The organism is Flavobacterium sp. DSR3-2, from assembly GCF_049896525.1.
Taxonomy (GTDB): domain Bacteria; phylum Bacteroidota; class Bacteroidia; order Flavobacteriales; family Flavobacteriaceae; genus Flavobacterium.
The window spans coordinates 115344-173014 of the sequence record NZ_JAFCUM010000006.1 but is presented as its reverse complement, the minus strand read 5'-3'; the positions used below and the strand labels follow the sequence as shown (position 1 = coordinate 173014).

Annotated in this window: 40 protein-coding genes, 3 tRNA genes and 1 pseudogene (2 of these 44 cut by a window edge); 16 read left to right on the top strand and 28 right to left on the bottom strand. The window is 33.5% G+C overall.

What is annotated here, in order from left to right; genetic code table 11:
* The 17 genes and pseudogenes from ACP7AV_RS09640 to ACP7AV_RS09560 form a co-directional block, all read right to left on the bottom strand.
* Positions 1–1299, bottom strand: the 5' end (the start) of a protein-coding gene (locus ACP7AV_RS09640; RefSeq protein WP_426091776.1) for a SusC/RagA family TonB-linked outer membrane protein. 2265 nt of this gene lie to the left of the window's left edge; the window shows 1299 of its 3564 coding nt (coding positions 1–1299); the start codon lies at positions 1297–1299; its stop codon lies beyond the left edge, outside the window.
* A 143-nt stretch (positions 1300–1442) separates the two neighbouring features.
* Positions 1443–2549, bottom strand: a complete 1107-nt coding sequence (locus ACP7AV_RS09635; protein WP_426091775.1) for a FecR family protein — start codon at positions 2547–2549, stop codon at positions 1443–1445.
* A gap of 79 nt (positions 2550–2628) precedes the next feature.
* Positions 2629–3237 (bottom strand): RNA polymerase sigma factor, encoded by a 609-nt coding sequence (locus ACP7AV_RS09630; protein ID WP_426091774.1) that lies wholly within the window; start codon positions 3235–3237, stop codon positions 2629–2631.
* 1090 nt (positions 3238–4327) lie between these two features.
* Entirely contained in the window at positions 4328–4945 is a 618-nt protein-coding gene (locus ACP7AV_RS09625; RefSeq protein ID WP_426091773.1) for an SOS response-associated peptidase, read from the bottom strand.
* A gap of 159 nt (positions 4946–5104) precedes the next feature.
* On the bottom strand, positions 5105–6679 hold the full coding sequence (locus ACP7AV_RS09620) for a calcineurin-like phosphoesterase C-terminal domain-containing protein (RefSeq protein ID WP_426091772.1): 1575 nt from the start codon (positions 6677–6679) through the stop codon (positions 5105–5107).
* A 24-nt stretch (positions 6680–6703) separates the two neighbouring features.
* Positions 6704–8134: a SusD/RagB family nutrient-binding outer membrane lipoprotein gene (locus ACP7AV_RS09615; RefSeq protein ID WP_426091771.1), complete on the bottom strand. Its 1431-nt coding sequence runs from the start codon at positions 8132–8134 to the stop codon at positions 6704–6706.
* Between the two features lie 14 nt (positions 8135–8148).
* Positions 8149–11598 (bottom strand): SusC/RagA family TonB-linked outer membrane protein, encoded by a 3450-nt coding sequence (locus tag ACP7AV_RS09610; RefSeq protein WP_426091770.1) that lies wholly within the window; start codon positions 11596–11598, stop codon positions 8149–8151.
* A gap of 85 nt (positions 11599–11683) precedes the next feature.
* Complete coding sequence (locus ACP7AV_RS09605; RefSeq protein WP_426091769.1) at positions 11684–12628, bottom strand: FecR family protein; 945 nt, start codon at positions 12626–12628, stop codon at positions 11684–11686.
* 92 nt (positions 12629–12720) lie between these two features.
* A complete protein-coding gene (locus ACP7AV_RS09600; RefSeq protein WP_426091768.1) occupies positions 12721–13305 on the bottom strand; it encodes an RNA polymerase sigma factor in 585 nt (194 codons plus the stop codon).
* A gap of 301 nt (positions 13306–13606) precedes the next feature.
* Positions 13607–13915 carry an SOS response-associated peptidase family protein gene (locus ACP7AV_RS09595; protein WP_426091767.1) on the bottom strand — a complete coding sequence of 103 codons (309 nt, stop codon included), beginning with the start codon at positions 13913–13915 and terminating at the stop codon, positions 13607–13609.
* 35 nt (positions 13916–13950) lie between these two features.
* A pseudogene (locus ACP7AV_RS09590) lies at positions 13951–14835 on the bottom strand (IS982 family transposase).
* Between the two features lie 115 nt (positions 14836–14950).
* Entirely contained in the window at positions 14951–15916 is a 966-nt protein-coding gene (locus ACP7AV_RS09585) for a glycoside hydrolase family 5 protein (protein ID WP_426091766.1), read from the bottom strand.
* A 2-nt stretch (positions 15917–15918) separates the two neighbouring features.
* Positions 15919–17160, bottom strand: coding sequence for a glycoside hydrolase family 27 protein (locus tag ACP7AV_RS09580; RefSeq protein ID WP_426091765.1), 1242 nt, complete (start codon positions 17158–17160; stop codon positions 15919–15921).
* A 94-nt stretch (positions 17161–17254) separates the two neighbouring features.
* Positions 17255–18298, bottom strand: coding sequence for an IPT/TIG domain-containing protein (locus tag ACP7AV_RS09575; protein WP_426091764.1), 1044 nt, complete (start codon positions 18296–18298; stop codon positions 17255–17257).
* 20 nt (positions 18299–18318) lie between these two features.
* Positions 18319–19932 carry a RagB/SusD family nutrient uptake outer membrane protein gene (locus tag ACP7AV_RS09570; protein WP_426091763.1) on the bottom strand — a complete coding sequence of 538 codons (1614 nt, stop codon included), beginning with the start codon at positions 19930–19932 and terminating at the stop codon, positions 18319–18321.
* Positions 19933–19944: 12 nt separating this feature from the next.
* The gene (locus ACP7AV_RS09565; RefSeq protein ID WP_426091762.1) at positions 19945–23124 is read right to left on the bottom strand and encodes a SusC/RagA family TonB-linked outer membrane protein; all 3180 of its coding nucleotides are present in this window, start codon (positions 23122–23124) and stop codon (positions 19945–19947) included.
* Positions 23125–23444: 320 nt separating this feature from the next.
* On the bottom strand, positions 23445–24323 hold the full coding sequence (locus ACP7AV_RS09560; RefSeq protein ID WP_426091761.1) for a helix-turn-helix domain-containing protein: 879 nt from the start codon (positions 24321–24323) through the stop codon (positions 23445–23447).
* Between the two features lie 264 nt (positions 24324–24587).
* Between ACP7AV_RS09560 and ACP7AV_RS09555 the strand changes: the two genes are divergently transcribed.
* The 6 genes from ACP7AV_RS09555 (at position 24588) to ACP7AV_RS09530 (ending at position 32245) form a co-directional block, all read left to right on the top strand.
* Positions 24588–25733, top strand: a complete 1146-nt coding sequence (locus ACP7AV_RS09555; RefSeq protein ID WP_426091760.1) for a glycoside hydrolase family 26 protein — start codon at positions 24588–24590, stop codon at positions 25731–25733.
* A gap of 32 nt (positions 25734–25765) precedes the next feature.
* Positions 25766–27157 carry an MFS transporter gene (locus ACP7AV_RS09550; protein WP_426091759.1) on the top strand — a complete coding sequence of 464 codons (1392 nt, stop codon included), beginning with the start codon at positions 25766–25768 and terminating at the stop codon, positions 27155–27157.
* Positions 27158–27181: 24 nt separating this feature from the next.
* Entirely contained in the window at positions 27182–28375 is a 1194-nt protein-coding gene (locus tag ACP7AV_RS09545; protein ID WP_426091758.1) for a glycoside hydrolase family 130 protein, read from the top strand.
* 83 nt (positions 28376–28458) lie between these two features.
* A complete protein-coding gene (locus tag ACP7AV_RS09540; protein ID WP_426091757.1) occupies positions 28459–29580 on the top strand; it encodes an AGE family epimerase/isomerase in 1122 nt (373 codons plus the stop codon).
* Positions 29573–30814: a glycoside hydrolase family 26 protein gene (locus ACP7AV_RS09535; RefSeq protein WP_426091756.1), complete on the top strand. Its 1242-nt coding sequence runs from the start codon at positions 29573–29575 to the stop codon at positions 30812–30814. The genes ACP7AV_RS09540 and ACP7AV_RS09535 overlap by 8 nt, the downstream gene beginning before the upstream one ends.
* Positions 30815–30952: 138 nt before the next feature.
* Entirely contained in the window at positions 30953–32245 is a 1293-nt protein-coding gene (locus ACP7AV_RS09530) for a glycoside hydrolase 5 family protein (RefSeq protein WP_426091755.1), read from the top strand.
* Positions 32246–32689: 444 nt separating this feature from the next.
* On the opposite strand, the gene ACP7AV_RS09525 is transcribed toward ACP7AV_RS09530, so the two are convergent.
* From ACP7AV_RS09525 to ACP7AV_RS09490, 8 genes are all read right to left on the bottom strand, one after another.
* On the bottom strand, positions 32690–33832 hold the full coding sequence (locus ACP7AV_RS09525; RefSeq protein ID WP_426091754.1) for a glycoside hydrolase family 26 protein: 1143 nt from the start codon (positions 33830–33832) through the stop codon (positions 32690–32692).
* Between the two features lie 551 nt (positions 33833–34383).
* The gene (locus ACP7AV_RS09520; RefSeq protein WP_426091753.1) at positions 34384–35340 is read right to left on the bottom strand and encodes an aldo/keto reductase; all 957 of its coding nucleotides are present in this window, start codon (positions 35338–35340) and stop codon (positions 34384–34386) included.
* A 126-nt stretch (positions 35341–35466) separates the two neighbouring features.
* Positions 35467–37761: a beta-glucosidase BglX gene (bglX, locus tag ACP7AV_RS09515; protein ID WP_426091752.1), complete on the bottom strand. Its 2295-nt coding sequence runs from the start codon at positions 37759–37761 to the stop codon at positions 35467–35469.
* Between the two features lie 185 nt (positions 37762–37946).
* Positions 37947–39326, bottom strand: a complete 1380-nt coding sequence (locus tag ACP7AV_RS09510) for a sialate O-acetylesterase (protein ID WP_426091751.1) — start codon at positions 39324–39326, stop codon at positions 37947–37949.
* On the bottom strand, positions 39316–40407 hold the full coding sequence (locus ACP7AV_RS09505) for a GDSL-type esterase/lipase family protein (protein ID WP_426091750.1): 1092 nt from the start codon (positions 40405–40407) through the stop codon (positions 39316–39318). Before ACP7AV_RS09505 ends, ACP7AV_RS09510 begins: the two co-directional genes overlap by 11 nt.
* A 436-nt stretch (positions 40408–40843) precedes the next feature.
* A complete protein-coding gene (locus ACP7AV_RS09500; protein WP_426091749.1) occupies positions 40844–41212 on the bottom strand; it encodes a hypothetical protein in 369 nt (122 codons plus the stop codon).
* Positions 41213–41599: 387 nt separating this feature from the next.
* Positions 41600–42322: a hypothetical protein gene (locus tag ACP7AV_RS09495; protein ID WP_426091748.1), complete on the bottom strand. Its 723-nt coding sequence runs from the start codon at positions 42320–42322 to the stop codon at positions 41600–41602.
* Positions 42323–42455: 133 nt separating this feature from the next.
* Complete coding sequence (locus ACP7AV_RS09490; RefSeq protein ID WP_426091747.1) at positions 42456–43487, bottom strand: hypothetical protein; 1032 nt, start codon at positions 43485–43487, stop codon at positions 42456–42458.
* A 229-nt stretch (positions 43488–43716) separates the two neighbouring features.
* Here ACP7AV_RS09490 and ACP7AV_RS09485 point away from each other — a divergent pair, with 229 nt between their 5' ends.
* The 8 genes from ACP7AV_RS09485 (at position 43717) to ACP7AV_RS09450 (ending at position 54672) form a co-directional block, all read left to right on the top strand.
* Complete coding sequence (locus ACP7AV_RS09485; RefSeq protein WP_426091746.1) at positions 43717–44238, top strand: RNA polymerase sigma factor; 522 nt, start codon at positions 43717–43719, stop codon at positions 44236–44238.
* 44 nt (positions 44239–44282) lie between these two features.
* A complete protein-coding gene (locus tag ACP7AV_RS09480) occupies positions 44283–45182 on the top strand; it encodes a FecR family protein (protein WP_426063195.1) in 900 nt (299 codons plus the stop codon).
* A 9-nt stretch (positions 45183–45191) separates the two neighbouring features.
* Positions 45192–47729, top strand: coding sequence for a TonB-dependent receptor (locus tag ACP7AV_RS09475; RefSeq protein WP_426091745.1), 2538 nt, complete (start codon positions 45192–45194; stop codon positions 47727–47729).
* Positions 47730–48996: 1267 nt separating this feature from the next.
* Entirely contained in the window at positions 48997–49431 is a 435-nt protein-coding gene (locus ACP7AV_RS09470; RefSeq protein ID WP_426091744.1) for a phosphate-starvation-inducible PsiE family protein, read from the top strand.
* 75 nt (positions 49432–49506) lie between these two features.
* Positions 49507–52239 carry a cation-translocating P-type ATPase gene (locus ACP7AV_RS09465; RefSeq protein ID WP_426091743.1) on the top strand — a complete coding sequence of 911 codons (2733 nt, stop codon included), beginning with the start codon at positions 49507–49509 and terminating at the stop codon, positions 52237–52239.
* Positions 52240–53171: 932 nt separating this feature from the next.
* A complete protein-coding gene (locus ACP7AV_RS09460; protein WP_426091796.1) occupies positions 53172–53414 on the top strand; it encodes a TerC family protein in 243 nt (80 codons plus the stop codon).
* The gene (locus ACP7AV_RS09455; RefSeq protein WP_426091795.1) at positions 53405–53551 is read left to right on the top strand and encodes a TerC family protein; all 147 of its coding nucleotides are present in this window, start codon (positions 53405–53407) and stop codon (positions 53549–53551) included. Before ACP7AV_RS09460 ends, ACP7AV_RS09455 begins: the two co-directional genes overlap by 10 nt.
* 287 nt (positions 53552–53838) lie before the next feature.
* Positions 53839–54672, top strand: a complete 834-nt coding sequence (locus ACP7AV_RS09450) for a universal stress protein (RefSeq protein WP_426091742.1) — start codon at positions 53839–53841, stop codon at positions 54670–54672.
* A 1073-nt stretch (positions 54673–55745) separates the two neighbouring features.
* On the opposite strand, the gene ACP7AV_RS09445 is transcribed toward ACP7AV_RS09450, so the two are convergent.
* From ACP7AV_RS09445 to ACP7AV_RS09435, 3 genes are all read right to left on the bottom strand, one after another.
* Positions 55746–55819: transfer RNA gene (locus ACP7AV_RS09445), tRNA-Arg, on the bottom strand.
* A gap of 22 nt (positions 55820–55841) precedes the next feature.
* A tRNA-Pro gene (locus tag ACP7AV_RS09440) sits at positions 55842–55916 on the bottom strand.
* Positions 55917–55935: 19 nt separating this feature from the next.
* A tRNA-Ser gene (locus tag ACP7AV_RS09435) sits at positions 55936–56019 on the bottom strand.
* A 228-nt stretch (positions 56020–56247) separates the two neighbouring features.
* Here ACP7AV_RS09435 and ACP7AV_RS09430 point away from each other — a divergent pair.
* Positions 56248–57426, top strand: a complete 1179-nt coding sequence (locus ACP7AV_RS09430) for an acetyl-CoA C-acyltransferase (RefSeq protein WP_426091741.1) — start codon at positions 56248–56250, stop codon at positions 57424–57426.
* 72 nt (positions 57427–57498) lie between these two features.
* A protein-coding gene (locus ACP7AV_RS09425; RefSeq protein ID WP_426063203.1) for an NlpC/P60 family protein crosses the window boundary here: on the top strand, positions 57499–57671 show its beginning. 589 nt of this gene lie beyond the right edge of the window; the window shows 173 of its 762 coding nt (coding positions 1–173); the start codon lies at positions 57499–57501; its stop codon lies beyond the right edge, outside the window.

Here is a 57671-nt window from a genome sequence, read left to right as displayed (position 1 = left end):
TCCCCAAGAACGTGGCGCAAAAGTAGGTACTACCAAGTCTTTAATTCCATCAGCGTTAGCATCAAAATATAGAAACCCATCTTTATCTTGAGGAATTGAACGCCCAGCTCCATATTCTTGTTGGTATTTTACAAATGTGGACTTATCGATATTGCCAACCGTAACACCGCTATTTATAGAAATTCCAAGCCCGTTTTTTGGTTTTTTGGTCGTAATCATTATTACTCCATTCGCTGCTCTGGAGCCATAAAGAGCTGAGGCTGCTGCTCCTTTTAAAACATTAATCGATAAAATATCATCTGGATTAATATCAGCGGCTGCATTACCATAATCATAACCGCCTGCACCTGATCTTTGCGATGCTGAATTTGTGTTTGAATTATCCACCGGAACTCCGTCTACAACAAATAGTGCTTGATTGTTTCCCGTCAATGACTTGTTTCCTCTAACTACAACATTTACTGATCCTCCTACAGAGTTACCTTGAGTTATTTGTAAACCTGAAATCTTTCCGGATAATCCACTAGCAACGTTTCCGACCTGAGTTTTATTGACATCATCACCACTTATTTGTTGGGCCGCATAAGGAAGCGTATTTTTTTTGCGTCGAATACCAAAAGCGGTAACCACAACTTCATTAAGGCTTTGTCCTTCCTGTTTTAAAACGACAGTCAGAAAGCCACTTACTACATTTACTTCTTTTGTCTCCATCCCAATAAATGATATCACTAAAATGGATTTTACAGAAGGCACTTCAATAACAAAACTTCCGTCAATTTCTGTTTGAACCGAAATAGTAGATCCTTTAACGTGAACATTAGCTCCTGGGATAGTTACTCCTTCTTCATCAACTACCTTCCCTTTTACTATAATATCGGCTATTGCTTCAAGTTCTACATGATTCGAACTTTCTGTCGCTGTACTTATCATCGAAATGCGCTCTCTTTGCAGTACAATAAGATTGTTTATTTCATCATATTTAATACTAAGTGGTTTTAAAATGCGTGAAAGCACACTGGATAACAATTCGTTAGTGGCTTCTATATCCACTTTTTGCTTTAACTGAGTCATTCTTGAATTATAAGAAAACTTGACGTGTATTGATTTTTCAAGTTTAAATAAAGCATCGTCCAGACTCACATTCGTCATGCTAATTGTCACCTTAGTATCAAGTTTTCTTTGTTCTTTACCAGTATCTGCCAATACTACATTAGAAAAAATTACAGCAAAAACAAATTGGAATAATGTTAACTTTATGATACGATAGCGCAGTCGTTGTTTTACTACAGTTTTTTTCATAATTTTGGTTTTTTGGTTAATACTTTATTTGGTTATTAGCGAAACATTACAATTGCCTTTTACAGGAGGTCAATTGATTTTTTTTGGCGTCGTAAATGTTACAGCATTTTCGGCGCTTTTTTTTATTAAATATAAATTGAAAATTAGTTACAGCCAATTGATTGAATACTAATTTGGTTACCATTCATTTGATAAGTTGTGTTATTTCCAATACTTTTACAGATTATTTTTAATTTTTCAGATAAGGGCTGGTCAGTCAGTGAAGAAGTAATATGGCAATCTTTCAACTTATTTTCCGGAAAATCAATATCTACTAAATAAGCTTGCTCTATAGTTCTAAAAATCTGGACTACTGGAATATCGGTAAATTCAAAACTTAATTTTTCTACGGTGCCCAAGGAACTAGTTAACGATTCATCTAATGTGATATTGGTGATTTTTTTGAAGACAAGGTTTTTTCTACCATAACGAAGTGCTTGATTAGGCAATAAAATCACTTCTTTTTTTGTTGAATTGAAAGCAGATTTATTGGAATGAATCTTAACAACACCTGTTCTAACTATTACCTCAACATTAGGGTCATTTTCGTAGGATTTTATTCTAAAACTTGTTCCTATAACTTTAGTAATTAATTCATTTGAAAAAACCAAAAATGGTTTTTTAGCATCTTTGCTTATTTCAAAAAAACCTTCACCAGACAGATAAACTTTTCGTTCGTTCCCGACAAATATTTTTGGATAACTTAATTTACTTTTGGGTTGTAGTAAAACCGAACTTCCATCTGACAAAATTATAACTTGTGACTTATCAGAGTTGTTTGTTTGCTCTAAAAGGCCATCGGAATTCTCTTTTATTAATTCATTGTAGTTAAGCTCTCCATCGTTGGGAATAAAAAAATTATCATAAAACCAAGTTGATATAAGCCCAAATACAAGTGTCGCTGCAAGGCCTTTTATCCAATTGTTTCTCAAAAACAACACTTTGGTTTTGTGAATTCTTTTCTCTTTATTCTCAATTTTATGCCAAGTATTCTCCAAAGCCGCCTGAACTGCGTCAGCTGACAAATCGTCTGCGGGAACTTTCATTGCAAAAATCAATAAGCGCGCTTCTTCAACTAATTTAGCTCTCGTGGGGTTTTCCAAAGTCCATAGCTCCCAATTTTGTTGGTCATTTTGTTGTAGTACCCATCTTTTGAAGGATTCATCGGCCAAAAATTCGCCTATCTCAATATAATTATTACGGTTTTGCATGAATAAAAATGGATTATAAAAGTAGAGAGGACATTTTTTTAAATTGATACTCACTTAATTTTATATTTTTTCAGAAAATTTAAAATACTTGAGATAACAATAAAAAAAGAAGAGACCTGTTTTCTTTCCAATTTTTACGAATATTAAGCAAAGCCCTGTGAATAAGATTGTTTGCTGACTGATAATTAACTTCGAGTAGTTCTGCAATTTGTTCAACGCTTAGCCCTTGATGGAATCTCAAATATAACGCTTCTTTCTGTCTCGCTGGTAAATTATTAATGAGCTGGTTGAGTGTTGAAACTTTGACTGCCATAGATTCATCAGCGATAAGAATATCCTCGATGGTAAAATCAAAAGAAAACGGAATCAAATCTACAGTCGTGGACTTTTTGAAAATATGGTCTCTTTCGTGAAGTCTGGCAATACGTTTACGGACACTTGATAAAAGATAAGCTTTTACGACAACATTATCATTAAGGGAATTTTTGTAAATCCATACATCTGTAAAAACGTCTTGCACACAATCTTGCACCTTTTCAGGAAAAGGGGAAAACGAATTCCCATACCGCACTAAATGGCTGTAATACTTTTTAAAAAGTGATGAAAAAGCCTTTTCGTCTCCTGATTTTAAAGCTTTCCAAAGAATAGAATCATCTAAATTATCAACAAGTAGTTTTTGACTATTCAAAATTAAGTTTGGAGTTAAAGTATTGTTTTTATATATAAATTATAACATTCGTTTTTTATAAACCAGCTTTTCAATTATGATAATTAGATACTTAATAATCAATTGTGGATTACTAATTTTTTTATTATATAAAATCTATTTTTATTAATGATGTCAATATGACTTTTTATATTATTATTATTATTATCACTTGCAATATGTTCAATTAATAAGAGTCGTAGTTGAAATAACAATATAAATTTGGGATTTTTTTTTAGAAAAGAAAATTTATTTTGATATAGTTAAAATTATATGGTAATTTTAATAATCGTTTAATAATCCACTTAAATATTTATTTTTTCTTAAGTTAATCAAATTTATTATTCCCAAAACTCCTAATAATAACTTAATTAAAAAAATATTTTCAAAGAATAATTGTATATTTTTAATTTTAACAAAAAATCTCTGTTTTTAATTATTTTTAATGACAAAGTTAAATTATAATTAAATTTAACTATTGTATAAGATGAAATTAACATTTACAAAACATTTAAAAACTTAATTATTGTCCAGAATTATTAAATTTTTTTATAATTGAAGTCGATTTTGAAATTATAATTAAATTTTGTTTTCAAAAAAGTCTTAAAATGAAATTCATAATTGCTCCATCATTGTTTGATCGTATTAAAAATAACTTGATTATTTTTTTGATTTCGCTCTGACGAAAGAAATCGAATTTTACATTTAAAGTTGTCACTAAAATATACTTATTATCTGTAAAAAGACATTTTTTACAGGAAACCGTAAATGGAGCGTTAAATTGAATTAAAGTAATCTAGTTTGTGGGCTGAGGTGTGTACTAAGTTAATTTGGGATCTTTTAAGAAATATAATACATGATGCTCTAGTGCTTTCTTTTATTTATTGATGGTGTTTTATTCCGTTTTGACGTTCCTCAAACAATTTTTAGAATTAATGTGGAGCCGGAACCGCATTTAGTGAGAACAGCTTTTTTGAATGTACGAAAAAAATTTAAACCTTTTGGCAATACTGTTAATGAAGCTCGTGGTGAAACCAGGGTAGAAACTACAGTCGTTTTTGAATTTTATCATTTATAATTTAACAGCTATTAAATCTGCAGAATAGGGAAATGCAAAGTGTTCTATTGGTTCATGACTCAACCATTTGGATTCTTCTTCTCGTTTTAAAATTACCGGCATTCTTTTTTTATGATTGTGGATTTCAGCCAAGAGTGGATTGGCTTCGGTGGTCAATAAAGTGTAGGTATTTTTGATTTCTCCCGTTTCTTTATCTACCCAATGGGAATATAAACCCGCAAAGGGAAACAGTTCTTCTTTGGTCAAGCGCGATTCGTATTTTTGTTTTGCTTTGCCTTTTGGGTCCAGCCATTGCCATTCGTAATAGCCATTAGCAATCACTAAGCATCTTTTATCAACTGAATTTTTGAAAGAAGGTTTTTCGTTGACTGTTTCTATTTTTGCGTTAAGCGTGTATTTTTTAATTTCCTCATCATTTGCCCATGACGGTATTAAGCCACAATCGTAATGGGTAATGATGTTTGGTTTTTCATCAATGATTAATGGAGTTTTAGGATATTTAAAACCATTAATGTGAGAAGTTGGTTTGAATTCCACCGGATTGTCAATAGTAGCATTGAACCTACTTTGTACTTCTAATGCTAATTTGGTTTGCTTGAAATGAAAACACATACTATTTTTTAGTTATTAATTTTCAAGCTCTTTTAAAACTATATGCACGGATTCTTCGGTTATGGTTAATTTGACATCGAAAACGCATTTTTTAAATATTATTAAAATATAAAAAGGCTCGCTTAGATAAAATCTTTGGCGAGCCTTTAAAAAATAAGTTTATTTGTGATTCTCTAATCGGTATGAAGCCGTTTCGGTATAGGTTTTTCCAAATTGATCGATTGCTTTAATATCGATATTATGTTTTCCTATTTCAAGGTCCGTTGGGATTTTTCCTCTCCAAAGATGCTTACTTTCGGTAGGATTAGATGAGCGTCTACCAGGAATCAATACTTCGGTAAGATCCCATTCATAAACCGTCGTGGCGTAGGATGGATCTATTTCCTCTGCGTACTCCATCGCTTTCCATTCTCCTTGGTCTACACGATATTGAACGCTGTCGTTTTTACTTCCCATAAAGAAATTTACATAAATTCCTGATCGGGTAGAACGTCCTTTCTCTACTACTTTGGGTGCGAAAATGTCCATCTGGTAGGTTTTGGGTTTACCCGCAACTTTATAATCTAAACTGTATTGATTTCCGTTAAAATTAATAAAAGCGTATCCCTTTGGTGTTCCATCGCGCATGGTCGAAACCGGAACCCCTTGTTCATTGAGTTTTCCGGAATACCAGTCTCCGGAAGTGGTTCCTACATTGTAATGATGGTGTGGCTTTTCTTGTAACCAACCTTCGGTTTTGCCAAAATAATCCTGGCGTTGAATGTGTGTATGTGCAGAAAGAGAAAGTGTATTCGGGAAATCTTTTAAAAGTTCAAATAATTGATCGCGATCTACATCTCTAAAGGTATCTTCATTGGCTGGCTCACTTATCGGTATGTGAAAAGCCAGCACTATTAAATGTTCTTTTGGAACCAGTTTTAAATCATTGGCAATAAACTGTAACTGTTTTGGTGTAAAACCACCCCAATATCCTTTTTGATTTCGAGGGTCAGGATAAAGCACATTATCCATTACGATGAAATGGACTTTCCCATAATTAAAGGCATAATTGGCTGGGCCGAAATGGGCTTCATAAGTTTCATCGGCCATTTCATCTGTAGTAGCATCAAAATTAAGATCGTGATTTCCCAATAAATTGTACCACGGAATTCCTGCTTTTTTAACTGCTTTTATATAAGGATTAAAAAGAGCAAGATCATTCCCCACCAAATCGCCCAAACTCAAACCGAAAGGGACATTTTTGATACCTTCCACCTCGGCTACAATTCCTTTGGCAAAAAAGTCAACTTCTGCTTGAGTGTAGGGTTGCGGATCTCCAAAAATAAGGGCTGTAAATTCTTGGTTTTCCTGTTGGGCCACTAAACCAAAATCGACTGATTTAGGTAGTTTTCCCGTTGGGTCCACACCTTTGAATTTTAATTTTGGTGAACCATTGAGCTTGTGATTGTAAAAAAAATGAGGCAGATTATTTTCATTCACGCCTACTTTATAGTTGGCGGGTTTGATTACGGCTATGATCGCATCGTCGTTAATAGGTAAGATGTATTTTCCTTTTTCATCAGTGAGGACCACTTCCAGTCCATTGGTAACGGAAACATTGGCAATTCCTTTTTCATTTCGTTCTTTTTTGCCGTTCTGATTTTCATCTGCAAAAACAAAACCCTGAACATTGGTTTGTGCCATAAAAGGGATGGAGCACAAAAGAGCGCATACGGATAGCAATACTTTTTTCATTGTTTATTTATTTTTAATTAAGATTTATTTGTCCCACCAAACTTTAGTGTTGATATCATCCGCGCCCAACATTTCGACCGCTTTGAGGTAATTTCCTTGGTTGTTTATTTGAATACTCGTCGGATAGTAGAAACGGGACGGCATGAGTCCATTATTCTCCATAGCAGTCGTTTTTGGAAGTATAGGAAATCCTGTTCTACGGTATTCAAACCATTGTTGGTAATCGATAAAATAAAGTGCATAATACTTTTGAAGCATTATTTTTTCTAAAGTACCATCATAAGCAGCATAGGAATTATTGAAATAAGTAGTAGGGATTAGGGCTCCCAATTGCTCCATTGCTGCTTGAACTCCTTTTTTATAGTGCAATTCGGCGTCAGCAGTGAATCCTCTTTGTGCCATTTCGGCTTTTATAAATGCTACTTCGGCATAGGTCATTAAGAAAATATTCATGGGATTGGTAATCTGGGCGGCATTAAACGTTGAAGCATTGAAGGTAAACTGAGATTCAGCACCCGCATAGGCACTGGGAATTCCTTTGTATCCTATGGAAACATTATTCAAGTCTCGGGCAAGACCTGCAATAACTGGTCTTCGGGGATCAGTCATAGTGTTGAGATTGTCTATAAAAAAGGAAGCTATTTTTACGTTTAAACTAAAATCCTGCGGTCTTCCCCAAGGAGAAACATTAGGGGTTACTCCACTGACTTTCAAGATGGCAGATTCGGATGTGTTTTCAAAAACAGGATATTGTATTGGATTTTGAATCATCGTTGCCAATTTTTGAAAAGAATTGGTTTCTGTACGGTTGGAGATTCTCAACAACAAACGCATTCGAAGGGAATTAGTGAATTTTCTCCATTTAGTGACATTGTTTTGAAAAAGAATATCACTGGCATAAATCATTGGAGTAGCGGTATTATACAAGGTGTTGGCTCGCTCTAAATCGGCTAAAATAGTAGTGTAAATCAATTCCTGAGAATCAAATGCCGGGTAGAGATTGCCTTCCTCTCCACTTACGGCTTCGGTCATGGGAACCGGTCCAAAAATATCCGTAAGGTTAGCATACACCCAAGCATTTAACGTCAGTGCAATCGCTTCATAATTGCGATCTTCTGCTCGTATGGCTGCGGCCTTCATTTCCTTGATGTTATTGAGCCATTTGTAATAATTTGACCAGGAGGAATAGCCTATTTCCTGACTTAAATCATAGCGGTGAAGCCCTCCGGAAACACTAGGGAAGGGTAACGATACCTGCATTAAATCGAAAGTGACATTGGCACTTCGGTTGGCGTTGTGTGTAGCCAGACCATAAATGATTGGGTTAATTAAAGTTCCCGGACTTATTTCGGCAATCCGATTTGGATCTTCATTGAGTACACTAAAATCGCCCGTGCAAGCCAAGTTTAGCAGTATTAGAACTAAAGTTGCAGTAAAAATTTTTATCTTTTTCATCTTTAAATAATAGTTTAGAAATTCACTTTTAAGTTAAAACCATAGGTAGCCGGAGTCGGCATTTGACCCATTTCGATACCCGGTAAAATAGTATCTCCATTTAAGGCTGCGGTTTCCGGATCGAAAATAGGAAAGTCAGAAAGCACCGCTAAGTCTCTACCGAAAACAGATAGATCTAAGCTGGTGATACCGGTATTTTTCAGCCACTCAGATGATATGCTGTATTGAAGACTTACTTCTCTCAATTTTACATAGGAAGCGTCAAAAGAGTTGGACTCAACATTGGCTCTGCGGTAATACCGAGCGTACCAGTCTGGAGTTAATGCTTCAGTCGTATTTTGAGAATAGGTATTGTCTGAATTTAAAACCACTCCTTCTCCTACAATCACTCCTTCTTCACGTCCTTTCATGGTGGACATTAGTTTTCCCATTTCGGTAAGTTTATGGTGCGTTTGCGAATAGATGATACCGCCAAGTTGACCATCAAGCATGACATTTAAACCTAGATTTCCAAATTTAAAACTGTTGTACAATCCTGCTCTCCAATCGGGTGTTGCATCGCCAATATATTGAATTTCATCTGGATAAGCTGGCAAGCCTTTCTTATCATATACAATTTGTCCGTCAGGAGATCGTACAAAACCATAACCGTAAATTGCAGTTGTTGTTCCGCCTTCTTTGGCAATTAAAGTTGCTGAACCTCCTGATCCGATGGTTTGTTGGCCCTGAATACCATCTGCAAGTTCCATAACACGATTCCAGTTTTTAGACCAGGTTAGCGTTGTTGACCACTTCAATTTATTTACATTAATTATTTTTCCTGTTAGGGTAAGTTCAATACCTCTATTTCGAACTTCTCCTGAATTCATAATCCCTGAACTGAATCCCGTTGTGATGTCTAAGGGAACAGAAATAATTTGATTTTTTGTCGTTGTCTGATATACCGTTGCATCAAAATTGATTCGGTTTTTGAATAATCGCCCTTCAAAACCAGTTTCAATACTGGTCGTTATTTCTGGTTTAAAATTGGCGTTGTACAGAGTTGACGGCGCTACTGCTGAACTGGCAAAGGCAGATTGATCGTAGTATTTACTGGTTCTGTACGGATCAGTATCGTTACCTACCTGGGCAAGAGATAATCGGTATTTAAAATACTCTAAAGATTTAGGTAAGTTAAAAATTTCAGAAACAATAAAACTGGTATTTACTGATGGGTAAAAGAAAGAATTATTTTGTACCGGTAAAGTACTGGACCAGTCATTTCTGCCCGTTAAATCCAGAAAAATTTGATCTTTAAAAGAGAAAGAGAACAGTCCGTATAAACTGTTGACTTTTTTATAACTGTCATTGACATTAATAATGGGATTGCTGATGCCGTTTGCTAATTTGTAAACATTTGGAACGACCAAGCCTTCAATAGCCGCATCCATTCTCTGGTATTTATAGCTCATGGCATTTCCTCCCGCCGAAGCAGAAAAAGAAAAATCTTCCGATAGCTTATTTTTGTATGCTAATAAAAAATCAGAATTTACTTCCTGCATAAAAACATCTTGAGTTCTAAAAAATCCTTTTGCGTAGCGATTGATGCTGAACGGTCTTTTTTGCTCCCGATCTTGGTGGTAGGTGTTTAATGCGGTTCTCAGTAAAAGATCTAAATGAGGAGCCAACTGGATTGTTGCATTCAAATTACCCACGATTTGATTACTCGCTAAAGAGTTTGTCGCTTGATTGGCAATCAGATAGGGATTGTCAATATAACTGCTGAAAGGTTGCAGTTGTTGAATTTGGGTCTGACCTTGTTTCCAAATAGGTTTGTACCAGTCGAGATCAACATTTGGATTTTGGAAAATAGTAAAGTAGGCAATAGAACCATTATTATACCCGGTGCTCGGTAAATTGTCACTGTCTCTGTTATTGTAATTAATCACTGAAGCAATTTTGATTTTATCGGATATTTTATAATCAGCATTTACAGAAGCCGTTATTCTTTCAAATCCGGTATTGGGCATAATCCATTCATTTTTTGAATGGCCAACAGACATTCTCATAGAGCCATTCTTGTCTCCGCCCTGAAGTGTGATGCTATTGTTAATAGTAGTTCCGGTACGCCAGAAATCTTTAATATTATTTTTATAAGGAATCCATGGTGTTCTTTCTACTCCCTGTGTTTCTGTCAAAGGATCGTATTGGAAATAAGATTGTCCTTCGAATTTTGGGCCCCAGGCGCTGCTGGTAGAACCCGTATTGTTTCCATCCGCAGAGCTTAAATAGGAATAATACGGATTTTTATTTTTGTCAAATGATTTTCCGGTACCCTGACCATATTCATATTGGTAATCAGGCCAGCGCTGAATAACGTCAAAGGTGATCCCTGAGTTATATGTAATTCCAAGTCCTTTATTCTTTTTGCCGGATTTGGTAGTGATGATTAAAGCACCATTTGCAGCACGGCTTCCATAAAGTGCTGTTGCTCCGGGTCCTTTTAAAACCGTAACATTTTCAATATCGTCCAGATTAAGGTCTGAAATACTGTTACCAAAATCAACAGGAGAATCGCTTCCCATATACGCACTATTTGACCCTGAACTCGTTATTTTACTATTGATAGGAACGCCATCGACAACAATGAGGGCGTTGTTGCCATTAGGATTTAGCGAATTGTTTCCTCTCAAAGTAATTTGTTGTGAATTTAAAGGGCCGGATCCTGAGGAAACGATATTCAAACCGGCCACTTTTCCTTTTAATCCGGTAGACCAGTTGTTCGGGGAAGTTTGTGCCAAGTTATTGGCACTAATAGTTTGTTGCGAAAAACCCAATTGTTTTTCCTGTCTTTTAATTCCTAATGCGGTTACCACCACTTCGTTGAGCGCATTGGTGTTCTCCGTTAAGCTGATTACTAATAATGCTGAATTATTCGCAGGTACTTCTTTATCATCAAAGCCCATGTAAGAAACTAACAAAATCACAGAAGTGGAGTTTGTTTTTAGACTAAAATTTCCGTCAAAATCAGTTGTAGTACTGTTTGTGGTTCCTTTTTCTAAAACGGTTGCACCGGGTAGCGGCATCCCTTGAGAGTCACTCACTTTACCGCGGATAATTCGCTGGATCGAAGCGGGTTTCGTAACAGAAATAGTATTGTTATTCCGATTAAATTGGAAACCTGTTTGGGCTGTAATTTTGTTTAAAATAGTATTTATACTTTCCTTATTAGCCAATAAAGTTAAACGTTGTTTTGATGAGGATATTTTTTCATCAAAAACAAAGGTATAGTTAGTCTTGCTCTCCAAGATATCAAATACTTCTGTAATTTGAACTTCTTTAATATTGAGAGAGAGATTTTTCTCCTCATACTTTACATCGGTAAAAGGGATGGCATAGGTTTCCGAAAATACAAAGAGGAAACTGAATAAATAAAGGTATTTTTTTAATTTCATGGAAAAAAGAAATTGGATTTTCAAATTCATTTTAATGATTTTTAAGTGTTTAATTTTTAATAGGATCTGATTTCGAATGCAACTTAATCTTGATTTTAATAGCGAATTCCAGTAATTATTTCTTTGGTTTTTCTCGTATAAAAATTTTATTTGGGGTTTGAAAATCGATTTCTAATTGTTTTACCTCTGCAATACTTTTGAGGATCGTACTGATGTTTTCGTCTTTAAATTTTCCGGAGATGCGGAGTTGTTCTAATTTCGGATTGTCAAAAAGGATGGTAACATTAAATTTATTTCTCAAAATTTCAGCAGTTTCGCCAAGGCTTGTATTTTTAAGCACCACAATATTTTTGGTCCATGCCAAAAAGTCCTCACGAGAATCGTTTAAAAGCTGCGGTACTTGTGATTTTTGAAAAAGTAATTGTTGATTTTTGGTGAGGAAAATATTTTGAATTGGATTTTTTATTGAATTTACTTTCACTTGACCCGAAAGGACACTGATGCTGTTGGGATAATTCTCATACGCTTTAATGGTAAAAGAAGTTCCTAAAACTCTGGTTATTAATTGTGTGGTTTCTACTGTAAAAGGACTTTTTGGATTTCGTACCACTTTAAAATAGGCTTCTCCTTTTAGGGTTAGCTTTCGGTTATCTAGGAAGTCGTTCGAGTAAGTAATACTGCTGTTGGAATTAAGTATTAGCTGACTCCCATCAGGCAAAAAGAGTGTTTTTATTTCTCCTTTCGCAGCGGATTGTGTTATGAGACTTTTACTTGTTGATCGGGTTATTAAAAGAGGAATGGCCAGCACAATAATGGCAATTGCGGCTATTTGAATTATTTTAAAATATAAAGACCGAATTTTTTTCTTGGGCTTATTAATTTCAGTTTTTATTTTCTGGAGAATTGTATTCCTTTTTTCTTCGTTTAACGAAAGGACTGTAATATTTTGCTCTTTCTCTATTTGTTTTAAAAAGAAGATTTCCACTGCTTCTTTTTCTGATAAGGAACATTTATTTTGGACATATTTGTGGGCTAATGTTATGAAGTCTTCTTTTTGCAAAATGGGTCTTTTTACGGTAAGTACCTGCTTGAATTCTTTTTACGTAGTAGAAAATTTAGTCTTAAAGATTTGTTAACAGAAGTTACAGCGTATTAACATTGAAGCAACATTCCGGTAATAAAAACCGAGAATTGATACGGATCAATCTTCATTTTAAGCAATTTTAAAGCATCACTAATATGCTTTTCTACCGTGCGAACCGATAAGCCTAATTTTTGGGCTATCTCAATGTTGGTGTAATGCTCCAATCGGCTAAGAATTAATACTTCTTGGCTTCTCGGAGGCAATTTTTTAATTTCCATAAAAATCCCGGCTTCAAATTCTTGGTAGACTAAGTGCTTGTCTGTTTTTGAAGGATGCGGAATGTTTTGAAGTATTTCGAGGTGTCCGGAATCGAATTTTAAATCCCGAATGTGGTTGGCTACTTTATATTTGACGGCTCGGAGTAAATAGCCTTCTAAATTGACAATGTTGGTATTAGTGGATTTTTCCCAAAGACTGATAAATATTTCCTGAACAATATCTTCGCAAATGGCTTCTTCTTTGTAGATTTTAAAAGCAAAGGAATACAATCTTTTCCAATAACGATCAAACAAGACTTCAAAGGCAAGCTGATCTTGACGCTGTAGTTTTTTTTGCAGTTCTGTATCCGATAAAAGCAGTAGTGATGTTTTCATTCATTTGTAGTTGACACAAATGAAGTCAATTTTAGGTGGTTGAAATTCGAAATGAGTTTAAGTTATAGTTAACGAATGTCGATGATTTGTGCCCTTCATCAGGTTTAACTATGTTTAGTTAGTTACGGTTTAAACATTTTTGGTAGTACTTAAGGTCGCAAGGATAAGTATTTTTAAATTCCGGTTTCTTTGTCTAATCAATGAGAATCGAATCCAGCAAAGGGAAAAAGTTCATCATTAGGCATACGCAATTCGAAATTTTGTTTTTCTTTCACTTTTAAATCCTACCATTGCTTCCGTATTAGCCATTAGCGATCACCAAGCATCTATTATCAACTGAATTTTTTAAAGAAGGTTTTTCGTTGACCGTTTCTATTTTAACGTTTAAAGTGTATTTTTTAATTTCCTCATCCTTTGCCCATGCAGGTATTAAACCCCAATTGTAATGAGCAATGATATTTGGTTTTTCATCAATAATTACAGGAGTTTTAGGATATTCAAAACCATTTATGTGAGCACTTGGTTTGAATTCCACCGGATTGTCAATCGTTGAATCGAACCTGCTTTGTACTTCTAATGTTAATATGGTTTGTTTGGAATGAAAACACATAGTATTTTCTTTATTTATTAATCCTTTGGGTGTAATTAAATTATTTGTGTTTTAATATTATTAATTGGTCTATCAAAAATAAATTTATTAATAAATTGTACCAAAGTTAACGCTTTTATTTTAGCCAAAATTCTTGTTTAAAAACCTTTAAAAGATTTCGCATAATTTCTTCTAATCATAAATTGGTCACACAATTGATAAAATAAAGTTTCAATCCATTTTCTTGATTTTCTACCGATATTTGATTGTTTTTTATATCCTTTTTGATTTTTTCTGATTGGTGTTTCCAATTTGATATTTGCATTTTCAAACAAGTCTAATTATTGCGGTGCGGACAAATAACCTCTATCTCTAAGCAACATACAATCAGATAATTAATATTTTTAATATTTTAACAAATGTACATCGTTAACACTTGCTTTTGTAATATCTATTGATTGAGAAACTCCTGAAATACTAAAAACTAAATGAAGTTTATAACCATAAAACCAAGTGTTTTGTGATGTACAAAAACCTTTGTCAGGCGCAGTGTGAAAGTCATTTTTACATATTTTTATTCTGCTATGTATAGCCATTTTACAAATCTCAAGTGGCATACTGTCTACTTTAAAATAATTTTCAAATTCAATAAATTTTTATTACAAATGTTGTCTGATTTCTTCAGTAAAATGGAATAACTTTTTTCTCCTTTTATTGTATTGACTTCGCTCAATTAAATTAGGAATTTCTCCTTTTTGTAATTGATTAAAAAATGAATTTTCACTATCAATAGACATATATTCAGAAGTTAAGCTCAATGCAACTATTTCTAAATCAGACATTTTAAGTCTTCTTCCTGCTCGAATTTCTGTATTTAAAACAATATTAAAAGAAGTAATAACTTCTAAAACTCTAAAATAATTTTTTACTATATTTGACATAGATATTGGGCTGTTTTGCGACATCAAGATACTGAAATTCAGCGGCTTGAACAATATCTAATCCCTTTATTTTACTTCAAAATAATTGCCCCCAACGGGTAAAATTAATATTTTTTTACATATCAACGTTATACTGTCTCAAGAGTGATCTAATTTTAACACCAGATTCTTTCAGATCATTCTTTTTCCATTTCCCTTCCGATTTAGCAGATTTTTTTAAAATAGAACATGTTTCATCTTTGTCCGATACCGACCAAGTAATCCAACTCAGTTTTCTACTTTCCATCCAATCTATATAATTTTGCCAAGATTCATAGTCGAGCGGACCATCCCCTGTGGCCTGCATCCCAGCAGATTCTGAGACAAAAACTGGTAGTCCACTTTTTATTGCGTCATCCGTTCTGTCACGCAACCATTTTCCGTGGGTTCCTGCGTAGAAATGCATGGTATACATTAAATTATCGAATCCTTTTATAGGATTTGCAGCTGGTAAATGAATATCCTGATCCCATTTGGGGCAACCTACAAGAATAATATTATCTGAATCATTCTCGCGAATAACTTTTATAACCTCTTCCGAATAGGCCTTTATTTCTTCCCAAGATTCATAATCAGGCTCATTAAAAATTTCATAAATTACATTGGGGTACCTACCATATGTTTTCGACATTTCTGCAAAAAATTCTTTAGCTTCTTCTAAATTTATGTTGTGGCTGTGCCAATCTATTATTACATAAATATCCGCTTTAATTGCACCCTCAATAACAGCTTTAACTTTGGCTTTCGAAAATTCACGTTCTTTCAAATAAGGTTTGTCCCCTACCTCAATTCCCATTGCAGCGCGAACTACATTACATTTAAAATCTTTTTTGAGCCATTTAACCGCTTTTTCATTATAAAATCTTGGCCAGAAACTATGCCAGCCAAAACTCAATCCACGAAGCACAACATCTTCTCCTTTAGTATCGACAAGCTGCGTTCCTTCAAGTTTCAATTGCCCATGATTTTTCACAAATTGAGCGTTAGAAAAGCAGCAGCAAAGCAAAAAGAACAATCCCGTAATTTTCGATTTTACGTCCATTTTTAAATTTTATTTAATTTCAAAGTAATTACATCATGCGAGGATAAATCAGAAATAAATGTTTTTTTTGTGTTTCCAACCTCTTTGTTTTTCCAAAGGTCAATAATTTTATAATTTGTCGTAGTAAAATTAGTTTCTAGATTGAAATCGACATCTCTTATCACCTCTTTTTTCCAATCGAAATATATCTTCTTCGTAACATCACTTCGATTCAAAAAAGTTATTACCCAATTTCCATCAGATAAGGGTTTAACCCAAATTTCCAGTCCATCCTTAGCGGAATATTTAAACCCTTGTATCCCCAATTTATCTTGATTTACAGCAATTAGTTCCTTGTTTGATAATATTGCCAATGTTTCTTTAGACATTTTTCTGAAATCATTTCCAGCTATTAAAGGTGAAGACATCATAGACCACATTGTGAAATGTGCTCTATCTTCGTTATTTGTCATGCCATTACCCACCTCCAACATATCGAAATCATTCCAATGATCCGGTCCGGAAAACTTACGAATGTTTTTACGCATTTCGATAATTTTCATAAATCCCCATGACGACCAATTTCCTTGCTCATGTTTAAATTCACAATCAAAACACGGATAAATATCTCCGGAAATTCTCCAAAGATTACCAACAGGTTTTCCCCAATCCCAAGGCTGATTGTCACCCCATTCACATAAACTGAAAACGATTGGTTTACCTGCTGTTTTCAACGCGTTACTCATTGTGTTATAGGCTTCTTTTGCATTGATTCCTTCAGTATTGCACCAATCATATTTTAAAAAATCAATATTTAAGTTTGCATAAAAACGGGCATCTTGATATTCATACCCACGAGTTCCAGGATATCCGGCACAAGTGTGCGTGCCTGCACAATTATACAAACCAAATTTCAGTCCTTTGGCATGAATATATTCCACTAATGATTTCATTCCGCTAGGGAATTTTATTGGATCTGGAACTAAATTACCATTAGCATCGCGCTCTTTGGCCATCCAGCCATCATCTAATACAATATAAGTGTAACCTGCAGCCGCCATGCCGGAGGCTACCATTATATCAGCAGTTTCTTTTACCAAATTTTCATCGATATTTGTTTCAAAAGTATTCCATGAATTCCATCCCATAGGCGGAGTTAAAGCTAAATCATTGTATTTGGTACTTTTTTGTGCTATTACATTTCCTTGGCTAAATGCGGACAACGAAAAAGCAACCAGAAAAAAAGAACAGATTATTTTTTTCATCCTTGTATTTTTATATTTAAAAACTATATCTAAAAAGAATTCCCTAATTAGTGAATTAGGGAATTTCTTAAACAAACTCAAACAAAACAAATATTTACTTTAAAATAAAACCAACATCATCAATAAAAATTTTATCCCCATTATCATTTCCAAATTCTTGAAAAACAATTTCATTAATTTCTGCAGGTGCACCACCTAGATCGCTAAATGGTATTACTACGCTGGTCCATTTATTATCAAATGAAACCTCTTTTCCAGCACCAAAATTACCATTTAATACTACTTTAAATTTACCCGTTGCCTTCGTGCTTTTAAACGAAACTCTAAGCGCTTTGTAAGAAGCTGTTGTAACTGGAGCAGCGAACATTGGGAATTTAAAACCCGTGTATCCCGTAAATGTGGTTTCTATAGAATTTTGACCTTGGACTTTTTCTGTAGTATTGACTTTATAACCACTTCCATCCCAAGGTCCTAAATAATTTTCAACAAATGAAGCCGGAGCATCATCATAAATTGCTGTCCCTATAGCTTGAGTAGAGGTTGCAAAACCAGATATATTTGTAACGGTAACGTACTTATATTGTGTGACACCAGCAGGAACTGTAACCTTAATTTCTGTCAATGATGATGAAATTACTGTAGCGTTAATATCACCAATTTTAACTGAGGGGTTTAAGAAATATTTTCCACTGATTGTTATAACATCGCCTGCAACTGCATTAATGGGATTGTAACTTCCAAAAGTAGGAGCTGGTGGAGCAATTATAAATGGATAAATTACAGTACCAACTTTTGTAACTATTTTTAATTCATTCGATGCATTTGCGTAAGGGGTACTTTCATCAATTGTAACAAATATGGCTTTATCGGTAACTAAAGTTGGATTGAAATACGTATCCACATCATTAAAATAAATTTTTTCAACAGTAGTAAAACCAGAACCTTGAATTACATATACATTTTTAGGCAAACCAAATGTTGTTGGAACTAGTTCTCCTGCCCCAGCTTTGCTAACACTGTCAATTGCCAATGTCCCTGAAGAACCCTCATTGTCATCTGATGAACAGGAAAACAACATACTTGCCACCAAGAAAAAGGTAAGAAAGGGGTATATATATTTTGCTTTAAGATTTTTCATAATAGTATATTTTTTTTGGGTTATTTAAAAACATAAGGAACTGCAGGTTCTCTTAATTTTGGATTTTGCAACAGCTCATTTGCAGGATAAGGATATATAAGTGTTGTAATGGGTAAAGAAGAAATTTTAGTTGGTGCAATTTTTGTCCCTCTGTCTTGAGCTTCCAATTTAGCTTTTGCAACAGCAAAATCAAGTCTGCCCAAATCAAACCAATAATCATTCTCCGCAGCCAATTCAGCTCTTCTTTCTTTGAAAATATCTTCAAAAGTTATCAAAGTTTTAGGCGGTAAGCCAGCTCTAACCCTAACTTTATTGTAAGAGGCCAGTGCTGCACCGTTTGAAGTACTACCAGATTGAGAACCTAAAATTGCCTCGGCATGAATCAATAGTAATTCAGCATATCGCATCACATACGTATTTTGCTTAGTAAATCCATTTGATAGGGCATTATACACCCCTGTAATGTCAGCATTACTTCTACCACATACATATTTTTTCATTGCAGCACCAGAACCTTGTGCGAAATTAGTTTGCCCATCTTGATCTAAATCTGGCATAGTATATCCCAATGTTATTGCCCCAGTTCCGTCATAATTTGCTGATGCTGATAATTTAGGGTAATTATCTCCAGGTTTCATAAATGTTTCTTTTCTGCGCAAATCTCGTGGCTCAAAAGCATTATTAATCAAATCTTGAGAGGGACCTACAACTCCAGCATAACTAGCTTCTGTTAGATTTCTATTACTTGCAAATTGTGTATTCAATGAATTCCCGTAGAAGTAAAGACCTGGCATCCACTGAAAAGCAATAATAGATTCTTCATTGTTGTTATATTTTGGAAGAAATAGATCTCCATAATTAGTAGCTGGTACATCTGTACCAAATAGTTTAAACTCTCCGCTGTTGATTACTTCTTCTGCGAGAGCTCTAGCCTGAGTATATTTCTTTTGATATAAATAGACCTTTGCTAAAAGTGCTTTTGCTGAGCCTGAGGAAACTCTGGCATTATCCTGATAACTACCTCCTCTAACTTTAGCTTTCAAATTGTCTTTAGCAAATATCAAATCGTTTTCGATAAACTTGTAGACATCCGAAACAAGATTAGTATTAATTTGAGGATTAGCAGCAAAATCTGCTGCATTCTCAACAATTGGTACAGGTCCAAAAAATCGAACCAAATTGAAATAAGCTAAAGCTCTCATAAAATGCGCTTCACCTAGCGAATTATTGATTGCTGCTTCACTTACCTTTGGATTATTAATATTAGGTAAAGCCAAAATTAAGGTGTTTGCATTTGCAACAACTCCAAAACAAGAGGACCAAGCTCCAAGTAAATTCTCGTCACTAGTTTGAAACAGTAACGTATTAAACTGATTAAATTCAGAAGAAGTGTTCACTAAATTTCCAGATGCCATATCGGTCAAAGCAAAATACGGCTTTACCGTTAATTCAAACCAAGCTTTTCCATAAAGTATATTAGTACTTGAGGCTACTTTCTCATCAGAATCATAATATGTTGCAGCGTCATAAGAATCCTTAGGAACTACATCTATAAACTCATCTGAACAAGATGTTATGACTAAAATCGAACATAAAACAACTAATGTTTTACAATTTATTAAATATTTTTTCATTGTTTTTAAGTATTAGAATTCAACATTTACTCCCACTGAAATAACTCTTGGAGTTGGATAACGACCATTATCAACTCCGGACAATAAAGCGTCTTGATTGAACGATCCAACTTCCGGATCATAACCTGTATATTTTGTGAAGGTGTACAAGTTTTGCACACTTGCATATAATTTAAGTCTAGTCAACTTAGCTTGCGAGATAATATCCGTTGGTAATGTGTATCCAACTGTAATATTTTGTACTCTTAGGTAAGAACCGTCTTCAACAAAACGATCAGAAAAAATTAAATTAGGATGATCATAAGATGTAGGCCTTGGTAAACTTGCATCGAGGTTAGAAGGAGAATAAAAATCCAAAGCAGAAGCAAACTGATTCTGATACAAATTAGAATTTGATGTTCCAGCTCTCCTTGTAAGATTAAATAAATCATTTCCAACAGAGCCTTGCAAAAACACTGAAAAATCAAAATTTTTGTATGCAAAATTGTTAGTGAAACCGAATGTGAAATCTGGATTTGGATCCCCAATCGTCGTATAATCTAATTCATTTATCACACCATCATTATTATTATCTGCATATTTCATATCACCAGCAATAAAATCAACCGGGCTGGCACCAAAACCGTTTTTAGGTCCTGCGCTGGCATCGGCATCCGAGGTATAAATTCCTAATGAATTCAATCCATAAAAAGTACCTATTGGGCCTCCAACTAATGTTTTAGTAATTGGTTTTCTTGTATAATCATTTATAAGAGCATATTTAATAAGCAATGAACTGTTAGAAATCTCAACTAACTTATTTACATACTTAGACACAACTAATGTAGAATTCCAAGAAAAACCACTATCGAATTTGGTACTGTAGTTTACAGACATTTCAATTCCTTTATTTTCCAATGTTCCAATATTTCCAAAAGCTGAGGCTACTCCACCGCCATCGGCACTTCCAGTAAGAAATAATGGCAAAGGAATTTGATACAAGAAATCTTTAGAAGTCTTTTTATAAACATCTATCGAAGCATTTAATCCCGAGTTAAAAAGTGAGAAGTCTAATCCAATATTTATTTGTTTTTGAGACTCCCAAGTCAATTCAGGATTTGGAGATCTGGAAAGCTGAAAACCAGCACCCAAAGGAGATTGTACTAAAGTCAATGCTGGGGCATATAAATTATTCGCAATTTGCTGATTTCCAGTCTCACCATAACCAGCTCTAAGTTTTATATTTTTTACAGCATTAAAGTCCTGCATGAATTCCTCATTGGATAATTTCCATGACCCCGAAATAGCCGGAAAATAGCCCCATTTATTTCCTTTTGCGAACTTTGATGAACCATCTGCCCTAATAGAACCAGAAATACTGTAGCGTCCGCCATAATCATAAACTGCCTTTCCAAAAAGTGAATACAATCGTTGTGAGCCACTATAGGCGAAACCTGGTTCAACTTTTTGTAATTCTGCAGCCACTGGTAATGCAGGTAACGAATTATCGAAAAATCCAATTCCAGTTACAGCCAAACCTTTCCAGTTCCCTTCATTAGCCTCTTGACCTGCTAAAATATTAAAGCTATGCTTTCCAATTTCAGTTTTATAGGTTAGTAAGTTTTTAATGTTTAGTGAATAAAAACTATTTGTTCTTGAAGTAAGTGAAGCTGTATTATTGCTTGCAGCTCCCCAATTATAAGTTGGACGAAATTCATTTCCTTCACTAAATTCTGCGTATCCGCCTATCTCAAAACGGTACTCTAAACCTTTCATTAACCTCGCTTCAGTAAAAACATTTCCTGAAAAATTCTTTCTGACCAATTTATTTGTGTTTGACAACGCTTCAGCGATTGGATTTCTAAAATATATTCCTTGAGAATTTGTTGGAGGACCGGCATAAGTTCCATCTGCATTATAAACAACTACATCAGGAGTACTCAACAATGAAGTACTAACTATTCCATTTTGGCTTCCATTTAATGTGATATTTTCGTTAGTAATTCCAGTATTCACAAATGCACCCACCTTCAACCAATCCTTAACTTTAGCATCCACATTAGTTCGAAAAGTATATTTTTTAAATCCAGATCCTATCACAGTACCTTCCTGATCAATATACCCCCCAGATACATAATAACTCACTCCTTCTTTTCCTCCAGAAATAGACAACTGATGCGATTTCATGATGGCTATTCTGTAGATTTCATTTTGCCAATTAGTTCCTTTGCCTAATAACTCCGGATGTGAAAAATTATCATTTTTTAATGCTGTTGGGGTTAAAGCATCAATCAATCCATTTTGTAATCTGGCGTACCCTTGTAAATCCAGAACATCGATTAAATTTGTTTGCTCTTGAATAGAGTAGCTATGATCGTAAGTCAATTTACCCGAACCTTTTTTTCCTGATTTTGTAGTTATAATTACCACACCATTAGCGCCACGAGATCCATATATAGCTGTTGCTGAAGCGTCTTTCAGAATATCCATCGACTCAATATCATTGGGATTTAAAAAAGCAATTGGGCTTACAGAACTATTCCCTGTCGATGTACTCCCCTCACTAAAATCATTTCCTACCAGCGGTTTACCTGTAGTTGACTTACTGGTGGCGTCACCAGAAATTGGTACACCATCCACAACATATAATGGCTCGTTTGTACCACCAAGAGAAGAAATACCTCTAATTTTCACAGAAGTATTGCTCCCGGGTTGACCAGAATTACTAGTCACTGTTACTCCTGCTGCTTTACCCTGTAACATCTGATCTACAGACACCTGCTTCAAATTTTCAAGATCCTTAGCTTTTATAGAAGATATTGCACTCGTTACATCGCCTCTTTTTTGAGTACCATAACCTATCACGACAACTTCTTGCAGGTTTTGTGAAGTAGACTTCAAGGAAACATTGATTTTAGATTTCCCTTTCACTGCAATATTTTGGGTTTCAAATCCAATAAAAGAAAATGACAATGTAGCATCCATGGGAGCGTCAATTTCATATTTACCATCAATATCTGTAGCTGCAGATTTGCTTGACCCTAAGACCATTATATTTACACCAGGTATGGTAAGACCCTTTTCATCAGTTACAACACCTTGAATTTTTGTTTGGGCTGTAATAAAATTGCATGTAAGTAGTAAAAATAATATCAAAGGAATTGCTCTGTGTTTGCCGTTCCAATGAATTAAATTAGACAATAGTTTTTTCATAATAAATGTTTAGTTAGTTAAGATTGTTAACTTCTGAAAAGCATATTTCAGAAATAAAATGCATATTAATTATATTGATTTATAATTAACAAATCTATAACACAAGTAAACATTAAATTAATAGTATTATATCATTTAATGATAATATTTTTACTTTAAAGACAATTAGTAAAACATATCAAAATAATAACCCAATTAAATTATACATAACGTAATTTTATTGACCAAATAATGACATAAAAGAAATTAAGAGATAAGCAATAGTAACATATGTTACAATTCCAAACGAAGTATTAATAGAAAAAACAAGAACAAATTACCTATAAAATTCTTTTCAAACCAGAAAAATCCTCTCTATACTGACTTGGAGTACATTTTTTTATAGACTTAAAGCTTCTGTTGAAATTTGCAATATTATTAAAGCCTGATTTAAAAGCTATTTCTGAAATACTAAGATCTTTTTCTACCAACCATCTGGCAGCATAACCAATTCGAATATCATTGATATAATTAACAAACGTTTTTCCAGTTCTTTTCTTGATAAATCGATTGAACGAAATACTAGTCATGCTCGCCACATTCGACACATCATCAAGCGATATTTTCTCCGAAAAATTTTTTTGAACGTACTCATACACTAGTTTCATTTTATCATAATCGTCAAAAGTATCGTAATCAACTGTAAATGTAGATAACAACCTTTGATTTCTTGAATTAGCTAAATCATAGAGTATGGACGTGATTTCAAGAAAATAGTCCATTCCATCTAACTTTGAAATTTTAATCAATCGTGAGGAAAGCTCTTCTGCAGTTTTTTTTGAAAATAAAATACCATGAATCGATCGATTAAACATGTCTTTTATAGGATTCATTATACGTCTTGACAATAATGTTTCATCAAATAAATCATTATGAAATTGTATCGTAATTTCATGAATTTGCTTATTAGTACATTTATGTAATTCCCATCCATGGTATAAATTGGGACCAATTAATACCAATTCAATACTATCAATTTCTTCAATATTATCACCCACAACTCTTTTAACACCTTTACCATTTTGTATAAAATTGATCTCAAATTCAGGATGATAATGGACAGGGAAGTCAAAATTATCTTTTACTCTGTCAAATACTAAGAAACTATCGCCTGATGATAGTGGCGGAATTTCTCGATAAAAATTCTTTAAATTGCTCATAACGTTTTTTTTTTACCTGCAATAATATGATATAAAATTGATAAAATAATATTAATTAAATGCGAGTCATGCAATTATCTTTGAAAAATACAATTATCATTTTTTTAAAAAGAATATGAATATTAAACACGAATCATTTTTATTACACAGTATTTTTATAGTTTTAGCAGTTAAAGTACTAAAAATAATTGTTACATATTTTAGCGCTGATTGTATTGTAAAAAACTAAGTATACAAAAAAACAACCCTCCCAACTAACTACTAATGAAAAAAATATTTTATTTAATTCTTATCTGCACTAACATTGCGACATCCTGTTCTTCAATAGCGCAAAGTATTGATACAAAATTATCTCTCACTGATAGAAATGCGACAGCAGAAACGATAATATTATACAAAAAGCTGATATTAAATGCAGAAAAAGGAATTCTTTTTGGGCATCAAGACGACCTAGCTTATGGAGTAAACTGGAAATACAAAACGGAAAGAAGTGATGTTAAAGATGTTACGGGAGATTATCCTGCAGTTTACGGATGGGATCTTGGCGGCTTGGAAAAAAAATCTACAACTAATATTGACGGTGTTCCTTTTGACAAAATGAGGCAATTTATAAAAGATGCTCACACACGAGGCGGCGTTGTAACACTAAGTTGGCATTTAGACAATCCTTTAACTGGAAATAACGCATGGGATACCACTCCAAAATCGTTAGTTTCTGCTTTACCAGGGGGAGAAAGCCATGAAAAATTCAAATCTTGGCTAGATGAAGCTGCAAAGTACATTTTAACTTTAAAAGATAGTAAGGGTAAACAAATTCCAATCTTGTACCGCCCTTACCATGAACTGACAGGAAATTGGTTTTGGTGGTGCAAGAACAACGGAAGTCCTAATGAATTCAAACTTTTATGGAGATTCACCATTGATTATTTTCAAAAAAAAGGAGTACATAATTTAATTTATGTCTATAATACTGCTGATTATAAAACTAAGGATGAATTTTTAGAATATTATCCAGGTTCTAATTATGCAGATGTCTTAAGCTTTGACAAATACCAATACACGGATCCTACCAAAGATAACTCCTTTGTTGAAAACTGTCAAAGTCAATTTAAAATAATGCATGAAGTTGCTAAAGAGCAAAATAAAATAATGGCATTTGCTGAAACTGGTTATGAAGCGATTCCTTATGATAAGTGGTGGACTAATACGCTCATGAAAGCCATAGGTGACTATAAAATTTCCTACGTATTAATATGGAGAAACCATGGATGGCAGGAAAAAGAACAAAAAATGCATTACTATGCACCCTATAAAGGACAGATTAGCGAAAAAGACTTCATAGATTTTTATAATCTTGATCGAATTTTATTCGAAAGAGAAGCCGCAAAAGAAAATCTGTATCAAAAATAATTTATTAAAACTTTACCTATAAACCCTAAAAAATGCACAATAAAATAAGTATAAAAGAAAAAGTTGGTTATGGCTTAGGAGATGCTGCTTCCTCCATGTTCTGGAAAATATTCAGTATGTATCTGATGTTTTTTTACACTGATGTTTTTGGTTTGGCACCAGCAGTTGTAGGAACTATGTTTCTGATTACTAGAATTTGGGACTCTTGTTTTGATCCGTTAGTGGGAATAATTGCTGACCGTACAAAAACGCGCTGGGGGAAATTTAGACCCTATCTTTTATGGACTGCAATTCCTTTTGCAGTAATCGGAGTCCTAACTTTTTATACACCTGATTTTGATGAAAAAGGAAAAATAATCTACGCCTACATTACCTATTCACTAATGATGATGGTTTATTCTATTATAAATGTCCCTTACGCCTCCTTACTTGGAGTACTTTCATCTGATAGAAAAGAACGAACTACTCTTTCATCGTATCGAATGGTTTTTGCTTTTGCAGGAAGTTTATTAGCGTTATGGCTCATTGAACCTTTGGTGAATTATTTTGGTGGGAATATGAATTCAGAAAAAGGTTGGTTGTATACCATTATAATTTTTGGAATTATCACTACTTTCTTTTTCTGGGGTTGCTTTTTTTTAACTAAAGAAAGAGTCCTGCCAATTTCAGATGAAAAAACGGATTTAAAAGAAGACCTTAAAGATCTTTGGAAAAACAAACCTTGGTGGATCCTTCTTGGGGCAGGAATAGGGGCTTTAATCTTCAATTCGATTCGTGATGGCGCGGCAGTTTATTATTTCAAATACTACGTCAGCAATACGGTGAGTTATAGTTTTAATCTCTTTGGAGAAACCTTTGAGATGACACCAACTTCTCTTTACTTGGTTTTAGGTCAAGCTGCAAATATTATTGGAGTAATTGCAGCAACACCAATTGCAAATAAAATTGGCAAAAAGAATACCTTTTTCGGAGCAATGTCTTTAGCTGCTATTTTGAGTGTGATTTTTTACTTTTTTGGAAAAGAGGAAGTCTTACTAATTATGATTTTTCAAATATTAATAAGCATTTGTGCGGGTTGTATCTTTCCTTTGATATGGTCAATGTATGCCGATAGTGCCGATTATTCTGAATGGAAACAAGGAAGACGCGCTACAGGGCTTGTATTTTCAGCTTCTTCGATGTCCCAAAAATTTGGATGGACCATCGGAGGTGCAGCGACAGGATGGCTACTGGCATACTATGGATTCCAAGCAAATATTGAACAAACTGCGGTTACACAAAACGGAATCCAACTCATGCTTAGTATACTTCCAGCGGTAGCCGCTGTTGTTTCAGTACTATTTATCGCGTTCTACCCACTCACAGAAAAAAAATTACAGATTATTGAACAGGAACTTAACAGCAAAAGAAATTTAACTAATTAATACTTGATCCTAGAACCTTCAACTATGAATACACAAACAGTATCTCACAATTTCCAAAAAAGAAAAATTGAAATTGAAAATGAATTTCAACAACTTATAGAGCAAAAAAACGAATCTCAGTCCTCTGTTGGGAACGGTGTATTCGTTCGTTATAAATATCCTATCCTCACAGCAAGCCATACTCCTATTGAATGGCGATATGATTTAAATGAGAATACAAACCCTTTGTTAATGGAACGAATCGGCATTAATGCTGCGTTCAACGCTGGTGCTATAAAATGGAATAATAAATATATTCTTGCCGTTAGAGTAGAAGGTGTCGACAGAAAATCTTTTATCGCAATTGCCGAAAGTTCAAACGGAGTAGATAATTTTAAATTCTGGGAGAAACCCTGTGTTTTACCACAAACTGAGGAACCAGATACTAATGTGTACGATATGCGTTTGGTCAACCATGAAGATGGTTGGATTTACGGCATTTTTTGTACTGAAAGAAAAGATCTCAAAGCCCCCGCTGGAGATACTAGTTCCGCTATTGCCAACGCAGGAATTGTTCGCACCAAAGATCTAATTAATTTTGAAAGATTACCAGATCTAATTTCAAATACAGGACAACAACGAAATGTAGTTTTACATCCTGAGTTTGTCAGTGGAAAGTATGCTTTATACACTCGTCCACAGGACGGTTTTATTGATATAGGAAACGGTGGAGGTGTAGGATTAGGTTATGTTGACGATATGACAAATCCAATTGTACAAAACGAGGCCATCATTTACGGAAAACAATATCATACTGTTTATGAACTTAAAAATGGTTTAGGACCAGCTCCTATCAAAACAGAAAAAGGTTGGTTGCATTTAGCACATGGCGTTAGAAATACTGCTGCAGGATTGCGTTATACCTTATATATGTTCATGACAGATTTAAATGATATTTCAAAAGTAATCTATAAACCAGCAGGACATTTTATGGCTCCTGAAGGAATAGAAAGAATTGGCGATGTCTCAAATGTAGTGTTTTCCAATGGTTGGATTGAAGACAACGACGGAACTGTATTTATTTATTATGCCTCTTCAGACACCAAAATGCATGTTGCCGTTTCATCTGTTGAAAAACTGATTGATTATGTCATGAACACTCCCGAAGATACCTTTACATCAGCGGGCTCTGTGAATACTATTATTAGACAAGTAGATAAAAACAAAGTAATTTCATAATCGTGTCGACACCTTTAAAAAAATTACAGTCAGAACTTACTACTGAACTCGATTCTATTCTTGAGTATTGGTCGAAGTTTACTATGGACACCAAAAACGGAGGTTTTATTGGTCAAATTGATTCTAATGAAATTATTAATATCGAAGCCGAAAAAGGCTCTGTTTTAAATGCACGAATCCTATGGACGTTTTCATCCGCTTATAAACTAACCAAAAACGAAAAACATAAAAACACAGCAAAAAGAGCTTTTGATTATATATTTTCTCATTTTTATGATACGGAATTTGGCGGAATTTTTTGGAGTCTCCATTCCAATGGAACTCCAAAAGACACCAAAAACCATATCTATGCAATAGCATTTGTTATTTATGGTATGACTGAATATTATGCGGTTTCCAAAGAGAGGAAAGCGTTGGAAGTTGCGATTGATTTGTACAAGAAGATCCAAAAGTACAGTTTTGATTCAATTAACAAAGGATATCTGGAAGCCTTTACCCAAAATTGGAAAAACATTGACGATTTACGTTTAAGTGATAAAGACGCTAATGAAAAGAAAACAATGAATACACATTTGCATATCGTGGAAGCCTATGCAAATTTATATAAAGTATGGAAAGATAAATCCTTACTTAAAATCATTATCGATTTATTACACGTAATTGATACTCACTTCATAAATGAAGTAACAGGCCATTTAAAGCTTTTTTTTGATGAAAACTGGATAGAAAAACCTGATGTAATTTCGTACGGGCATGACATTGAAGCTGCCTGGCTCCTGTTACAATGTGCCGAAATTTCACAGGATGCTACATTGATTGCGCGTTACAAAATGCACGCTATTCAACTTACTAACAGCACAAAAGAAGGGATTGATGAAGATGGCGGTTTATGGTATGAATTAGACCTACAAAGCAATCAACTAATTGCCGAAAAACACTGGTGGCCACAGGCCGAACTAATGATAGGTTTTTTTAATGCTTATCAATTAACAAGCGATACAGCCTATTTAGATACTGTATTAAAAAATTGGAATTTTGTTAAAACATACATTCTTGATACCCTAAATGGAGAATGGTATTGGGGGATTAATGCTGATTATTCAGTAATAAAAAAAGACAAAGCTGGTTTCTGGAAATGCCCGTATCACAATGGTCGTGCTTGTATAGAAATTATTAACCGCATTAAAACAATTAAAAATGAATAAATTATATCTTTTAATACCAGTACTTTGCTTTACATTCTTTATTTCAGGCTGCTCTTCAGGTCTTGATACTCCTGATACTATTGTATCGCCACCAGTCACTACACCAGTTTCTGATACAGATGCTCTAACTACCGTGAATGTAAAAACATATATGGTTGATGCTAGTGCTACAGCAGAAACGGTTGCTTTATTTTACAATCTAAAGAAACTTGCTAAAACTAAATTTGCCATTGGGCAACAAGATGCATTCAATGCTTTTTACAACAATGGTTCATCTTCACTGTCCGACATCAAAAAAACAACCGGAAATGATCCTGCACTATTAGGTTCTGATTTCATGTTTATTACCGATAAAAATAATACGGGTCAAAACGACAACTGGTTTTACCAACAAGAAAAAAAGATTACGGATGATGCCAAACAAGCTTACGCAAAAGGTATGATTAATGTTTTCTGCTGGCATTTGAGAGAGCCAATCAAAGAAGAAAGTTTCTATGCTAATGACATGAGTGCAGCCGAAAAAGCTACTGCTTTCAAAAGTATTTTGCCGGGAGGCTCAAAGCATGATTGGTATAAGTTAAAACTCGATAAAATAGCATCAGTAATTTCTAATTTAAAAGGAAGCAATGGTGAGTTAATCCCTATCATCTTTAGACCTTTTCATGAGTTTGACGGAAATTGGTTTTGGTGGGGTGCTGATTATTGCTCACCCGAGGATTACAAAACTGGTTTTCAGTTTACTGTTAATTATCTTAAAAACAGCAAAGGCCTTCACAATGTATTGTATGCATTTTCACCTGACAATACATACTTAACATCAACTAATTATTTGAGTCGCTATCCAGGCGATGCGTTTGTTGATGTTTTAGGTATGGATAATTATGGTGATTTTAACAATCAAGGACAAGCCGGTTCAGACAGAGCCAATACAAAATTGAAGATGGTCTCCGATTTAGCTAAAAGCAAGGTAAAAATTGCCGCATTGACCGAAACTGGTTACCAAGTAACAACTACAAATACTCCTATATCTGGATGGTTCTCTAATTATTTATACAATGCTCTAACTGCAAACAATGTCGAGATTAGTTTTGTAATGTTTTGGAACAATACTCGAGATGGTTATTATGTACCAACTCCTTCTGTTCCAAATGCACCTGACTTCACAAGTTTTACCAGTAAACCAAAGTCGGTATTAGTGAATATATTGCCTAAAATGTATGTTCTACCTAATTAAGACCAAAAGTCAAACTCTCACTTTTTAATTACAACAAATAACGAAGCAATAATAGCCATGAAAATCCTTTTTTGTGGTTTTACAACCAAAAAAAGATTGTAACGAATAGCAGGAAAAAGCTACTGAAATAAATTAATTATGAAGAAATTAGTATTAAAAATATTTTTTGGAATTTTTTGTTTGACCAATATTAGTTGCCAAGCGCAGAAACAACAGCCCGCAATAACTGTAAAAGGAACGCAATTTTACAAAGGTGACAAACCATATTCGTATGTTGGCACCAATTATTGGTATGGTGGTTTATTGGCATCTAAAAAAGCAGGCGACCGAAAAAGACTGCTTCGGGAACTAGATTTAATGAAGAAAAATGGTATTGACAATTTAAGAATCTTAGTGGGCGCTGATGGTGGAACCTATGATTACACGGTTAGTCCAGCCTTACAATACGAACAGGGAAAATACAATGCCGATTTGCTGGATGGTTTGGATTTCTTGATTGCCGAAATGGGAAAACGCAATATGTATGCGGTTTTATACCTCAACAATAACTGGGAATGGTCAGGCGGTATGTCGCAATATTTAGAATGGAACGGCTTCGGAAAAATTCCGAATCCAAACATTAAACCCAACTCTTGGCCTCAATTCATGGATTATGTAAAACAGTACCACAGTTGTGAGCCTTGTATGGTGGCTTTTGAAAATCATATAAAATATATTTTGGGCCGAACAAATGCCTATACAAAAAAGAAATATACTGAAGACAATGCTATTATGGCTTGGCAAATAGGCAATGAACCCCGCGTTCTTAGTATCGAAAACGAAAAAAAATTTACGGCTTGGTTGAACAAAACTGTTGATTTGATTGATAGTTTAGATTCCAATCATTTGATTTCAACAGGTTCTGAAGGTAAAGCGGGATCAAATGATGATTTGGCTACCTATGAACGCACGCATATGAATCCGAAAATTGATTATTTAACTATGCATATCTGGCCAAAAAACTGGGGTTGGTTCAACGCTGAAGACGCAAAAACTACTTTGCAAATTGCGATTGAAAAAGCTACAGCATACATAAACGAGCATGTCGAAGTAGCCAAAAAATTAGGTCGCCCCATTGTTATTGAAGAATTTGGATTACCAAGAGCCAATGAAAGCCTACTACCAAATTCCTCGGTATTGGATAGAAACGCATTTTACAATGCTTTATTTGAAAAACTAGTTTTAAGTCGCAGCAATAATGAGACGTTGCGGGGTGTTAATTTTTGGGGTTTTGGAGGCGAAGGAAAAGCTGTTAATACTTCCGGGAAATGGAATATTGGTGACCCTTTTACTACTGATCCACCGCAGGAACCACAAGGTTTGAATACTGTTTTCTCGACAGACAAATTAACATTGGAATTGGTAAAAAAATATAATTCGAAACTTAAATAGAATCATAGTCCACTATTTTAAATTCATAAGATAAAGACATAGGCTTTAATGTTGTCCTTTTTAATTTTTAGCACTTCCTGTTTTTAATGAAACTATAGATCATCGACCGCTATTGGCAAAAACACCTATTACTTTTTTTAATATATCTCGCTCTAACTAGGCATTTTTGAGTCTTTTCTCCAGTTCATGAATTTTTTCTTGTTCCGGAAATAGTTTTAAATTTACTTTTGCAGCAAAAATTCTTTCTCCAAAATCATAAGTAAAAAGAAATATTTTTCGAATTACGACTAACGGGTTATTTTTATAATCAAATCAAAATAAGAACTTATAACACAAAAAAAAACAGTAGCTAACATTGTTTTACTACTGTTTAAAAAATTATACTTTTTATTTTTTATTAATCCATTATCGCTCTTTCAGCTCTGGACAGTATATTTTGAAAAATTAGAATATTCCTAAAAATTTACGCTTGTATATTTTCTTTAAATCTTTTTCAAAAATAGTAAAGGGGTCATTATAAAATTTCAAGAAATCAGGAGCACTATTTTGCCCAGGAAATGGCGCATAATAATGTGTTGGACTTTGTGTATCATTTCTCCAAACTAACACATATGACAATTGTATGTTTTCAGACTTCAATACTTTTAGTAAAGTTTCTGTCCACCATATTGGATTTGGAATCGATTCTAATCCAGTTTCTGTTAACGCCGCCAATTTATTATTCTTAATACCGTAGTCTGAAACTATTTTAAGTTTCTTGATAGCTCTTTCAATATTATAATTCCCATCTCTTCCAAAGTCACCATAATTATCCATCCCTACCATATCCACATAATCATTACCGGGAAAACGCTCTAAAAACTCCTCTTCCGTATTAAATTTGTTATCGGGTGAAAATGCGTATATAAAATTATGAACCTTTAAAGTATCTCTTAAGTAAGAAACTGTGAACTGCCAGACGGCGATAAAATCTTCACGAGAGGTATACGGTTTTCCCCACCAAAACCATTCTCCGTCAAATTCATGATAAGGCCTAAAGATTATAGGAGCCAATTTGCCGTTACTCCCTTTTACAGAATTAGCAAAATCTGCAATAGTCTTTAAAATTTTTTTATACTCTTCGTGTTTTGAACCTCCAGGCTTGATTAATGGTATTGAAGCTAAAGATACCCCCTCTTTCCAATAAAACCCATCTTTAGAAGCTGGATTTGAAAAATGCCATGCAGCTGTAGTTACCCCACCTCTATTGTAGGTATCTACAACATTTTTTCTTAAGTCTTCTTTAGTTTTTTCGATATCTGCTTCTGATCTCCCAGATAATCCGCTAAAATCGATACCAACCATTGCAGGAAAAGATCCCGTAACCGATTTTACATCCGAGCGATTGGCATCACCACTCCAACCATGGCCATATTCAGTAGCATGTTGATGTGCAAAAAGTATGCTCCTTTTAGAGATATCCTTCAGGTTTTTGTATAAGGCTTTGGTTTCTTTAGTTGCATCTTTATCGATCTGACCGGAAACAAAATTTCCTGCCAATAAAAAGGATGCTGTACATAGAGTATTATAAAATACTTTTTTATTCATAATTAAAAATATTTATTTGAATTCTGAAAATTAAGATTATAAACCTAAATATGATGATACTTTTTTGTCAATTGATTCTCAGATAAGATCACCCCTGCGGATATTATTTTTTTATCTAGAATTTTTACCAATCATACAAGCCTATTACTCAAACTAACAAGCTGTAAGACAGTAAAAAAATACAACTTTTTTGGCTTTTATTTGTTTTATTTTTACTCAATTTATAAATGAGTGATAGGCAACCAAAGAAGCAATCACCGCCCCTAAATCGACAAAATATTTAACTCAACTCGGTACGAGGTGAAAAAAGAAAAAAAAATTTAAAAACCAATCCATTATTTTTAAAACCAACTCTAATTCAAATTTTAGTAAATTACCGAAATACACTTTTTTAAAGACTAATTTTAAACAGATACAATTGATTATACAATACCTCAAAATTCGGTATCGTTTTAAATCAATTTACCCTAAAATTAAAAAAAGGCTTTAATTCTAAAAAACGGAGCCTTAGTTTTTAATCTTAAATTTGATAAGTACGGAATAGCGTTTGTTTATTTTAAAATTTGCTCAATTTCATTCAACTCATCTAGAGTAAAATCAAGATTTTGTAAACTATCAATATTGTTGTTTAACTGCCCTACTGAACTAGCTCCAATTAGGACCGAAGTGATTCGGTTATCTTTTAACAACCAGGCCAGAGCCATTTGTGCCAAAGATTGATTTCTGTTTTTTGCAATTTCATTCAAGGCCACTATTTTGACCACTTTCTTATCAGATACTTCTTCTAATTGTAAATGACCATTAGGATTAAAAGCACGAGAATTTTCTGGAATTCCTTTTAAATATTTATCGGTAAGTAGTCCTTGTGCCAATGGTGAAAAAGCAATACAGCCTACTCCTTTATCTTCTAAAACGTCCAGTAAACCTTCCTCACAGGTACACACAAACATGGAGTATTTTTCTTGATGAATTAAACAAGGTGTCCCTAGTTGTTGCAAAATTTCAGTAGCTTGTTTCGTTTGTTCTACTGGATAATTAGAAATTCCTGCATACAACGCTTTTCCGCTTCGTACTGCATAGTCTAAGGCCATCATAGTCTCTTCTAAAGGCGTATTTGGATCATAACGATGCGAATAAAAGATATCTACATAATCGAGGTTCATTCGCTTTAAACTTTGATTTAAACTCGTTATTAAGTATTTTCTTGATCCCCATTCTCCATAAGGACCTTCCCACATTTTATACCCTGCCTTTGTAGCAATCACCAATTCATCACGCAAATTGCCTTGGAAATTATTCTTTAAAATTTTACCAAAATTAGTCTCTGCAGAACCTGGTATTGGTCCGTAATTGTTGGCTAAATCAAAATGTGTTATTCCTCTATCAAAAGCTTCTTTGACAATATTTTCTCCGTTTTCAAAATTATCTACTGAACCGAAGTTATGCCATAATCCTAAAGAAATTTTTGGCAATAATAAACCACTTTTTCCGCATCTATTGTATTCCATTGTATTAATTTAAAGATTTGATTTTCAATTTTCTAATTCGTAAAATTCGCATTCATAAGTTTATAATACAAATAAACCATACCTGTTTCTTAAGCTGTCGGGTTTAAATATTGTATTCTATAAAAATTATTTTATCTCAAAACCACTTTCTAAACCTTTGTCTGAGCTTCCTCCTACCATGATTTTAAACGTCCCCGGTTCTACAAGGTAATTCCCATCATTATCAAAGAAACCTAATTCTTTGTCTGTTAATGTTAACGTTATTGTTTTAGTTTCCCCTTTTTTCAAATCAACTAATTCAAAACCTTTCAGTTCTTTTACCGGACGAGCTAAACTTGCTACCTCATCATGAATATATAATTGAACGACCTCTTTACCATCATAATTTCCTGTATTAGTAACATCTACAGATACTTTTACCGCTTCTCCTAAAGCAATAGAAGTTTTATCTAATTTTAAATTTTTGTACTCAAAAGTCGTATAACTTAATCCAAAACCAAAAGGAAATTGTGGCGTTTTCTCAACATCTGTATAGTGAGACCAAAACACATTTCCTTCTCCATTAGTTGGTCTTCCTGTACTGTAATTGTTGTAGTAAATTGGCACTTGCCCTACATTTCTTGGGAATGACATTGGTAATTTACCACTTGGATTATAATCCCCATATAAAACTTGAGCTACCGCATTTCCTGTTTGAGTTCCTAAATGCCATGCTTCAACAATAGAAGGGATATGCGCTGCTGCCCAAGGCAATGCTAAGGGTCTTCCATTGTTTAAAACCAAAACAATATTTGGATTTACTTTATATATTTCTTCTAATAATTCTTGTTGCAAACCTGGTAAATCAAGATTTGTTCTACTACGTCCCTCCCCTGATTGAAATCCATGTTCTCCTAATACCATCACTACAACATCAGCACTAGCTGCTGCTTTTTTAGCAGCAGCAAAACCGCTTCTATCAGTAGTATTAAAAACCAATTCTTCGATAAATGCAGTTTTACCGATAGTCAAATCAGCTCCTTTTTCAAAAGTCAACTGATTCCCTTTGTATTGTTGCATTCCTTCTAATACCGAAACTGCTGTATTATCATCAGAAGCAATTCTCCAGCTTCCTAATGGACTGTTTTTATCATTTGCCAAAGCACCAATTAAAACAATTTTTTGTCCTGATTTTTTTAGCGGGAGCAAATTAGACTCATTCTTCAACAACACAATTGATTTTTTGGCCATGTCCAAAACTCCGTCATTATTGGCTTTATTTCCAATAATTACTTTTTCTCGTTTCTCGTCACAATATTTATACGGATCATCAAATAATCCCAATTCAAATTTCACTCTTAAAATTCTACGAACGGCATCATCAACTAATGATTCTTTTACTTTTCCTTCTTGAACTAATTTCGCTAATTCAGCTACATACATGGAGGATTCCATATCCATATCTGAACCTGCTGTTACGGCTTTTTGTGTTGCATCTGCACCATCTTTTGCATAACCATGAATTATCATTTCACGAACCGAAGCCCAGTCTGAAACCACAAATCCGTCAAAGTTCCATTTTCCTTTTAAAATATCTCTTTGCAAAAAAGCATTTCCTGTAGCAGGAACCCCGTTTAAGATATTAAACGAGTTCATAAAAGTACGAACACCCGCTTCCTTAGCGGCATAAAACGGAGGCAATACTTCATTATACAATCTAGAATTACTAATATCCACAGTATTATATTCCTTCCCTGCTTCGGCAAAACCATAAGCTGCAAAGTGTTTGGCACAAGCCGCAATCGTATTTACTTTTAGCAAATCAGCTCGAGTATCGCCTTGAAAACCGGTAACCCTAGCTATTGCCACTTTACTTCCTAAATACGCATCTTCACCCGCTCCTTCCATTACTCGACCCCAGCGCGCATCATGTGATACATCAACATTAGGTCCAAAAGTCCAGTTAATTCCCACTGCCGATGCTTCCGCTGCAGCCACCTGAGCCGATTTCTTAATCGCTTCCATATCCCAACTCGCTGCTTCGGCAAGCGGAATTGGACTCAATGTTTTATAGCCGTGAATTACGTCAAACCCTATAATTAAAGGAATCCCTAAACGGGTTTCTTCAACAGCAATTTTTTGTACCGCTTTTACTTCCTTCACTCCACGAACAGATAACATAGATCCAACTAATCCAGCACGTAAGTTTTTGTATTTTAATTCGGCATTGCCTCCTGTGGGAGCCGGTCCGGTCACTTCCCAAAAACCGTTGTATTGATTCATTTGCCCCACTTTTTCCTCCAGGGTCATTTGTTTCATCAACAAATCGATACGTTCTTCAGTAGTTTTTGTTTTATCTAAATAAGATTTATTCTGTGCATTCATAGTTCCAATGGTAATCAGGGTAAAAATCCCTGTTGTAATTATTTTTTTTGTGTTCATAATTTATTTTAGTTTGGTTTGGTTTTTTTATTGGCGTGACCCTTCGTAAAAACTTCAGATCGGGCTATACGGCTTTATATCTTCACTCCGTTACGAGGATATCGCCTACAAATATATTCACTGAACTCCTCTTCAACAATAAAATATAGTGAAGTAATCCCTCACGCCGTCATAGTTTCCTATTACTATTCTGTTATAAAAGACGAAGCAGGTAGATTAGCTTTATTAAACAACTCTGATTGTGCAGTGTTTGTCCATGCAAAACGAACTTTCAATGGCTTTGGAACTTTTTTAGAGTTCAATAAAACAGTATTGTTTTTTATACTTGCATCTGCTACATAAAAAACATTATCAGCACCTGCAATTTCAAATTGATTTGATTTTTTATTTAAAAAATGCAATCCCTCAGCATAATCAAAAGCAACAAGTACTTTATTCTTTTCTATTTTAATGCCACTATAGAGTGGTCCATTAACTACGTATGAATTGGTTTTGTATGTTTTCACTAAAGCCAAATTAGCCAATCGAGTTCCTACTGTTTTCTTATCTTTAGGATGTATGTCATCAATTGGTGAAATATCACTAGTCAATACCATTCCGGTGTAAAGAATTTCTTGCAACACTTTACGCTGTGCATTTCTAATTTCGACTCCGCCAAAATGATCATCACCATATTGATAAGGAGCAATTTGTACATAATAAAAAGGAAACTCGTAATTCCATAATTTTCTCCAAGAAGCAATTAAAGCCGAAAATGTTTTATCGTAAACTGCAGATCCAACATTTGATTCCCCTTGATACCAAATCACACCTGCAATTTTATACCCTATTAACGGATAAATCATTGCATTAAAAGCACGTCCCGGCTGATTAGGTCCATATACTTCTTCTTTTCTTGTTTTGGCACTTTCTAGTAAAACTGCGTCATTTTGAATTACTTCTTCTGGAGTCCAAATCTCAGCTGGCGTTCCTCCCCAATTGGATGATATCAACCCAATTGGTACATTTTTTAATTCTTCTTGTAATCGCTTTGCAAAAAAGTAACCAGTAGCACTAAAATTTCTCATGGTTTCCGTAGTACTTTCGGTCCAACTTCCTGGCACATTATTTTGTGGTGATGTAGCTGTTAATTTTGGAACCGTAAAAAATCGGATGTTGGGATTGTTTGCCGTTTTAGCTTCTTCTTCCCCATTTTTAATTCCCCAACCTACGGACATTTCCATATTGGATTGTCCTGAACAAAACCATACTTCACCAATTAGGATGTTTTTTAATATGATTTCGTTATACCCTTTTACAATGACAGTGTAAGGCCCTCCCTCTTTTGGAGTTGGAATTTTAATTTCCCATTTGGCTTGATTGTTGGCTTTAATTTTATACACTTGATGATTCCAACTTGGCGTGACCACCAACTCTTCCTGTGGATTTGCCCAACCCCAAATAGAAACTTCGGTATTGCGCTGTAACACCATATTATCTGAAATTACATTAGGTAACGTAACATTAGCGAAAGTAGTATTACAAAAAATTAAAAAGAGAATAACGGCAATTTTGTTATGTTTCATCGAGTAATTTTTTAAACAAAGGTGTTAATTGGTCTGCTAGTATTTTGTCATCAGCTATTTCAGGGTGATATCCGCAACCTTTAGGATTCATAGCTTGGAATTCGAATAAGGTAATTTTTTTATGTGCTTTGTCATTTTCAAAAGCCTGAATTATCTTTTTCAAACAATACATTAAAATTAAATTATTCTCGCCTGCAACCATCGGACTATTCAATAACACAATTCTAGTATTTGGCGAATGTTGATAAACTGTTTTGATAAAACTAATATAATTGGAAATGAATTTTTCTTCGCTAAATGGCAGTCGTTCTTTTTTCCCGTCTCCTTGCGAAAGATCATTCGTACCTAAACAGATACTCACCAGATCCGGCTGGAAAGTAAAATCGTACGGTTTTTTAGTAACTGTAGTATTCAAATAAAGATTTCCATATACTTCCGGCATAATGGATTCGTCTGTATGCTCATCGTTCCAATTGCGGTACATTCCAATTCCAGAAACGGAACTCAACATAAAATCTACGTTTAAAGCTCGTGAAGCTACCGGACCATACGCCAAAAATGCGTTGTGCTGATCGAACCACTCTCCGGCTCCACAAGGAATTGATGCCAAGTCGTTACCCATTCCGCATGTGATGGAATCACCTATGAACTCTATTTTCTTTTTGTTTACAGGATTGATCTTTGTTATTTTAGCGCTAGTTCCATTAAATAAAACCCCGCCATTTGCAGCCTCTGTAGCTTTATAAATCGTCAGACTATGTAATTTTCTATTTTTAGAAATTATAATAGGAAAGGATTGTAAAGCTCCTTTTTCAATTCTAATTCTTCCGATGTAAATTCCGTCCAATTCTAATGAAACATAATTTTGATGTTCTTCAATGCTCTGCAATGAAATAGAACACTGATTTCCTTTGAATTTAAATGAAACTGATGAACCAGAACCAATCAAAATAACTTTATTATCGGTTAGCTTTTCAACTCTCCCAGAATAAATAAAAGTATGATTTATATCTAATATTTGGGTCGAACATGATAAACTTAAGCAAATAAATAAAAATAACAGGAGTTTTTTTAATTGCATTTAAATAAAATTAAATTAGAATTATATAAAAATAGGTTTTAAATAAATTTAGAATTGATATTATAATAACAATTTACAATCAAAAAATTGCTACAGTAATACGTGAAATTAAACAATAGACCAAGAAAAAGATTTAATTTTGAAACACCTAGTTATATGTTTAATCAAAAAGTTTCATTTGTAACTTGAATCTAGCTAGCCAAAAAAGCAATATCCGATTTTAACCAAGATAATAGAATTTCAAACAAAAAACCTATCTTAGATCTTTGAGATTTCTGTCTGGAAAATGGGTACAGCATACTAGCTCCCATAAAAAAAGCGCAAAGTTTATTACCTTGCGCATTTTCCAGTAAAATATATTTTTTGGAAAGTACACCTGTGCAAAGCGCGGGTTAAAATCTCCATCAAATGTAATTGTAAAAGTTAATTCCTTTAATTAAGGACGAATTAAAAATCGTACTGTTGTTTTATCATTAGCTTGATTATAAATATCAACTATTACATAGGTGTTAGTAGTAACACCTGTTATTAAATACGCAAAATTGTAGTCAGTTTTATTTTTCGCTGTCGTATCATCAGTTAAAAAGGGAATATTTGATCCCTCTTTTGTAATTATAACCTTAGAAAGCGCAATCTCAGATTGGATTCGGCCGCTCACTGTATATTCGCCTTGTGAATTAGCTTTGCCCTCGGTTTGATTAAAAGTTATTGTTGGAACTGCAGCATCATCCTTTGAGCATGAATTCAAAAATAATCCGCTCGCTAAAACGAATATTGCAGTAATAAAAAAATATTTCATTCTCATAATTATATGTATTTAAATTATTGTAAATTAAGTGTTTAAAAAAAAATGTTTTCTTAAAATATGTGTCAGTGTTATTAAGACAGTTGTACAAAACTAAAATATTTTGGAAATATACAAACGAATTTACATCTAATTGCCTCGGACTCGCCCATAAGAAAGATTATGAAATTGGCAAAAGTAAATATTATAAAGTCTTAATAAACACTCTAGTGACTGTTTTAAACATTATCTTAACGAATCGAGAACTTCTTTGCAGAATTAATGATGCTAAAAGAGGTAACTGTACAGTAGCTTGTTTAGAAGACTTATGAAACACTAACCAAAATAAGTAAAAAAAGACTACTGTTTAAAGGTAGCCTCTTTTTTAATTCATTCATTTTAATTTAATTAGTCCTTGTCATCTAAGTCTGTTTCATTTTCAAGCAAGTTTTTTATTTGCTCTCCAATATCATGATGTCCATCATCGTTATCAGTACTAATTTCAATTACTCCATCCCCATCTGTATCTATCAATAAATTTTGATTGGCTAAAGTAACAAGTCTTGCCATTATGGCATCAAGATGTATTTTTATGTTAAGTGACATATCGTTACCATTAACTATAAAATCTTTAGTTTGATCTTTAAAGTCCATTTCAAGTTCAGCATCTTTTCCACTATAGATAACAAAGTTTTTACCGTTTATTGTCCCTTTAATTAGAAAAGTTTTACCTAACATTTCGCCCGGCACAATACTTTTTTCAAATTTAAATTCAATTTCCTCGTACTTGGCATTCGGAATATTAACTGAAGTTATAAACTGGGTCAAAGTTTTGTTAGGATCTAAAATATCTATTAAAAAAGGACCTACCAGTTTTACATCATCATCATAAAAAGGATCTACAAGATTATAATTATCATCTTCTTCATCTAATTCAAATTTTATCTTTCCAATGTTTATTCTAAACTCCGTGAACACAACTGTTGATGCAGCAATACGTGCAGTTGTAGAAGTTTTACCTGTTGCAGAAACGGATGAAGCTTTTAAAGTAACATTACCGCTTGTAGCTGGATCATTTGTGCAAGAACTCATCATGATAACAAGTAATGCTAAAATTGATGTTTTTTTCATTTTTTTCATTTTTTTAAAAGTTTAGTAATATATAATAAGGGGTTAATAATTAATGGTTTGAAATACAATTTTATTAATTGTACTTATAAAAAAGTTCTTTAAAATTTACTGTAAGTATTATATTCCGTCTTAATTAATTCTTCGTGAAATAAAGATAATCAGTTGCTCCATCGCTGGCATCTTTATTTTTCAGTCTAACATTTGTGCTTGTAAATTCTGTAATTTTCCAATCGTCCTCCAAGTCATCTAATTTACTGTCATCAAATTTTAACAGAAATATATTTTGACCACTATTTACAAAAGTGGACCAATTACCGGCGATAGTATTTTTTTCCTTTACAACCATAATAGTTCCATTAGAATTGAAAGTAAAATTATATCCCTTGAAATTTAAAGTCTCATCACTATCATCAAAATAGTAAGATACATTCCAAGTTCCATTTGTCACAATCAAAACAAAATTCTGATTCCCTACAGAGCCTGAATTGGTGTTACAATCTTTAATTCCCTCTTCGATACTATTTTCAAAATTAGAGTTGTTTGTAATTACAACATTTTGACCTTTAGAATTTATAATCGAAATTGGATAATTGATGGATATAAACACATTACTTACTAAATCTTTTAAAAAGTTATATAAATCCTTATCGTTTTGGATAGTAATGCTGTTTGCTATTTGATTATCTGCATTATAAATGTTAATCTTTATAGGATAATTTATCTGCAGGCAGTCAATCTCATCAAACCCGTCATCATCATCACATTTATCAATAATATCCTCTAATTGATCCGGATTTGCAATCAGTTCTGTTTTGTAATTTTGAAACTGGATTTTTATTGGATATACAAAATTTACTACATCATCATCATTTGAAAAAGCATCTAAAGCGTTTTGAACTACTTTATAATCATTTTGGCTAGATACTGTAATTTGCTTATTATTTACAATAACACTAACTGGCAACTGAACATTATAACAACTTGATTTGTCCAAAATATTATCCTTAGATGTAGCATTTTGTGATACCCTGGATATCAAACTCGCAAGAGGAGACTTAGCTGACAAGTTTTGTTTAATGTCTTGAATAACCAATTTTTCCTCATCTTGACACGAAATCAATATTACTACAGCAACGCACATCATTAAATATTTAATTGTTTTCATATGTAGCTACTATTTAATATCTTGACAATTGAAATGATATTTTTTATATTGTTTTCCGTGACATTAAACTCTGTTTTAAACGTGCGTTTCAATCTTTGCAAACCGATTTCATTTCACATATTTCCCATTAAAATAACAACCATTCTATAGTAAAACAGTTCACATTTATATTACCCTACCAAAAATTAAAAATAAATATATCTTTGTAACACAAAAATTTACGAATTAAATGACCATACATTCATTATCAAGTACTTGTGATAAAATTATTTTTTCAATATTTTTTAAAAGTCATGCGAAAGCGCTTCGCAATTTTCTTTTTTACAAATACGGAAATAAAGACCAAGCCGATGATATAACCCAAGAAGCTTTCATTAAACTCTGGCAAAACTGTGCTGCAGTCCCAATTGAAAAAGCTAAATCTTATATTTACACCATTGCTAATAATAGCTCTCTTAACGAAATTGCACATCAAAAAGTAGTTTTGCAATATGAAAAAAATTTTGTCGGTCATGAGAATACAAATGAAACTCCAGAATTTATACTCGAAGAAAAGCAATTTAAAAGTAAACTCTTGAAATCTATTGAGAATTTGAAAGAAACACAGCGAGTTGCTTTTTTGATGCATCGAATAGACGGCAAGAAATATAGTGAAATAGCAGCTGAGTTAAATATAAGTGTAAAAGCAGTTGAAAAGCGCATACACTTGGCTTTATTAGAATTACGCAAAGAAATTGATACAATAAAGTAGGGTAAATTTGTTTTTACTTGTTTAAATATAATACGATTAATGCAATGGAAAAGAACCACATTTTGGCAAAATGGCTAAACAACGAATTAACAGAAGATCAATTAGCTGAATTCAAAGCTAATCCTGACAACGAAAAATACGAGCAAATTAAAAACTATACTGCACATTTAGAAGTACCTCCTTTCAATGAAGAGAAAGTTTTAGAGCATGTTATTAATCACAAAAAAACAACACCTAAAATTATTCCTTCATACAAAAAATGGTTATTCAAAGTGGCTGCCGTCTTTGTTATTGGATTAGGAATTTTATTTTTGATGCAGAATTTTTCGTTGCAAACACAATATGCTTTCAATGGTAAAAAAACCACTTTCTTATTACCGGATAATTCTAAAGTAGTGTTGAATGCCGGTTCTGAAATTAAATATAAAAAATGGAATTGGGACAATAATAGAAACCTTGAGTTGAAGGGCGAAGCCTATTTTAAAGTAGCAAAAGGTAAAAAATTTGAGGTTACAACTGTTCTTGGAAAAGTTGCTGTTCTTGGAACCCAATTTAATGTAAAAGTACGAAAAAATCGTTTTGATGTAACTTGTTTTGAAGGAAGGGTACTTGTAAAGTACCAAGAAAAAGAATTGATTTTAACTCCGGGACAAAGTGTTTATTTTGAAGATGGAAAACAAATAAACACAACCATTGCTACAGCTCAACCAGAATGGATGGAAAACACAATTGCTTTTAATAAAGAAAATTTACGCAACATCCTAGATGAAATTCAAAGACAATACAATGTTTCTATTGAAGTAAAAACAAAATATTCGAGTGAATTATTTACTGGAAAAATCCCAATTAACAATCTTGATGTTGCCCTTCAAATTATTGCCACAACCTATCATTTAGAAGCCAAAAAAATTACTGCAAACAAAATAATTTTTGAAGGAAAATAAATTTTTTAAATGAAATACACTTCTGTTTTATTCTTTTGCCTTGTTTTTGTCTTGAGTATGACGGCTCAAAACAGAAGTAAAGCAATTGCATTAAAAGATATTCTGCAGTCTATTGAAAAACAACATCTTATTTATTTTAATTATATTGACAATGAAATAGTTACTCTTAAAATTGTACCTCCAAAAAAATCGTTGCCTTTGAACAAGAATATCAGTTATCTTGAAAAAAAAACGAACCTCTTCTTTAAAAATATCGATAATAAATTCATTACTATCTTTAGTGATAATAGGGTTGACACAAAGAATATTTGTGGATATGTATATTCTAAAGAAGATAATTCTCCACTGGAAAATGTGAATATTAAGTTTGAAGATGGTTCCAGTACTTCAACCAATAAAAAAGGATATTTTGAACTAAAAAAAGAAAAGTCAACTGATTTATTAATTAGTAACATTGGGTATACCACTGAAAAAATTTCTGTCTCTGCTTTACAAAATAAAAATTGTTTAAAGATTTTTATTGAAGTGGAAGTTTCTGAATTAAATAATATAATTGCGAATCAACTTTTAACATCTGGAATCTCAAAAAAAATTAATGGAACATTTGAAATTAAACCTAAAAAACTTGGAATATTACCTGGCTTAATTGAACCCGATGTTTTACAAACCATGTTGCAAATTCCCGGTATTTATAGTGCTGATGAAAGTATTTCAAGTATTAATGTAAGAGGAGGTACGCATGATCAAAATTTGTTTTTATGGAATGGAATAAAAATGTATCAGACGGGACATTTTTTTGGATTAATTTCGGCTTTCAACCCTAATTTAGCCCATACCATTTCTATAATTAAAAATGGGACTTCTGCTTTTTTTGGAGAAGGCGTCTCAAGCGTTGTGGATATTTCCTCAAACTCCAATGCATTTAAAAAAAACAGTTTTAGTGCAGGAATAAACATGATAAATGCCGATGTATATTCAAAGTTCAAAATCTCCGAAAACAGTTTTGTAGAAATTTCAGGAAGAAAATCCATAACCGATTTTGTAAAAACACCGACTTACAAAGAATATTATAATAAAGCCTTTCAAAATACAAGTATTACTAATTTTTCCAATAATCAAAATATAGATTATTTAGGTGACGAAAAATTTAATTTTTACGATATTACGGCTAAATATTCTCAACAAATCGGACAAAAAAACCATTTTGTTTTCGATTTTATTACAATTAACGATCAACTTAAAATTTTTCAAACAACCAACGCCAGTTCTCAAATTCAGTCTGAAAATAATATTTTATACCAAAAAAATTACGGAAGTAATCTTTCATGGATACGAAACTGGAATACTAAAAATAGCACTCATTTGAATGTTTACACATCGTCTTATGTACTCAATGCCGAAAAAAACAAAATACAAGACAATCAAATTGTAAAACAAAAAAATGAAGTGCTAGACAATGGCTTTAAGCTTGAAAATAGTCATACAATCAATTCGAAATTTACTCTTAAAAATGGATATCAATTTAACGAAATTGGCACCATAAATTCAGATGAAGTAAATAGTCCTATATTTTACAGAAGAATTAAAGAAGTTTTACGAATTCATGCACTTATAGCTGAAGCAAAATATAATGATACTTTATCCAAAATATATTTTAATGCAGGATTGCGATTAAACTACATTGAACAATTCAAAAAAAGCCTTTTAGAACCACGATTACAGTTTAATTATGCCATTACAAAATATTTTAATTTAGAAGTATTAGGAGAATTTAAAAGTCAAAATTCTTATCAGATTATTGATTTGCAAAACGATTATTTTGGTATTGAAAAAAGAAGGTGGATATTGGCAAACAACAAAACGATACCTATTCAAAGAAGTAAGCAAGCATCAATTAGTTTGTTTTACAACAAAAATAATTGGTTATTTACTTTAGATAATTTTTATAAAAAAGTAACCGGAATTAATAGTTCGAGTCAAGAATTTCAAAACCAATTAGAATTTGTAAAAACGAATGGCGATTATGAAGTTTTAGGAATGGAAATGCTGGTTCAAAAAAAGATAAATCATTTTATTACCTGGTTTAGTTACACTTACAATACTAATAATTATCACTTTCCAAATTTAGAACAACCTGTATTTCCAAATAACTTTAAATTAGACCATATTATTTCCTGGGCTGGAATCTATGAAAGAAAAAATCTAAAAATAGCATTGGGTTCAAAGTGGTATTCTGGAAAACCAGAGACCACTCCTATAAGTTCGACAATAAATTACAGTAATTTCTCTAATCCAAAGATTGATTACAATACTCCAAACAATAAAATACTAGATCACTTTTTTCAAGTTAATTTTTCAACAACATACAAATGGGAAAGCTTAAATCAAATTCAATATAAATTGGGGTTCTCTCTGTTGAATGTATTGAATCGAAAAAATGAAATCAACGAATATTATAAAATAAATACGGTCACAAATTCTATAGAAGATGTAAAAACTTTTTCACTTCGACGCACTCCAAATTTAAGTTTTAGAATAGCTTATTAAACGAATTCCATATCATTGAATAAATTAACCAGTGTTACTCAATTGTAACAATTTTTTAAAAAACCATGTATCTGCTTACTCCCCTATTTAGTTTAGTAAGAACTGTAAAAAATTGCATTGTTGCAGCAGCGTCACTTGCCTAGTTTGTAAAAAAACACCAAAAAATCAGATTTAAAAATAAGTTAAAAAACAAATTTAAGGGTAATGTAGTAAGTTCTTGCGTCGGAATGTATTATTCTTGATCGCAGATAACCTGTTGGTCTGCTGTTGAAATAACTTTTATTTGTAAAATTGGGGATTTCGAATAGCAGTTTCCATTTTTATTAGAATCAAAGATTAGCAACATAATAGTGTACATGCTTACTTAGTAATCACAGATAACTAAGAAATAACCTCAATTTTAACCTATAAAAAAAGTGTGCAAAATTTATGATAAAGCCTTTATAGAAAAAGCTTTATAATTAAATTATGAAAACATAATGAATCAGAGTTTGGAAGAGATTTAGGAAAAACAGTGCCATAGTTGTGTAAATGGCGCTAAAAGTTCGAGGAGTTTAAAGAAGGAAGGTTTCCTAAAAAATGGAATTTTAAATAAGTTTTCAGCAATAAAAAATCCATGAACTGGAGAAAAAATTCCAAGAATCTGATTCAGAGCGTGATATACGTAAAAACTAATCAGCATTTTTCCAAAGAGCGGTCAATGATTAAAAGTTTAACTGAAAACAACGAACAAGTATTTCCGATTGAAAAATAGTTAGGCATTTTCCCTTTTAGCAAATCATATTAATCAGCAAGCAGTAACGCAAAAAAAGAAATTTGGAAAGTGAGAAATAGAGAGGTAAAAAAACTAAACCCTCGAATTTGACCTGACAATTAAAATGTGGAAAGTGGCAAAGTAAATTTTACGCATAAAAATAGAGATCCTACAAATGTATTGTAATTATTGAACATAAAACAATGACAAATTAAGATTAACACTCTGATAAACAACAAGCTACTTTTTTTCTATTTTTTTCTAACAATCAACAAAAACAAAAAATAAAAATAATTATATTGCTAAAGAGACACTTTTTTATAACTAAATTTACTGGTAATAATAGGACCATTATAGTGTAAAAGACAACCCTGATAAAATTGACACAGAGGAAAAACATAAAATATCAAAAACAAAAAATCAATTTTCGGCGGGCTTTCTGTCAATTTGACAAGTTCTCGCTTAAAAGTTGAAATAATTAATCTGCAACTTCAATCTGTTAAAATAAATACTATGAAGAGCGATGATAAATTTTTAAGAATAATTATAGCCACTAATAAAAATATAATTCGTGTTTTAATTAGCATTATGACTTTAATTTTAATTTTGGGAACAGTACATCTTATCTATTTAGAATTAAAAAAAATCATCGCCCCTCCTTATCTATTGATTGAAGTTTCCACCTTATTCGAAGTATTTAATTTAATATTGATCATAGCAATAGGATATGAGCTTATAAAAGCATTGCTATTAATTATTTCGTCCAATACAATTCCCACTATTCAAATTATAGAAATCTCAATTATTGCTATTTCAACTAAAATAATCACACTGGATATACAACAAACAAATAGTAATATTATTACGAGTTTAGCTTTAATGATTGCTGCACTCGGTCTTGCTTATTTTTTGTTAAAATATTGTAAGAAACCACAAAACAAGCCCTGAACAAAGCCAGTAGCGCGCTGTTTTTTAATTATTTAATTGTACTTAAAAATATAACAACTATAAAATGAAGTTATTATGGATCAATTACTGCAAAATAAAAAATGGCATTCAGTTTCTTATAATGATGTATTAGAGAACTTCAATGCTTCCTCACAAGGTCTTGATACGACAGAAGCAGAGAAACGTCTAAAAATAGTAGGACCCAATATTCTGCACAGGCAAAATAGAGAAAGTGCCTTTAAAATTTTGCTGAGGCAATTTCTTAACCCGCTTATATATGTTCTCCTTGCTGCTACCACCCTTGCCATAGCTATGGGTAAAATCACTGATGGAATAGTGGTATTTTGCGTTATAATTATTAATGCTATTATCGGATTTGTTCAAGAATACCAAGCCGGTAAAACCATTCAGGGGCTTCTGCAATTGATACCGGAGAATGTTACGGTAATGAGAGACGGAAAGCAAAAAAACATCCAGGCTGCTGACCTTGTACCAGGGGATTATGTATTGCTTCAGGCTGGAGACAAGGTATCCGCAGATTTACGGCTTACATTCGTAAAAAACATGCAGTGTAATGAATCTATCCTTACCGGCGAATCCTTCCCGGTAGAAAAACACACGGATAATATTGACTCAGATGTAGGGGTTGCTGACCGTAAGAATATGGTTTTTAGCGGTACAATGATTACTTCTGGTACTGCGGAAGGCGTAGTTGTTTTAACAGGTGTTAAAACAGAAATCGGTAAAATTTCCGTACTTCTTCAAACCACCACGTCAGTCAAATCTCCACTGACAAAATCTCTTGAAAAAATCGCACGGGGAATTACGTATTCCATCATATTTGTTGGTGTCTTAGTTTTTCTAATTGGAATATTTCGTAATTACACACTTATTGATGCAATATTTTTTGCCATTACTCTTGCGGTCGCAGCTATCCCCGAAGGGCTGCCTGCCGTAATTACTATCGCATCAGCTATCGGTGTTATGCGAATGGCAAAAAGACAAGCTATTATCCGGCATTTATCCGCTGTAGAGACTTTGGGTAGCACCACTGTAATCTGCTCAGACAAAACGGGAACGCTTACCCTTAACGAAATGACCGTTCAGGTTCTTTGGAATGGAAAGCAAAAATTCAATGTCACAGGAGTAGGCATTAACACTGATGGTGAAATTTTAAAAAATAATTCAGGTGAAAAAGGAACAGATGATGAAATTGGAGAACTGATAAGGGCTGCTGCATTGTGCAATGACGCAACACTTCATAATAATGAGGGTCTTTGGAAAGCAGTAGGAGATCCCACAGAGGTTGCCCTCATAGCAGTAGCCGGGAAGTTTGGAATAAACGAAGACGAATTAAGAAGCAAATGGCCGAGGATGGATGAATTACCCTTTGATTCTGAAAAAAAAATAATGACTACGCTACATCTCTCCCCTTTGGGAGAAAAAATAATTTACCTAAAAGGCGCCCCTGAATCAGTTATTCCACTTTTATTAAAAAGTGAAAATTCATCCATTGTCTTTGACACAGAAATGGTGCGAGCGGAGGCTTTACAGTTAGCAGGAACAGGAATGAGAGTATTGGCTTTCGCTTTCAGAAACTTAGATAGCGAACATTCATCACTCATTACGGAAGAGGATCTTTACGATTTTACTTTTTTAGGAATACAGGCCATAAGTGACCCTCCAAGAATGGAAGTAAAAGAAGCGATAAAATCGTGTCATAATGCAGGTATTACAGTGAAAATGATTACCGGCGACCATCCTGCAACAGCCGCAGCAATAGGCATGGAACTTGGATTTATAAATGCAGATCGGGTTATCACCGGAAAGGAGCTTCAGAATTTGAATGCTCTAGAGATTCAAGAAGTAGTAAAAAACACTAATATTTTTGCACGGGTATCCCCTGAAGATAAATTAAATCTAGTAAAAGCCCTTCAGGCCAGCGAGGAAGTGGTAGCCATGACAGGAGATGGTGTAAATGACGCCCCAGCACTAAAACGTGCAGATATTGGTGTAGCTATGGGTATCAGTGGTACGGCTGTTGCCAAAGAGGCGGCAGACATGATCCTGACCAATGATAATTTTGAAAGTATAAAGGCGGCTGTTGAAGAAGGACGCAGAGTATTTGACAACCTATTAAAATCTATTGTATTTCTTCTGCCTACAAGTATAGGATTGGGATTGGTTATTTTTATTGCTGTGTTGTTTTTTCCCTCAAAAGACGGAATTTTACTCATCCCAATACAACCTGTTCAGGTATTGTGGATCAATCTTATAACTGCCGTTGCCTTGTCATTGCCGCTTGCGCTTGAAGCAATGGAACCCGATGTAATGAATCGTCCTCCACGTAAGCCCAAGAAGCCTTTATTAAGTTCCTTTATAATTTTCAGGATGATCCTAGTTTCTTTGGTAATGGCAGGTGGAACAATTGGATTATTTCTTTGGGAATATAATAATGAGCTGTCCAGGGGCATCGCACATTCACTGGCCATTTCGGAAGCTCAAACAATGGCTGTAACAGCAATGGTTTTATTTCAGGTGTTTTATCTTATTGATTGCCGATCTCTTCATTTTTCAGTCAATAAAATCGGGCTTTTTTCTAATCCATTTATTTATATCGGAATTGCAACAGTACTGTTTGTTCAGACCGCTTTTGTTTATTTTCCATTTATGAATCGTTGGTTTCATTCATCTCCATTAAAAGCGGAGGCATGGGGGGTGTCAGCCATGGTCGCTTTTTCAATTCTAATAATCATCAGTATTGAAAAATGGATTCAAAGAAAATATTTTAAAAATATTGAGATGTAATATTACAGTGAAAAAGTAAAACTCGTAATCAAGAAGTGTTTGACAAATATGAAATGTGGGTTGTAGCATAGTAAATGAAATATCTTGCGAACCAATCAAAGAAAATCCAAAACAAAATAAATGCAATCCTTATCGAGATGAAATAAAAAAACAAACAGACTAAACTCATCAAACTATTTGGACAATTAGTGCAAAACAACATAAGAACCATTAAAACTAGTTAATGATCACGAGGTTTGGAGTGTTTAACAAGATTTTTTCAACACAACATCTGGATCAAAATGACAGAGTATTATAGATAAAAAAAAGGAACCGCATACGAACAAAAAAATCTTAAATAGGACTACAAGTTAATATTACAAGATTGATAATCAGTGAAAGATTTATACAAGCTAAAGTTTTTTTCATTGTATAAAATTTTGTTAGGCATTTGACAAAAAGTTTATTATATTTAGTAAATATTTTCGTTCAATATAATTTCCGCATGTAAATCCCGAACAGCTTTTAAACGCAAACCGTCAGACAATCACTAAAGGTGCATATCTTGGTAACAGACAAACATTTTGGTAAATAATGAAATTGATTAATTGAATTTGACAAAATAAGCATAGAGTATCAATTAAACATTTTGTGAATATGCAAACGGATTTGAGTTTTTGGATTGGTTTTAATGAATTTGCACTGCTGATTCCGGCATTAAATTTAGGGGTATTTAATCGTAAATCTCATGAAGTAAGCGTTTTAAAATCTTTGATTTAGATAGGGGTTCGGATGACGCTTGCTTTGTGCTTCGATATGCTTTTCTATTATTGTGAAGGTGAGACAAAAGCATTGGAGTTTTTTACGGTTTATGTGATCGAAAAAGCATGGAGCATATATAATATTTTTGTATTCACTTTTATTTTAACACTCCTGCTATTCATTAGCATAAAATTCTGTTTTGGAGAATGATCGGGGATTTGATAATGCGAGCTGCTTTTATTTTTGCGGGAGTGGCCTTAAGCGAGAAATTTTATTCGACGATTTATGTTTTTGGAGCGATATTGATTTTTAGATTATATAAGATGATTACACAAAAAGAGGTAATAATTGAGTCAAAAAAAATTCCCTGTAAAAATTATTCAGTAAAGCAATGCCTGTTAGCAATGATATGCATGAGTGAAAAATTTTTATAAAACAAGACGGGAAACCGTTTGCAACGTCTTTATTTTTAGTTTTGGTCTTGATTGAAACCACCGATTTGATTTTTTCGGCAGATAGCATTCGTGTAATACTGGCCTCTACGCAAGAGCATTTTATTGTTCACACTTGAAATGTGTACGCCATACATGGCTTGCGTTCTTCGTATTTTCCACTGACGGGTATGATGGATAAATTCTGGTATTTATAAAAGGGGCTTGCTTTTAAATTAATTTTTGTGGGATTAAAAATGTTGGTGATTGATTTCTGCAAGTTGCCAATACAAATTGTGTTGTTGGTAATAGTTATTAATTCAATCTTGAGCATTGCAATATCATTAATATCAAGCAGGAGAATATAATAGGTTTAATCAGTCAATTGAATTGCATTTTGTCAAAATAATAATTAACATAAACGATTATGGATAAAATTCTTGTTACCACCGATTTTTCTTCTAACTCAAAAGCAGGTTTGCGTTTTGCCATTCAATTGGCATCACAAAATAAATTTGAGCTGACTTTTTTTCATTCCTATTACATTGCAAATCTTACGTCAATGAGCGATTCCGCCTTCGCTGATTGTGAAAGGAAAGAAGCTGATAAAATTCAAAAAAAACTAAACCAATTTGTAGAATCGGTTTACAGAGACATGGATGTTGTTTCCAAAAAAAAAGATTGTGTAATAAATAGTGCTGTTTTTGCAGATAGCAATATCAGGGAATATGCTCAGGAAAATAAATTCAATTTTATCTGCATCAGCACGAGAGGCTTAGGAAAATTAAAAAAAATATTTGGGACAAACACTTCCAGTCTAATCACTCATTCCACGGTTCCTGTTATAGCAGTGCCGCACAATTATCGCAGAAGTGAAATAAAAAATATCCTTTACGCCTCTGACCTTGTAAATCTTGAAAATGAACTGATTAAAGTAGTTGAATTCACAAAGCCATTAAAGGCAAAAGTTGAAATACTCCATTTCAATTACCCAACCGAAATAAAAACCAATAAAAACGTCATAAATGAACTGGTAAAAAAAAATTCAAAGCATAATATCAAACTGCATGTCGAAAAGATCAATCTCGCCGAAAGTTTAATTTCAAATATAGAAGCGGTAATCAAGCAGTCAAAACCTGCCATGATAATCATGTTCACGCAACAAAACAGAAGTTTTTTCGATAAAATATTTTTCTCCAGTAACTCAGTCAATTATTCCTTCAAAGCCAAAATACCGTTGCTCGTTTTTAATAAAATATAAATGCCAGAAATGGCGAGATGAAAAAGAACGGTAAAATACTATTAGGCAACTTCTAGTAATTACTAATTTTAATGTTCACCATTAACTTTAGGAGAAAAGCCAGGTAGCCTTTTTTACTCTAAAACATTAAAAAACAAATTCTTAATTTGTGTAAAAAGTTTTAATATCAGAAGGTATTATATCTGGACTTGGATAACCTACAGCGCTACTTGTAAAATAACTGTTGTTTTTGAAATTAGTAATTACAACTTTCCATTTCCGATTTTTCCATTTGTAGGAAGTTGAAAAATCATTAACGTAACAGGCTGAGATTTGTCCAAAAATGCCATAATTGTTGTCAGTTGTATCTGTTTTACGGTTGTTTGCTTCCGTAAATTGAAAAGATAAGGATAAAGTTGAAGAGCTTAAAAAAAATATAACAATTCCAGAAGCAATAGCATTGCAACAGCAGATCACAAGCACGTTTAAAGAAGCATTTGTATTAAGACAAGAAATAGCACGACTTAAAAGAATTTTAGAAGAGAATACAATCCAATATTAAAATATTATATCTTTAAAAAAAAAGATGAATTCAAATAAAGATTTGAAATGAAAAAAAATAAGTTTTTATTACTCATCAATTCTAAGGGACTTCGATAATTAGCATCATCCAAAAGTACAATTTGCAAAAAATCCAGTGCAAACATAACTTGATACGTTTTTTAAACATCCGTAACACCACTCAAAATCAATTTGCGTGCTCAAATTTTCAATTCAATATTAATTAGAAACCAAAACATCATAATCAGGATGCTAATCAAATATCGTTTTTCTGTCCTAGATAAAATGATTAACTGCACAAAAAGCAAACGTTTTGGATTTACGTTTGTTTTGGTGCGCAATTTCCATTATCAAAGGAAAACCTTCAAAAAATTATTTTCGGAAAGTGATCAGTTTAATTTCAATTTTGATGTTCGTGATTTGTTCGTGAAAATGTCGCAAAAAGTTGCGTTTTGTTGTTGTAAATGTAGGAAAATAAGAAATACAAAAATCACTAAATGCAAAAAACCCACTGAATTCAGTGGGTTTTGTTGTGAAGGCAGAAGGATTCGAACCTTCGACCGCCTGCTTAGAAGGCAGGTGCTCTATCCAGCTGAGCTATGCCTCCATTGCTCATGTAAAAAATTCAGTCGGGGTGGCAGGATTCGAACCTGCGGCCTCCTGCTCCCAAAGCAGGCGCGATAACCGAGCTACGCTACACCCCGAAAAACAAAATTATAACAGCGGAGGGACAGGGACTCGAACCCTGGCACCGATTGCTCGATGACAGTTTAGCAAACTGCTCCATTACCACTCTGGCACCCCTCCAAGCTCAAGGAAACGTGACCTGTTTTGCGGTTGCAAAAATAAGACATCTTTACACTTCTCACAACTATTTTACTTCTTTTTTTTAATCTTTTTCATCATTTTTATAAAAAAGCTTCACAATCAAACATATAGAATAAAAATAAATTTAAAAAAGATAATCTGAACATCAAAATATGAAATTGTTTAAAAAAGATTAAATTTGCTACATAAACTAACATTATGAAAGTCATGAACAAAAGAGTTGTTATCGTTTCTGCCGTTAGAACACCTATCGGAAGTTTTATGGGGGGACTGTCTACAGTTACCGCTCCAAGATTAGGCGCAATAGCTATTAAAGGCGCTTTGGATAGAATAAATTTAGATCCAAATTTGATTGATGAAGTATTTATGGGTAACGTAGTTCAAGCTGGTGTAGGACAGGCTCCTGCCAGACAAGCTGCTATATTTGCCGGTTTACCGAATACGGTTGCCTGCACCACAATAAATAAAGTTTGCGCTTCCGGGATGAAAGCAGTTATGCTGGGTGCGCAAGCTATTCAATGTGGCGATGCCGAAATTGTGGTTGCTGGTGGAATGGAAAACATGAGTTTGATTCCACATTACATGCATTTGAGAAACGGAACTAAATTTGGCCCCGCAACCATGATTGATGGAATGCAGAAAGACGGACTTACTGATGCCTATGATAACAGCGCTATGGGAGTGTGTGCGGACTTATGTGCATCAGAATATAACTTTACGCGTGAAGACCAAGACAACTTCGCAATTCAATCGTATGAGCGTAGCGCAAAAGCATGGGATTCGGGAAAATTCGACAATGAAATAGTTCCTGTTCCTGTTCCACAAAGAAAAGGGGATCCTATCATAGTTTCCAAAGATGAAGAATTCACTAATGTAAAATTAGATAAAATACCCTCACTAAACGCCGTTTTTACAAAAGATGGAACTGTAACCGCAGCCAATGCATCAACAATAAATGATGGTGCAGCAGCAGTAATCTTGATGAGTGAAGAAAAAGCAATCGCTTTAGGACTAAAACCATTGGCGTATATCAACGGATATGCTGATGCGGCGCAGGAGCCAAAATGGTTTACTACAAGCCCTTCAAAAGCGATTCCAAAAGCATTGGAAAAAGCTGGAATAACAATCAATGATGTGGATTATTTTGAATTCAATGAAGCATTTGCTGTTGTAGGTTTAGCTAATTCAAAAATTTTGGGTTTAAGTGACAGCAACGTAAATGTAAATGGTGGTGCCGTATCTTTAGGTCATCCTCTAGGTTGTTCCGGAGTCAGAATCATCGTTACATTATTAAATGTTTTAGAACAAAACAATGCTAAAATCGGTGCTGCCGCAATTTGCAATGGTGGCGGAGGTGCATCAGCAATTGTAATTGAAAGAGCTTAAATAATTATATTTTAAGAGTTATCGGCTTAAAAAACTTATAACTCTTAATTCTTAACTCATAAAAGAATCTAAATGTTCGGAATTTGTAATCTAGCCATAATCCCACTTAGAATTGAACCTAATGACAGAAGCGAAACCGTTTCTCAAGTTTTATTTGGTGAACATTTTGAAATTTTAGAACAACTAAAGCAGTGGTCTAAAATCAGAATGCAATATGACGGTTACGAAGGATGGATAGATTCAAA

Coding starts and splice junctions, on each gene's coding strand:
- ACP7AV_RS09635 (WP_426091775.1), bottom strand. CDS start 2,549: ATGCAAAACCGTAATAATTATATTGAGATAGGCGAATTTTTGGCCGAT.
- ACP7AV_RS09625 (WP_426091773.1), bottom strand. CDS start 4,945: ATGTGTTTTCATTTCAAGCAAACCAAATTAGCATTAGAAGTACAAAGT.
- ACP7AV_RS09620 (WP_426091772.1), bottom strand. CDS start 6,679: ATGAAAAAAGTATTGCTATCCGTATGCGCTCTTTTGTGCTCCATCCCT.
- ACP7AV_RS09615 (WP_426091771.1), bottom strand. CDS start 8,134: ATGAAAAAGATAAAAATTTTTACTGCAACTTTAGTTCTAATACTGCTA.
- ACP7AV_RS09610 (WP_426091770.1), bottom strand. CDS start 11,598: ATGAATTTGAAAATCCAATTTCTTTTTTCCATGAAATTAAAAAAATAC.
- ACP7AV_RS09600 (WP_426091768.1), bottom strand. CDS start 13,305: ATGAAAACATCACTACTGCTTTTATCGGATACAGAACTGCAAAAAAAA.
- ACP7AV_RS09595 (WP_426091767.1), bottom strand. CDS start 13,915: ATGTGTTTTCATTCCAAACAAACCATATTAACATTAGAAGTACAAAGC.
- ACP7AV_RS09585 (WP_426091766.1), bottom strand. CDS start 15,916: ATGGACGTAAAATCGAAAATTACGGGATTGTTCTTTTTGCTTTGCTGC.
- ACP7AV_RS09580 (WP_426091765.1), bottom strand. CDS start 17,160: ATGAAAAAAATAATCTGTTCTTTTTTTCTGGTTGCTTTTTCGTTGTCC.
- ACP7AV_RS09575 (WP_426091764.1), bottom strand. CDS start 18,298: ATGAAAAATCTTAAAGCAAAATATATATACCCCTTTCTTACCTTTTTC.
- ACP7AV_RS09570 (WP_426091763.1), bottom strand. CDS start 19,932: ATGAAAAAATATTTAATAAATTGTAAAACATTAGTTGTTTTATGTTCG.
- ACP7AV_RS09565 (WP_426091762.1), bottom strand. CDS start 23,124: ATGAAAAAACTATTGTCTAATTTAATTCATTGGAACGGCAAACACAGA.
- ACP7AV_RS09560 (WP_426091761.1), bottom strand. CDS start 24,323: ATGAGCAATTTAAAGAATTTTTATCGAGAAATTCCGCCACTATCATCA.
- ACP7AV_RS09555 (WP_426091760.1), top strand. CDS start 24,588: ATGAAAAAAATATTTTATTTAATTCTTATCTGCACTAACATTGCGACA.
- ACP7AV_RS09550 (WP_426091759.1), top strand. CDS start 25,766: ATGCACAATAAAATAAGTATAAAAGAAAAAGTTGGTTATGGCTTAGGA.
- ACP7AV_RS09545 (WP_426091758.1), top strand. CDS start 27,182: ATGAATACACAAACAGTATCTCACAATTTCCAAAAAAGAAAAATTGAA.
- ACP7AV_RS09540 (WP_426091757.1), top strand. CDS start 28,459: ATGGACACCAAAAACGGAGGTTTTATTGGTCAAATTGATTCTAATGAA.
- ACP7AV_RS09535 (WP_426091756.1), top strand. CDS start 29,573: ATGAATAAATTATATCTTTTAATACCAGTACTTTGCTTTACATTCTTT.
- ACP7AV_RS09530 (WP_426091755.1), top strand. CDS start 30,953: ATGAAGAAATTAGTATTAAAAATATTTTTTGGAATTTTTTGTTTGACC.
- ACP7AV_RS09525 (WP_426091754.1), bottom strand. CDS start 33,832: ATGAATAAAAAAGTATTTTATAATACTCTATGTACAGCATCCTTTTTA.
- ACP7AV_RS09520 (WP_426091753.1), bottom strand. CDS start 35,340: ATGGAATACAATAGATGCGGAAAAAGTGGTTTATTATTGCCAAAAATT.
- bglX (WP_426091752.1), bottom strand. CDS start 37,761: ATGAACACAAAAAAAATAATTACAACAGGGATTTTTACCCTGATTACC.
- ACP7AV_RS09510 (WP_426091751.1), bottom strand. CDS start 39,326: ATGAAACATAACAAAATTGCCGTTATTCTCTTTTTAATTTTTTGTAAT.
- ACP7AV_RS09505 (WP_426091750.1), bottom strand. CDS start 40,407: ATGCAATTAAAAAAACTCCTGTTATTTTTATTTATTTGCTTAAGTTTA.
- ACP7AV_RS09500 (WP_426091749.1), bottom strand. CDS start 41,212: ATGAGAATGAAATATTTTTTTATTACTGCAATATTCGTTTTAGCGAGC.
- ACP7AV_RS09495 (WP_426091748.1), bottom strand. CDS start 42,322: ATGAAAAAAACATCAATTTTAGCATTACTTGTTATCATGATGAGTTCT.
- ACP7AV_RS09490 (WP_426091747.1), bottom strand. CDS start 43,487: ATGAAAACAATTAAATATTTAATGATGTGCGTTGCTGTAGTAATATTG.
- ACP7AV_RS09485 (WP_426091746.1), top strand. CDS start 43,717: ATGACCATACATTCATTATCAAGTACTTGTGATAAAATTATTTTTTCA.
- ACP7AV_RS09480 (WP_426063195.1), top strand. CDS start 44,283: ATGGAAAAGAACCACATTTTGGCAAAATGGCTAAACAACGAATTAACA.
- ACP7AV_RS09475 (WP_426091745.1), top strand. CDS start 45,192: ATGAAATACACTTCTGTTTTATTCTTTTGCCTTGTTTTTGTCTTGAGT.
- ACP7AV_RS09470 (WP_426091744.1), top strand. CDS start 48,997: ATGAAGAGCGATGATAAATTTTTAAGAATAATTATAGCCACTAATAAA.
- ACP7AV_RS09465 (WP_426091743.1), top strand. CDS start 49,507: ATGGATCAATTACTGCAAAATAAAAAATGGCATTCAGTTTCTTATAAT.
- ACP7AV_RS09450 (WP_426091742.1), top strand. CDS start 53,839: ATGGATAAAATTCTTGTTACCACCGATTTTTCTTCTAACTCAAAAGCA.
- ACP7AV_RS09430 (WP_426091741.1), top strand. CDS start 56,248: ATGAACAAAAGAGTTGTTATCGTTTCTGCCGTTAGAACACCTATCGGA.